Source organism: Micromonospora sp. LOL_015 (assembly GCF_048060275.1).
Taxonomy (GTDB): Bacteria; Actinomycetota; Actinomycetes; order Mycobacteriales; family Micromonosporaceae; genus Micromonospora_E.
Genome location: NZ_JBHMIO010000011.1, coordinates 57,055 through 113,102, shown reverse-complemented (window position 1 = coordinate 113,102; position 56,048 = coordinate 57,055). Strand labels below are relative to the sequence as shown.

General features: G+C 71.5%; 54 protein-coding genes, 1 pseudogene and 1 riboswitch (2 of these 56 only partly in view). Of the genes and pseudogenes, 36 read left to right on the top strand and 19 right to left on the bottom strand.

Translation table 11 applies throughout. The features are described from left to right. Window positions 1-725, bottom strand: partial view of a PP2C family protein-serine/threonine phosphatase gene (locus ACFHWU_RS12580; RefSeq protein WP_416590621.1) — the 5' portion only. Its footprint begins 412 nt before the window's first position; 725 of the gene's 1,137 nt are visible here — the first part of the coding sequence; it begins with the start codon at window positions 723-725; its stop codon lies beyond the left edge, outside the window. A 161-nt stretch (window positions 726-886) separates the two neighbouring features. Here ACFHWU_RS12580 and ACFHWU_RS12575 point away from each other — a divergent pair, with 161 nt between their 5' ends. Together ACFHWU_RS12575 and ACFHWU_RS12570 are read left to right on the top strand one after the other, a co-directional pair. Then, on the top strand, window positions 887-1,303 hold the full coding sequence (locus ACFHWU_RS12575) for a CBS domain-containing protein (RefSeq protein ID WP_416553597.1): 417 nt from the start codon (window positions 887-889) through the stop codon (window positions 1,301-1,303). Between the two features lie 156 nt (window positions 1,304-1,459). Further along, window positions 1,460-2,767: an NAD(P)/FAD-dependent oxidoreductase gene (locus ACFHWU_RS12570; RefSeq protein WP_416553599.1), complete on the top strand. Its 1,308-nt coding sequence runs from the start codon at window positions 1,460-1,462 to the stop codon at window positions 2,765-2,767. 15 nt (window positions 2,768-2,782) lie between these two features. Here ACFHWU_RS12570 and ACFHWU_RS12565 read toward each other — a convergent pair whose 3' ends face one another. From ACFHWU_RS12565 to ACFHWU_RS12555, 3 genes are read right to left on the bottom strand one after another with little or no spacing between them, the layout of a single operon-like run. Next, entirely contained in the window at window positions 2,783-3,466 is a 684-nt protein-coding gene (locus tag ACFHWU_RS12565) for an ABC transporter permease (protein WP_416590620.1), read from the bottom strand. After that, on the bottom strand, window positions 3,463-4,287 hold the full coding sequence (locus tag ACFHWU_RS12560) for an ATP-binding cassette domain-containing protein (protein ID WP_416590619.1): 825 nt from the start codon (window positions 4,285-4,287) through the stop codon (window positions 3,463-3,465). The genes ACFHWU_RS12565 and ACFHWU_RS12560 overlap by 4 nt, the downstream gene beginning before the upstream one ends. Continuing rightward, window positions 4,284-4,622, bottom strand: coding sequence for a PadR family transcriptional regulator (locus ACFHWU_RS12555; RefSeq protein WP_278167623.1), 339 nt, complete (start codon window positions 4,620-4,622; stop codon window positions 4,284-4,286). Before ACFHWU_RS12555 ends, ACFHWU_RS12560 begins: the two co-directional genes overlap by 4 nt. 51 nt (window positions 4,623-4,673) lie before the next feature. Between ACFHWU_RS12555 and ACFHWU_RS12550 the strand changes: the two genes are divergently transcribed. Then, window positions 4,674-5,381: an NADPH-dependent F420 reductase gene (locus ACFHWU_RS12550; protein WP_416553605.1), complete on the top strand. Its 708-nt coding sequence runs from the start codon at window positions 4,674-4,676 to the stop codon at window positions 5,379-5,381. 112 nt (window positions 5,382-5,493) lie between these two features. Next, on the top strand, window positions 5,494-6,963 hold the full coding sequence (gene ahcY / locus ACFHWU_RS12545) for an adenosylhomocysteinase (RefSeq protein ID WP_416568917.1): 1,470 nt from the start codon (window positions 5,494-5,496) through the stop codon (window positions 6,961-6,963). A 13-nt stretch (window positions 6,964-6,976) separates the two neighbouring features. Here ahcY and ACFHWU_RS12540 read toward each other — a convergent pair whose 3' ends face one another. After that, a complete protein-coding gene (locus ACFHWU_RS12540; RefSeq protein ID WP_416590618.1) occupies window positions 6,977-8,428 on the bottom strand; it encodes a glycoside hydrolase family 3 N-terminal domain-containing protein in 1,452 nt (483 codons plus the stop codon). Between the two features lie 179 nt (window positions 8,429-8,607). Here ACFHWU_RS12540 and ACFHWU_RS12535 point away from each other — a divergent pair, with 179 nt between their 5' ends. From ACFHWU_RS12535 to ACFHWU_RS12520, 4 genes are all read left to right on the top strand, one after another. After that, window positions 8,608-9,783, top strand: coding sequence for an ROK family transcriptional regulator (locus ACFHWU_RS12535; RefSeq protein ID WP_416590617.1), 1,176 nt, complete (start codon window positions 8,608-8,610; stop codon window positions 9,781-9,783). Window positions 9,784-9,856: 73 nt separating this feature from the next. Next, window positions 9,857-10,666: an ABC transporter ATP-binding protein gene (locus ACFHWU_RS12530; protein ID WP_416553613.1), complete on the top strand. Its 810-nt coding sequence runs from the start codon at window positions 9,857-9,859 to the stop codon at window positions 10,664-10,666. A 12-nt stretch (window positions 10,667-10,678) separates the two neighbouring features. Continuing rightward, entirely contained in the window at window positions 10,679-11,569 is an 891-nt protein-coding gene (locus tag ACFHWU_RS12525) for a ribokinase (RefSeq protein WP_416590616.1), read from the top strand. A gap of 70 nt (window positions 11,570-11,639) precedes the next feature. Then, complete coding sequence (locus tag ACFHWU_RS12520; RefSeq protein WP_278167634.1) at window positions 11,640-12,047, top strand: YccF domain-containing protein; 408 nt, start codon at window positions 11,640-11,642, stop codon at window positions 12,045-12,047. Window positions 12,048-12,115: 68 nt separating this feature from the next. On the opposite strand, the gene ACFHWU_RS12515 is transcribed toward ACFHWU_RS12520, so the two are convergent. Together ACFHWU_RS12515 and map are read right to left on the bottom strand one after the other, a co-directional pair. Beyond that, a complete protein-coding gene (locus tag ACFHWU_RS12515) occupies window positions 12,116-12,547 on the bottom strand; it encodes a DNA-binding protein (RefSeq protein WP_416553617.1) in 432 nt (143 codons plus the stop codon). 79 nt (window positions 12,548-12,626) lie between these two features. After that, the gene (map, locus tag ACFHWU_RS12510; protein ID WP_416553619.1) at window positions 12,627-13,400 is read right to left on the bottom strand and encodes a type I methionyl aminopeptidase; all 774 of its coding nucleotides are present in this window, start codon (window positions 13,398-13,400) and stop codon (window positions 12,627-12,629) included. Between the two features lie 77 nt (window positions 13,401-13,477). On the opposite strand from map, the gene ACFHWU_RS12505 reads away from it, so the two are divergent. After that, window positions 13,478-13,744 (top strand): helix-turn-helix domain-containing protein, encoded by a 267-nt coding sequence (locus ACFHWU_RS12505; RefSeq protein ID WP_416553621.1) that lies wholly within the window; start codon window positions 13,478-13,480, stop codon window positions 13,742-13,744. A gap of 14 nt (window positions 13,745-13,758) precedes the next feature. Here the strand turns inward: ACFHWU_RS12505 and ACFHWU_RS12500 are convergent, their stop codons facing one another. Further along, window positions 13,759-14,526, bottom strand: coding sequence for a hypothetical protein (locus tag ACFHWU_RS12500; RefSeq protein ID WP_416590615.1), 768 nt, complete (start codon window positions 14,524-14,526; stop codon window positions 13,759-13,761). A gap of 4 nt (window positions 14,527-14,530) precedes the next feature. Further along, window positions 14,531-15,130 (bottom strand): DUF6232 family protein, encoded by a 600-nt coding sequence (locus ACFHWU_RS12495; protein WP_416553625.1) that lies wholly within the window; start codon window positions 15,128-15,130, stop codon window positions 14,531-14,533. Window positions 15,131-15,224: 94 nt separating this feature from the next. On the opposite strand from ACFHWU_RS12495, the gene ACFHWU_RS12490 reads away from it, so the two are divergent. The 4 genes from ACFHWU_RS12490 (at window position 15,225) to ACFHWU_RS12475 (ending at window position 19,750) form a co-directional block, all read left to right on the top strand. Next, the gene (locus ACFHWU_RS12490) at window positions 15,225-15,998 is read left to right on the top strand and encodes an enoyl-CoA hydratase-related protein (protein ID WP_416553627.1); all 774 of its coding nucleotides are present in this window, start codon (window positions 15,225-15,227) and stop codon (window positions 15,996-15,998) included. 144 nt (window positions 15,999-16,142) lie between these two features. Further along, entirely contained in the window at window positions 16,143-17,765 is a 1,623-nt protein-coding gene (locus ACFHWU_RS12485; protein ID WP_416553629.1) for an acetolactate synthase, read from the top strand. A 114-nt stretch (window positions 17,766-17,879) separates the two neighbouring features. Then, entirely contained in the window at window positions 17,880-18,938 is a 1,059-nt protein-coding gene (locus ACFHWU_RS12480; RefSeq protein WP_416590614.1) for an ATP-binding cassette domain-containing protein, read from the top strand. Next, the gene (locus ACFHWU_RS12475) at window positions 18,935-19,750 is read left to right on the top strand and encodes an ABC transporter permease (RefSeq protein ID WP_416553633.1); all 816 of its coding nucleotides are present in this window, start codon (window positions 18,935-18,937) and stop codon (window positions 19,748-19,750) included. Before ACFHWU_RS12480 ends, ACFHWU_RS12475 begins: the two co-directional genes overlap by 4 nt. A 39-nt stretch (window positions 19,751-19,789) precedes the next feature. Here the strand turns inward: ACFHWU_RS12475 and ACFHWU_RS12470 are convergent, their stop codons facing one another. Genes ACFHWU_RS12470 through ACFHWU_RS12460 form a run of 3 tightly spaced genes read right to left on the bottom strand, consistent with a single transcriptional unit; the run spans window position 19,790 to window position 20,990 of the window. Beyond that, window positions 19,790-20,215: a PLD nuclease N-terminal domain-containing protein gene (locus ACFHWU_RS12470; RefSeq protein WP_123600376.1), complete on the bottom strand. Its 426-nt coding sequence runs from the start codon at window positions 20,213-20,215 to the stop codon at window positions 19,790-19,792. Window positions 20,216-20,251: 36 nt separating this feature from the next. Next, window positions 20,252-20,608, bottom strand: coding sequence for a DUF202 domain-containing protein (locus ACFHWU_RS12465; RefSeq protein WP_416590613.1), 357 nt, complete (start codon window positions 20,606-20,608; stop codon window positions 20,252-20,254). Further along, on the bottom strand, window positions 20,601-20,990 hold the full coding sequence (locus tag ACFHWU_RS12460; RefSeq protein WP_416590612.1) for a YidH family protein: 390 nt from the start codon (window positions 20,988-20,990) through the stop codon (window positions 20,601-20,603). The genes ACFHWU_RS12465 and ACFHWU_RS12460 overlap by 8 nt, the downstream gene beginning before the upstream one ends. Window positions 20,991-21,023: 33 nt before the next feature. On the opposite strand from ACFHWU_RS12460, the gene ACFHWU_RS12455 reads away from it, so the two are divergent. The 12 genes from ACFHWU_RS12455 to gatB all read left to right on the top strand — a co-directional run bounded on the left by ACFHWU_RS12455 (window position 21,024) and on the right by gatB (window position 35,355). Beyond that, window positions 21,024-21,428 (top strand): hypothetical protein, encoded by a 405-nt coding sequence (locus ACFHWU_RS12455; RefSeq protein ID WP_278167647.1) that lies wholly within the window; start codon window positions 21,024-21,026, stop codon window positions 21,426-21,428. A 221-nt stretch (window positions 21,429-21,649) separates the two neighbouring features. Beyond that, the gene (locus ACFHWU_RS12450) at window positions 21,650-22,429 is read left to right on the top strand and encodes an electron transfer flavoprotein subunit beta/FixA family protein (RefSeq protein WP_416553641.1); all 780 of its coding nucleotides are present in this window, start codon (window positions 21,650-21,652) and stop codon (window positions 22,427-22,429) included. 14 nt (window positions 22,430-22,443) lie between these two features. Beyond that, window positions 22,444-23,406 carry an electron transfer flavoprotein subunit alpha/FixB family protein gene (locus ACFHWU_RS12445; protein ID WP_416553643.1) on the top strand — a complete coding sequence of 321 codons (963 nt, stop codon included), beginning with the start codon at window positions 22,444-22,446 and terminating at the stop codon, window positions 23,404-23,406. Between the two features lie 104 nt (window positions 23,407-23,510). Next, complete coding sequence (locus tag ACFHWU_RS12440; RefSeq protein WP_416590611.1) at window positions 23,511-24,707, top strand: cysteine desulfurase family protein; 1,197 nt, start codon at window positions 23,511-23,513, stop codon at window positions 24,705-24,707. A gap of 62 nt (window positions 24,708-24,769) precedes the next feature. Continuing rightward, window positions 24,770-25,843, top strand: a complete 1,074-nt coding sequence (gene mnmA, locus ACFHWU_RS12435; protein ID WP_416590610.1) for a tRNA 2-thiouridine(34) synthase MnmA — start codon at window positions 24,770-24,772, stop codon at window positions 25,841-25,843. 59 nt (window positions 25,844-25,902) lie between these two features. Next, complete coding sequence (locus ACFHWU_RS12430; RefSeq protein ID WP_416568927.1) at window positions 25,903-26,940, top strand: methionine synthase; 1,038 nt, start codon at window positions 25,903-25,905, stop codon at window positions 26,938-26,940. Window positions 26,941-27,029: 89 nt separating this feature from the next. Beyond that, window positions 27,030-27,191 carry a hypothetical protein gene (locus tag ACFHWU_RS12425; RefSeq protein WP_416553649.1) on the top strand — a complete coding sequence of 54 codons (162 nt, stop codon included), beginning with the start codon at window positions 27,030-27,032 and terminating at the stop codon, window positions 27,189-27,191. A gap of 132 nt (window positions 27,192-27,323) precedes the next feature. Further along, on the top strand, window positions 27,324-29,510 hold the full coding sequence (ligA, locus tag ACFHWU_RS12420; protein WP_416590609.1) for an NAD-dependent DNA ligase LigA: 2,187 nt from the start codon (window positions 27,324-27,326) through the stop codon (window positions 29,508-29,510). A gap of 238 nt (window positions 29,511-29,748) precedes the next feature. Further along, complete coding sequence (locus ACFHWU_RS12415; RefSeq protein ID WP_416553653.1) at window positions 29,749-31,944, top strand: putative bifunctional diguanylate cyclase/phosphodiesterase; 2,196 nt, start codon at window positions 29,749-29,751, stop codon at window positions 31,942-31,944. Window positions 31,945-32,025: 81 nt separating this feature from the next. Then, window positions 32,026-32,325: an Asp-tRNA(Asn)/Glu-tRNA(Gln) amidotransferase subunit GatC gene (gene gatC, locus ACFHWU_RS12410; protein ID WP_123600383.1), complete on the top strand. Its 300-nt coding sequence runs from the start codon at window positions 32,026-32,028 to the stop codon at window positions 32,323-32,325. A 3-nt stretch (window positions 32,326-32,328) separates the two neighbouring features. Next, window positions 32,329-33,807 carry an Asp-tRNA(Asn)/Glu-tRNA(Gln) amidotransferase subunit GatA gene (gene gatA, locus ACFHWU_RS12405; protein WP_416553655.1) on the top strand — a complete coding sequence of 493 codons (1,479 nt, stop codon included), beginning with the start codon at window positions 32,329-32,331 and terminating at the stop codon, window positions 33,805-33,807. A 42-nt stretch (window positions 33,808-33,849) separates the two neighbouring features. Further along, entirely contained in the window at window positions 33,850-35,355 is a 1,506-nt protein-coding gene (gatB, locus tag ACFHWU_RS12400) for an Asp-tRNA(Asn)/Glu-tRNA(Gln) amidotransferase subunit GatB (RefSeq protein ID WP_416590608.1), read from the top strand. A 62-nt stretch (window positions 35,356-35,417) separates the two neighbouring features. On the opposite strand, the gene ACFHWU_RS12395 is transcribed toward gatB, so the two are convergent. Further along, entirely contained in the window at window positions 35,418-35,615 is a 198-nt protein-coding gene (locus tag ACFHWU_RS12395; protein WP_416590607.1) for a DUF397 domain-containing protein, read from the bottom strand. Continuing rightward, window positions 35,606-36,285, bottom strand: a pseudogene (locus ACFHWU_RS12390) (Scr1 family TA system antitoxin-like transcriptional regulator). Before ACFHWU_RS12390 ends, ACFHWU_RS12395 begins: the two are co-directional and overlap by 10 nt. 183 nt (window positions 36,286-36,468) lie before the next feature. Between ACFHWU_RS12390 and ACFHWU_RS12385 the strand changes: the two are divergent. Beyond that, entirely contained in the window at window positions 36,469-36,780 is a 312-nt protein-coding gene (locus tag ACFHWU_RS12385) for a hypothetical protein (RefSeq protein ID WP_416590606.1), read from the top strand. Window positions 36,781-36,799: 19 nt separating this feature from the next. Continuing rightward, window positions 36,800-37,090, top strand: a complete 291-nt coding sequence (locus ACFHWU_RS12380) for a hypothetical protein (protein WP_416590605.1) — start codon at window positions 36,800-36,802, stop codon at window positions 37,088-37,090. On the opposite strand, the gene ACFHWU_RS12375 is transcribed toward ACFHWU_RS12380, so the two are convergent. Together ACFHWU_RS12375 and ACFHWU_RS12370 are read right to left on the bottom strand one after the other, a co-directional pair. Continuing rightward, window positions 37,050-38,732 (bottom strand): metallophosphoesterase family protein, encoded by a 1,683-nt coding sequence (locus tag ACFHWU_RS12375; RefSeq protein ID WP_416590604.1) that lies wholly within the window; start codon window positions 38,730-38,732, stop codon window positions 37,050-37,052. The two genes, ACFHWU_RS12380 and ACFHWU_RS12375, sit on opposite strands and share 41 nt — an antisense overlap. A 45-nt stretch (window positions 38,733-38,777) precedes the next feature. Further along, window positions 38,778-39,965, bottom strand: coding sequence for a PQQ-dependent sugar dehydrogenase (locus ACFHWU_RS12370; protein WP_416553667.1), 1,188 nt, complete (start codon window positions 39,963-39,965; stop codon window positions 38,778-38,780). Between the two features lie 212 nt (window positions 39,966-40,177). Between ACFHWU_RS12370 and ACFHWU_RS12365 the strand changes: the two genes are divergently transcribed. Further along, entirely contained in the window at window positions 40,178-40,477 is a 300-nt protein-coding gene (locus ACFHWU_RS12365) for a DUF1540 domain-containing protein (RefSeq protein WP_416553669.1), read from the top strand. Between the two features lie 295 nt (window positions 40,478-40,772). Further along, window positions 40,773-41,699, top strand: a complete 927-nt coding sequence (locus ACFHWU_RS12360; protein WP_416590603.1) for a 2-hydroxyacid dehydrogenase — start codon at window positions 40,773-40,775, stop codon at window positions 41,697-41,699. Here ACFHWU_RS12360 and ACFHWU_RS12355 read toward each other — a convergent pair. Then, window positions 41,693-42,130 (bottom strand): PH domain-containing protein, encoded by a 438-nt coding sequence (locus ACFHWU_RS12355; protein WP_416590602.1) that lies wholly within the window; start codon window positions 42,128-42,130, stop codon window positions 41,693-41,695. The genes ACFHWU_RS12360 and ACFHWU_RS12355 overlap by 7 nt on opposite strands. A 248-nt stretch (window positions 42,131-42,378) precedes the next feature. Here ACFHWU_RS12355 and ACFHWU_RS12350 point away from each other — a divergent pair, with 248 nt between their 5' ends. After that, window positions 42,379-45,045 (top strand): putative bifunctional diguanylate cyclase/phosphodiesterase, encoded by a 2,667-nt coding sequence (locus ACFHWU_RS12350; RefSeq protein ID WP_416590601.1) that lies wholly within the window; start codon window positions 42,379-42,381, stop codon window positions 45,043-45,045. Window positions 45,046-45,091: 46 nt separating this feature from the next. On the opposite strand, the gene glyA is transcribed toward ACFHWU_RS12350, so the two are convergent. Together glyA and ACFHWU_RS12340 are read right to left on the bottom strand one after the other, a co-directional pair. Then, window positions 45,092-46,357, bottom strand: a complete 1,266-nt coding sequence (gene glyA / locus ACFHWU_RS12345; protein ID WP_416553675.1) for a serine hydroxymethyltransferase — start codon at window positions 46,355-46,357, stop codon at window positions 45,092-45,094. 65 nt (window positions 46,358-46,422) lie between these two features. Further along, a riboswitch (ZMP/ZTP riboswitch) is annotated at window positions 46,423-46,508 on the bottom strand. Between the two features lie 102 nt (window positions 46,509-46,610). After that, window positions 46,611-47,633 carry a LacI family DNA-binding transcriptional regulator gene (locus ACFHWU_RS12340; protein ID WP_416553677.1) on the bottom strand — a complete coding sequence of 341 codons (1,023 nt, stop codon included), beginning with the start codon at window positions 47,631-47,633 and terminating at the stop codon, window positions 46,611-46,613. Window positions 47,634-47,877: 244 nt separating this feature from the next. On the opposite strand from ACFHWU_RS12340, the gene ACFHWU_RS12335 reads away from it, so the two are divergent. The 6 genes in view from ACFHWU_RS12335 to ACFHWU_RS12310 are tightly spaced (at most 55 nt apart) and all read left to right on the top strand, a layout consistent with a single transcriptional unit that may run on beyond the window. Beyond that, complete coding sequence (locus ACFHWU_RS12335; protein WP_416590600.1) at window positions 47,878-49,158, top strand: extracellular solute-binding protein; 1,281 nt, start codon at window positions 47,878-47,880, stop codon at window positions 49,156-49,158. 49 nt (window positions 49,159-49,207) lie between these two features. Next, window positions 49,208-50,173 carry a carbohydrate ABC transporter permease gene (locus ACFHWU_RS12330; protein WP_416568611.1) on the top strand — a complete coding sequence of 322 codons (966 nt, stop codon included), beginning with the start codon at window positions 49,208-49,210 and terminating at the stop codon, window positions 50,171-50,173. Continuing rightward, window positions 50,170-51,027 (top strand): carbohydrate ABC transporter permease, encoded by an 858-nt coding sequence (locus tag ACFHWU_RS12325; RefSeq protein ID WP_282234396.1) that lies wholly within the window; start codon window positions 50,170-50,172, stop codon window positions 51,025-51,027. The genes ACFHWU_RS12330 and ACFHWU_RS12325 overlap by 4 nt, the downstream gene beginning before the upstream one ends. A gap of 55 nt (window positions 51,028-51,082) precedes the next feature. Continuing rightward, entirely contained in the window at window positions 51,083-53,563 is a 2,481-nt protein-coding gene (locus tag ACFHWU_RS12320; RefSeq protein WP_416590599.1) for a glycoside hydrolase family 2 protein, read from the top strand. Then, window positions 53,560-54,291 (top strand): ROK family protein, encoded by a 732-nt coding sequence (locus tag ACFHWU_RS12315; protein WP_416590598.1) that lies wholly within the window; start codon window positions 53,560-53,562, stop codon window positions 54,289-54,291. The genes ACFHWU_RS12320 and ACFHWU_RS12315 overlap by 4 nt, the downstream gene beginning before the upstream one ends. A 34-nt stretch (window positions 54,292-54,325) precedes the next feature. After that, window positions 54,326-56,048, top strand: the 5' portion of a protein-coding gene (locus ACFHWU_RS12310; protein ID WP_416590597.1) for a cellulase family glycosylhydrolase. Its footprint extends 290 nt past the window's final position; the window shows 1,723 of its 2,013 coding nt (coding positions 1-1,723); its start codon is at window positions 54,326-54,328; its stop codon lies off the right edge, out of view.

The window sequence follows — 56,048 nt, the reverse complement described above, 5'->3', positions numbered from 1 at the left end:
TGCCCGGTACCTATCCCGTCCCGGTACACCGCCTGGTCCAGATCGGCGGCGACGGCGGACAGTCCCGGCTGTACGAAGGCGGACTGTCGGAAGGCACCCATCACGGTGGCCGACATCTGGACCGCCTGCAGGCCTTTGCCGCACGCGTCCCCGATGATGATCCGGGTCCCGTACGGGCTGTCCACGACGGCGAACAGGTCACCGCCGACGTTGGCCGCCTCGGACGCGGACAGATATCGGGCGACCAGGGCGACGTCGCCCAGCTGCGGGGGCGGTGCGCGCAGCACCGCCCGCTGCGCGACCTCGGCGATCTCGGTCATCCGGCGTAGCCGGGCCTCCCGCAGGTTGCGAGACCGGGCCACGTAGATCGACACGATGCCGACCGCGAAGACGACACTGCTGCGCAGCAGATGGTCCAGGCTGCCGAACATGCCGCTGGGTAGCCCGGCGACCAACGCGACGACGCAGGCGACCGCGGTGACCAGCGCGGTCCGTCGGGTCTTCTCGACGGCGGCGGCGAGCAGCGGGGCCAGCGACAGGAACCCGAGAACGACCGCGTTTGTCTGGGTCAGCACGTCGATGACGGTGATGACCGCGATCAGCGCCAACGCCAGCGGCATCCCGCGCCAGCGTTCGGTGCGGTGCAGCAACGACCGGTCGGCCGGGTGCGGCACCCGCGAATCCGGCAAAGAAGGCTTACGCCAGCTGACCCGGCGTGCCCACACGACGTGCTCCCTACCCGGCCTGCCCGCCCGTGCACCTCGTGCCGGCGCGGCCGTTTCGACCTGCGAGCGTAGCCGATCCCACCGACCGGGGGAGGACGCTGGTTTTCCGCTCCCGACCCCGGGTACCCCGAGGACGGCGCCGACACCGAGAGGAGTGCGCGATGACGACCGTCGGAGAGTTCATGACGGCCCGGCCGTTCACCATGGACGCGAATGACATGTTGACGGCGGCGGCGCGGCAGATGCGGGATGCCGACATCGGCGACATCATCGTCACCAACGGGAGCGATATCCAAGGAATCGTGACCGACCGGGACATCACGGTCCGAGCGGTGGCATCCGAGATGGATCCGTCGATGACCCAGCTCAGCCAGATCATCACCGAGGACGTGGTGGTCGTGTCGCCGTACGACGACGCGGTCGCGGCCGCCGAGCTGATGCGGACCTACTCGGTACGGCGACTGCCGGTGGTCGACGACGGCCGGTTGGTCGGCGTCGTCTCCATGGGTGACCTTGCCGTCGAGTGGGAACCGGATTCGGTGCTGGCCGATATCAGCACCGACGACCCGAACAACTGACCACCGGACCGCCGCCGCGCCCACCGGGCCCGGTGAGCGGCACCGGAAACCCTCTGGTGGGTGTCCCCGACAGGTCTGCCCGGTCTCCTCGGCGCCCGGATCCGGCAGACAAGGGGACACCTGCTTGCGCTCTCACCCACCCGATCGGAGATCAGTATGAAGCGACCACGCATCGTCATCGCGGGTGCCGGCTTCGCCGGCTACCAGGCTGCCCGTACCCTGTCCCGGCTGGCCCGGGGGTCCGCCGAGATCGTCCTGATCAACCCGACCGACTACTTCCTGTACGTGCCGTTGCTGCCCGAGGTCGCCTCGGGCGTGCTGGAGCCGCGCCGGGTCACCGTCTCGCTGCCGGACACCCTGCCCGGCGTGCGGGTGGTGCTCGGCGAGATCGACCAGATCGACCTGCCGGACCGGCGGATTTGCTACGTCGACGGCGAGGGCGACCGGGCCGAGTTGAGCTACGACCGGTTGATCGTCTCCATCGGCAGCGTCAACAAGCTGCTGCCGATCCCCGGCGTCAACGAGCACGCGCACGGCTTCCGGACCCTGCCGGAGGCGCTCTACCTGCGCGACCACCTCACCCGGCAGATCGAACTCGCCGACTTCAGTGACGATCCGGCCGAGCGGGCCGCCCGGTGCACCTTCGTCGTGGTCGGTGCCGGATACACCGGTACGGAGGTCGCGGCGCACTGTGTGTCCGACACCGACCTGCTGATCCGCCGGCATCCCCGGCTCGCCGGCCAGCAGGTGCGCTGGCTGCTGCTCGACCTGGCCGACCGGGTGCTGCCCGAGCTGGACGAGCGGATGTCGGTCACCGCGCAGAAGGTCCTCGACGCGCGGGGCGTCGAGACCAGGTTCGGCACCTCGGTTCGCGAGGCGACCAGCGACGGGGTGCATCTGTCCGACGGGGAGTTCATCCCGACCCGGTCGCTGATCTGGTGCGTCGGGGTGCGACCCGACCCGGTGGTGGACGAATTGGGACTGACCACCCTGAAGGGCCGGCTGGTGGTCGACGAGTTCCTCGCCGTACCGCAGCATCCGGAGGTGTACGCGTGCGGTGACGCCGCCGCGGTGCCCGACCCGAACCGGCCGGGCGAGGTCACCCCGATGACCGCCCAGCACGCCGTCCGGCAGGGCAAGCTGGCCGCGCAGAACGTCGCCGCGTCGTACGGGCACGGCTCGTTCCGCCCGTACCGGCACAAGGACCTGGGGTTCGTGGTCGACCTCGGCGGTGCGCAGGCGGCGGCGAACCCGTTGCACGTGCCGATCTCCGGCCCGCTGGCCAAGGCGGTGACCCGGGGCTACCACCTGGCGTCGATCCCGGGCAACCGGATCCGGATAGCGGCCGACTGGACGTTGGAGTCGTTGCTGTCGCGGCAGGGTGTGCAGCTGGGTCTGGTACCGCCGGCGGCGGTGCCGCTGGACACCGCGTCGCCGGAGCTGGTGCACCCGGTCGGCCGCTGACCTGGTACGGAGCCGTCACCCGAACCGTAGGTGGGGTCGGCGGCGTAGCCGTACCCCGGTGGCGATCGCGACCAGGGCGACCATCGTGACCGCGACGACCGCGCCGTGCAGTAGCCCTCGGTCGAGGTAGCCGCTGTCGGTGTGGTCGATCGCGTAGGTGGCGATCTCCCGGCTGAACCAGAACGGCAGCGCCCGCGCGGCCGGGCTGGCCGGGTCCATCACCATCTGCAGCCCGACGATGGTCAGCAGGATCAGGGTGCCTTCCAGCTCGCGGGGCAGCACCGCGCTGATCGCCAGCCCGAACGGCACCGCCACGGCGACCATGACCAGCATGATCAGGCCGATCGCCCCGTGCCGTACACCGGGCTGGTCGAGCAGCACCAGCAGGAAGTACGGCACGGACAGCAGCACACCGACCGCCCACAGCGCCAGCAGACGGCCGGTCCACAACTGCGCTGGCCGGTAGCCGGTCAGCCGCAGCCGGGTCTCCAGATCACGGTTGGCGTTGCCGGCGAACAGCGCCGCCGTGCTCAGCGCCCAGCCGAGCCCGAGGCAGACGAACCGGATCGACTGCCCGGCGAAATCGCCCCGGCGGGCCAGGTAGAAGCAGAGCGGAAAGACCAGCAGGATCGCCAGTACGCCGCGTCGCCGGGACGTCTCGCGCAACGTCATCTCCGCCACGGTGAGCACCCGGCTCATCGACCGGCCTCCGTTCTGGTCAGGTCAAGCACCAGGTCGACCCGGTCGAGCTGGTTCAGCAGGTGGGTGACGACCACGACCGCCTTGCCGGCGTCGCGCCAGCGCCACACCTGGTGCCAAAAGTCCAGGTAGGTGCCGCGGTCGAAGCCCTGGTACGGCTCGTCGAGCAGCAGCAGGTCCGGGTCGCCGAGCCCGGCCAGTGCCAGGTTGAGCTTCTGCCGGGTGCCGCCGGACAGGTGCCGGGCCTGGACGGCGGCGGAGGCGTCCCAGTCGAGGACCGCGGCCTGCGCCCGTCCGGCGGTACGCGACTGTGTCCGGCTGAGCCGCCGGCCGGCACCGACCAGCGCGAAGTGCTCGTCCGGATGCAGGAAGTCGCCGGTGCCGCCGGACTGCGGGCAGTAGCCGAGGGTGCCGTACACCCGGACCCGGCCGCTGTCCGGGCTGGCCAGGCCGGCGCAGACCCGCAGCAGGGTGCTCTTGCCGCTGCCGTTGGCACCGACCACGGCGGCGATCTCGCCGGCCCGGACGGTGAGTCGTACCCGGTCCAGTACCGTGTGCCGGCGGTACCGCTTGGTGACGTCCTGCACGTCGAGCCGGACCGGGCCCGGGTGGACGCGGCGCGGGAACTGAGCCGGCCCGCCGACGCTGCGCGCCACGTCGGTGGCGTAGTCGGCCGGGTTGCCGAAGACCGCCAATGGTGCTTCGCCGCTGTCATGCAGGTGGGCCGCGGCCTCCGCGACGACGTGCCCGGCCATCTCGCGGTCGATGCCGTGTCGGTGCAGCTCGCCGGTCAGGGCGGCGAGCCAGGTCTGCTGGTTCACGAGGTGGTCACCTCCTGCAGGATCGTGTCGACACCGGTGGCGAAGGACCGCCAGTCGGCGGTGGTTTGGCGCAGCCGCTGCGCACCGGACTCGGTCAGCCGGTAGTACTTGCGGGCCGGGCCGCTGGTGCCGGCCCGCCATCGGGCGTCGACCAGGCCGGTCCGTTGCAGCCGGAGCAGTACGGGGTAGAGGGTGCCGCCCTTGATCGGCCCGAGCCCGGCCGCCTGCAGCGACTGGGCCAGCTCGTAACCGTACGACTCGTGCCGGTGCAGCGCCGCGAGCACACAGAGGTCGAGCACCCCGCGCAGCCACTGGCCCCGCCGTTCCTGATCCACGGCCAGAAAGATAGCAGCGCCATCTAGATAGCGCCACAACTTATCCGGCTGTTGCGCACCGGGCTGTTTCCGTACCGGGCCGGCGGGTATCCGATCGACAGTGACGACCCGTCGGAGAGGGAGAGAATGATGGACATCGGCATCATCGGCGCCGGCAACGTCGGCTCGGCCCTGGCCCGGCGGCTGACCGAGGTCGGTCACCAGGTGACGATCTCCGCGTCCAGCCCGGATTCGCCGCGGCTGGCCGAGGCTACCGCCGGCACCGGGGTAGCCGCCGGTGACGCGGCCCAGGCGGCCGACGCCGAGCTGGTCGTACTGGCGGTGCCGTTCACCGATATCGGCGACACGCTCACCGGGCCGGTCGCCGACGCGCTGGCCGGCAGCACCATGATCGACGTGACCAACCCGCTCGGTCCGGACCACATGTCGCTGCGGATCGGCCATGACACCTCCGCCGCCGAGCAGGTCGCCGCGATGGTCCCGGCGGCCAACGTGGTGAAGGCGTTCAACACCGTGCTCGCCCCGAACCACGCCCGGCCGGTGCTCGGCGGCGTACGGCAGTCGGTGCCGGTCGCCGGCGACGACCTGGCCGCGAAGAAGACCGTCCAGGAACTCGGCACCCAGCTGGGCTTCGACACGGTCGACGCCGGCCCGCTGTCCAGCGCCCGCTACCTGGAGCCGGTCGCCGCGCTGCTCATCCAGGTCGCCTACGGCGGCGGTGCCGGTCCGACGGTCGGGTTCGCCCTCGCCCGCGACTGACGGCGGTCGAGCCCTTGGGTCGGAACACGTCATCCTGGCCGTATGGTGGACGGGTGTCGTGCGTGCCGTGTCCGGCAGGACGGACGCATCCGTTGAAACCCGAGGAGTTCTAGTGACCGTCACTCTGACCGCCGACAGCGCCGGATCGGTCAGCGACTTCAAGGTCGCCGACCTGTCTTTGGCGACCTTCGGTCGCAAGGAGATCGAGCTCGCCGAGCACGAGATGCCCGGGCTGATGGCACTGCGCCGTGAGTACGCCGCCCAGCAGCCGTTCAAGGGCCGCAAGATCGCCGGATCGCTGCACATGACCGTGCAGACGGCGGTGCTGATCGAGACGTTGACCGCGCTCGGCGCCGACGTGCGCTGGGTCTCCTGCAACATCTTCTCCACCCAGGACCAGGCCGCCGCGGCGGTCGTCGTCGGCCCGAACGGCACGGTCGACAACCCGCAGGGTGTCGCGGTGTACGCCTGGAAGGGCGAGACGCTCGACGAGTACTGGTGGTGCACCGAGCAGATGCTCACCTGGCCGGACGGCAGCGGGCCGGACTCGATCGTCGACGACGGCGGCGACGTTACCCTGCTGATCCACCTCGGCAAGCAGTTCGAGGAGGCCGGCGCGGTGCCCTCCACCTCGGAGACCGACTCGGTCGAGTACGGCATCATCCTGGAGACCCTGCGCCGTTCGCTGGCCGCGAACCCGACCAAGTACACCGAGATGGCCAAGCCGATCATCGGGGTCTCCGAGGAGACCACCACCGGGGTCAACCGCCTCTACGAGCTGGCCCGCGAGGGCAACCTGCTCTTCCCAGCGATCAACGTCAACGACTCGGTCACCAAGAGCAAGTTCGACAACAAGTACGGCATCCGCCACTCGCTGGTCGACGGGATCAACCGGGCCACCGACGTGATGATCGCCGGCAAGCTCGCGGTGATCTGCGGCTACGGCGACGTCGGCAAGGGCGCCGTGGAGTCGCTGCGCGGCCAGGGGGCCAGGATCGTGGTGACCGAGATCGACCCGATCTGCGCGCTGCAGGCGGCGATGGACGGCCTCGACGTGGTGACCCTGGACGACGTCGTCGACCGCGGCGACATCTTCATCACCACCACCGGCAACAAGGACATCATCCTGGCCGACCACATGGCGAGGATGAAGCACAACGCGATCGTCGGCAATGTCGGTCACTTCGACAACGAGATCGACATGGCCGGTCTGGCGAAGGTGCCCGGAATCGAGAAGATCAACGTCAAGCCGCAGGTCGACGAGTGGCGTTTCCCGGACGGCCACGCGGTGATCGTGCTCTCCGAGGGGCGGCTGCTCAACCTCGGCAACGCGACCGGCCACCCGAGCTTCGTGATGTCGACGTCCTTCTCCAACCAGGTCATCGCCCAGGTCGAGCTGTACGCCAAGATCGGCGAGTACGGCAAGCAGGTGTACGTGCTGCCCAAGCACCTTGACGAGAAGGTGGCCCGGCTGCACCTGGACGCGTTCGGCGCCAAGCTGACCGTGCTCACCAAGGCCCAGGCGGACTACATCGGCGTCGACGTGGCCGGCCCGTACAAGCCGGAGCACTACCGCTACTGATCCGACGGCGTACTCAGGCGGCCAGGCCGAGGGCCTCGGCGGCGGCTCGGCCGTTGGCGTGACTCGCACCGTACGTGGTGACGAAGGCACGCACCCCGGCCGGGCGCCAGGCCGACGGCCAGCCCATCTCCACTACCGCGACCGGGTGCCGGGCGGCCAGCCGTTCGATCAGGTCACCGGCACCGGGCACCCGGTGCAGGTGCCGGCCGACCAGCACCAACGGCCGGCCGTCGGCGGCCGTCGCGACCTGCTCGGCGGTCACCTCGGCCGGCGCCACCCGCAGCTGCCGGGCGGCGCCGAGGTGCGGTCCGAGGCCCCACGGCACCCGGCCCTCGGCGATCGTCGAGCCGGCGGTCAGCTGCACCACCAGTGCGTCGGCCAGCCCGTCGAGGGTGCCTTCCACCCGGACGGCGCGGCGGGCGGCGGCGTACCCCAGATCGGCCGGGCCGGCGGTTCCATCCGCCGCCGGCCGGACCACGGCGGCCAGCGCGGTCACCCGGTCGGCCGCCTGCTCGACCCGGCCGACCGGCAGCGTCCCGTCGCCGATCGCGGCGACGATGCCCGCCGCGATCCGTTCGACCAGTGCGTGGTCGACCCGGGCGCCGATGCAGAGCAGGTCGGCACCGGCGGCCAGGGCGGCGACCGCCGCCGGGACGATCCCACCGGCGGCCAGCGTGGCGCCGCGCATCTCCAACGCGTCGGTGACGATCACCCCGGTGAAGCCGTACTCGTCGCGGAGCAGGCCGGTCAGCGCGGCCCGGCTGAAGGTGGCCGGCGCGTCGCCGGTCAACGTCGGGACCCGGATGTGCGCGGTCATGATCGCCGGGGTGCCGGCTTCGACCACGGCGGCGAACGGCGGCAGGTCCCGCCGGCGCAGCACCGCCATCGGTACGTCGACAGTGGGCAGTTCGAGGTGCGAGTCGGTGACCGTTGCGCCGTGGCCGGGGTAGTGCTTGGCGCAGCCGGCGACCCCGGCGTCGGCCAGCCCGGCGACGGCCGCCGCCGCGTGCGTGGCGACCAGCGCCGGATCGGCCCCGAACGACCGGGTGCCGATGATCGGGTTGTCGTCGGCGGTGTTCACGTCGACGGTCGGGGCCAGGTCGAGGTTCGCGCCGCAGGTGGCGAGCTCGTCGCCGATCGCCCGGTAGACCTGCCGGGTCAGTGCCGGGTCGTCGACCGCGCCGAGCGCCGCGTTGCCGGGGTACGGGCTGCCGGTGGCGTGCGCCAGCCGGGTGACGTCGCCGCCCTCCTCGTCGATGGCGACCAGCACGTCGTCCCGGGCGGCCCGCAGCGCGGCGGTGGCGGCCCGCAGCTGTTCGGGTCGGTCCACGTTGCCGCCGAACAGGGTGTGCCCGGCGAGCCCGTCGCCGACCAGGTCCACCGCCCACTGCGGGACGGTGGTGCCGGGGTAGGCGGCGAGCAGGGTGCGCAGCGCCAGTCGCCGCAGCGCCGGGTCGTTCGGCATGTTCTCCCCCTCCGTGGCGTCTCCGCGGTCCGAGTGGCGCACCGGGGAGGCGCTGTTCGTTGCCGGTGAGTGCCGGGTCGTCCGACCGCCGAGGGTGTCACCGGCGACTACGCTACGGCTACTTCCGTTGCGGATGCCAAGATAATAGTTAACTTTCCTAAATTTTAGAGGACGACCACATGGGTTCCCCGCGCCTGCCCGGCACGCCCCGGCTGCTGCGAGCGCTCAACGACCGGGCGGCGCTGGAGCTGCTCATCGCCCGCGGACCACTCACCCGGGCACAGCTCGGCGAGCTGACCGGACTGTCCAAAGTGACAGCGTCGCAGCTGGTCGAGCGGCTGGAAGGACGCGGGCTGGTCACCCGGGTCGGCGAGCAGGCCGGTGGCCGGGGCCCCAACGCCCAGCTGTACGCCGTACAGCCGGCCAGCGCGCACGTCGTCGGAGTCGACGTCGGACCCGACCGGGTGGTGGCCGCCTGCGCCGACATCACCGGATCGGTGATCGGCCGGGTCGAGCAGTCCACCAGGGACACCGACGATCCGGTCGGTGTGGTGCACAACGCGGTCGTGCAGGCCGCCAGCAGCGCCGAGACCCAGCTGGCCAGCGTACGGCGGGTGGTGCTGGGCACCCCCGGCCTGGTCGACCCGGCCAACGGCGACATCACCTTCGCGTACAACCTGCCGCGCTGGCACCGCGGCCTGCTCGCCGCCCTGCGCGAGGACCTGGACACCACCGTCGTGTTCGAAAACGACGTCAACCTCGCCGCGGTCGCCGAGGCACACGCCGGTGCTGCCCGCGACGTGCCCGACTTCGTGCTGGTCTGGGCCGGCGTCGGAGTCGGCCTGGCGATCATGCTCGGCGGCCGGTTGCACCACGGCAGCACCGGCGCGGCCGGTGAGATCGGCTACCTGCCGGTGCCCGGCGCACCGATCCCGCGCGACGTCTCCCGCCGGGCCAAGCCGGCGTTCCAGCAGCTCGCCGGTGCCGACGCGGTCCGGGCGGTGGCCCGCGAACACGGGTTCCGGGCGGCCAGCGCGGGCGACGCGGTGCGGGCCGCGATCACCGCCGGCACCCGGGGCGGGCCGCTGCTCGACGAGCTGGCCCGCCGGCTCGCGCTCGGCGTCGCCAGCAGCTGCGTGGTGCTCGACCCGCCGCTGGTCGTGCTGACCGGTGAGGTCGGCCAGGCCGGCGGCAGCGCCCTCGCCGAACGGGTGCAGCACGAGGTCGCCGCGATCAGCCTGGTCGCGCCCCGGGTGGTGGTCACCGAGCTGACCGAGGAGCCGGTGCTGCAGGGCGCCCTGCGGACCGCCCTCGACGCCGCCCGCGACGAGGTCTTCGGATCCACCGTGGCCTGACCCCGGCGACACCCGTCGGGTGGTGCCGGCCACCCCGGCGCGGCCAGGTGGGGCGGCACCACCGGCGGCGTGATTGGATGGTCCGGTGCCTACCGTTGCTGACGACCTGGTGATCGAGCTCGACTCAGTGGGCGTGACCCGCTCCGGCACGGCCCTGCTGCAGGACATCACCCTGCGGGTGCAGCCCGACCAGCGGTGGGTGGTGCTCGGCCCGAACGGTGCCGGCAAGACCACCCTGCTCAGCCTCGCCGCCGGCCGGCTGCACCCGACGACCGGGACCGTCCGGGTCCTCGACGAGCAGCTGGGGCGCACCGACCTGGCGGAGCTGCGAACCCGGATCGGGCTGACCACCGCCTCCCTCGCCGAACGGATCCCCGGCACCGAGCGGGTGCTCGACGTGGTGCTGACCGCCGCATGGTCGGTGGTCGGCCGGTGGCGGGAGCGCTACGACGAGCTCGACGTGGGTCGGGCGCAGGAGCTGCTCGGCCAGTTCGGCGTGGCCGGGCTGGCGCAGCGCGAGTACGGGACCCTCTCCGAAGGTGAACGCAAGCGGGTGCAGATCGCCCGGGCGCTGATGACCGATCCGGAGCTGCTGCTGCTCGACGAGCCGGCGGCCGGGCTCGACCTCGGTGCCCGCGAGGAGCTGGTCGGCCGGCTCGGGGTCCTCGCCCAGGACCCGCATTCCCCGGCGTTGATGCTGGTCACCCACCACGTGGAGGAGATCCCGCCGGGCTTCACCCACGCCCTGCTGCTGCGCGGCGGCACCGTCGTCGCGGCCGGCGAGCTGGCCGCCACGATCACCGGCGAGCACCTGTCGGAGACGTTCGGCGTGCCGCTGGTCGTCGAGCGGGCGGGCCAGCGGTACACCGCCCGGGCCGCCTGAGCGGAGGACGTCGTGACAGCGCCGCGGATCGCGGTGGTGGGCAGCGCGAACATGGACCTGGTCGCGACCGCGCCGAGACTGCCGTCGCCGGGGGAGACCCTGCTCGGCACCGACTTCGTCACGGTGCCCGGCGGCAAGGGTGCCAACCAGGCGATCGCGGCGGCCCGCGCCGGTGGCGACTGCGTGTTCCTCGGCGCGGTCGGCTCGGACGCCTTCGGCGTCACCCTGACCGGCCGGATCGCCCGGTCCGGGGTGGACACGAGCCAGCTGCGGGTGGTGTACGGGTCGTCCGGCGTCGCGATCGTGATGGTCAACGCGGCCGGCGAGAACGCGATCGTCGTCACCCCGGGTGCCAACGCGGCATTCCGTGGGCTCACCGAGCCGGAGCTGGCGGCGGTGCGCGACGCCGACGTGCTGGTGGCGCAGTTGGAGATTCCGTTGGAGACGGTGCTGGCCGCCGCGGCGGCGGCCCACGAGGCGGGCACCCGGGTGATCCTCAACGCCGCCCCGGCCCGCGAGCTGCCGGCCGAACTGCTCGACGCGGTGGATCTGCTGGTGGTCAACGAGGCTGAGGCGCGGGCGATCGTCGGCGTCGGGCGGGAGGACCCGGCGGCGCTGCTGACGGTGGTCCGCCGGGCCGTGCTCACCCTGGGTGCCGAGGGTGCCTGGTTCGCCGACCGCGACGGTACGGTGCACCACGTGCCGGCCTTTCCGGTCGAGACGGTGGACTCCACCGCCGCCGGTGACGCGTTCACCGGCGCGCTCGCGGTCGCCTGGGGCGAGGGGCGGGACCTGGTGTCCGCGGTCCGGTGGGCGTCGGCGGCCGGTGCGGCCTGCGTACGCCGGTTGGGGGCCTCGGTGTCGTTGCCGCAGCGGGCCGAGATCGACGCCCTGGCCGGCTGATCGCGTCCTGGCTGGCTGGCTACCCGCGAAACGCCGGTGCCGGGTGGCGCGGGTGCGGGATCATCGAGACATGCGAGTCATTCTCAACCTGCTCTGGCTCATCTTCGGCGGCGGCATCGTGCTCGGCCTCGGGTACGCGGTGGCAGCGCTCGTCTGCTTCGTGCTGATCGTCACGATCCCGTTCGGGGTGGCGTCGCTGCGGTTGGCCTACTACTCCCTCTGGCCGTTCGGCCGGACGCTGGTCGCGAAGCCAGGGGCGGGGATCGGCTCCGGGCTGGCGAACATCCTCTGGGTGGTGCTGGCCGGCTGGTGGCTGGCGCTCACCCACATCGTGACCGGCGTGACGCTCTGTCTGACGATCATCGGCATCCCATTCGGCATCGCCAACTTCAAGTTGGTGCCGGCGGCGTTCTGGCCGCTGGGCCGGGAGGTCGTCGACGTCGAGGATCTGCGTCGCCCGGGGCTGGTCCACGCCTGACCCGGCCGGCCAGCGAGTCCCTGCCCGGTGCCGGTCAGGTGATCGGCACCGGCGCTGGCCCACTCTGATCAGTCGGCTTCGCCGGCCGGACCGCTGCGTCCGGCGAGCCGTTCGTAGCGCTGCCGGGCGGCCTGCGCGGTGCCCAGGCCGAGCCCGAAGGCGATCGCCTGCCAGGTGAGTCCCCGGCTCCGGGCGGCCTCCAGCAGGCCCAGTTCGACGGCGTCGAGGTCGGCGCGGACCGGGGCGACCAGGGTCAGAGCCGCGATCAGGTCGCTGACGTCCAGCTCCGGCTCGTCCGGGTCGGCCTTGGCGCCGCCACTGGCCAGGCTGAGTGCCAGCCGTACCGCCTCGTACGGGTCGACCACCTGCGGGTGCAGATGGCGGTGCCGCCGCGCGGTGGTGTCGGCGTGCCGCTCAGCGATCCGGAGCAGGGCATCGTGCCGACGGTGCGCCCGCGACTGCGCCGCGTCGGGCGGGGTGAACAGGTCGTCAGTGGTCACAGTGTCGACTCAAGCACGCCAACGCACCGATGTCAACTCAACGTTTTCAACAGAACGTTTAGCAACCGTGTTGCTCCGGTCAGGGGGTCGGGCGGCCGGTCAGGATCCGGGGACCGGACGGGGTGATGGCGACCGTGTGTTCGGAGTGGGCGGTACGGGAGCCGTCGGCGGAGCGGATCGTCCAGCCGTCCTCGTCGTACCGGATCTTGTTGGTGGAGTGGCAGAACCAGGGTTCGATCGCGATGGTCAGGCCGGGGTCGAGCCGCATCCCACGGCCGGCACGGCCGGTGTTGGCGACGTGCGGGTCCTCGTGCATGGTGCGGCCGATGCCGTGACCGCCGAACTCGCCGTTGACGCTGTAGCCGTACGAACCGGCGACCTCGCCGATCGCGGCGCAGACGTCGCCGAGCCGGCCGCCGGGCTGGGCGGCGGCGATCGCCGCCGCGAGGGCGACCTCGGTTGCCTCGATCAGCCGCAGATCGGCCGGATCGGGGGTGCCGACGATGACGGAGACCGCGGAGTCGGCCACCCAGCCGTCGATACCGACCGCCATGTCGATGCTGAGCAGGTCACCGTCGCGCAGCACGTAGTCGTGCGGGAGGCCGTGCAGCACCGCGTCGTTGACCGACAGGCACAGCACGTTGCGGAACGGACCGCGGCCGAACGACGGGGCATAGTCCCAGTAGCAGGACTCGGCGCCGCGTTCGGCGATCCGCCGCCGGGCGTGGTGTTCGATGTCCATCAGGTTGACGCCGACCGCGGCGACACCGCTCAGCTCGGCGAGCAGCTCGCCGACGAACTGGCCGGTAATCGCCATCCGGTCGATCTCCTGGGCGGACTTGAGCTCGATCACGACAGACTCCCTCTCCCTCTGCGGTATTTTTATACCACGTCGGATCGAGGGCGCGCCGGAGGGCTATCCTGCTGGGCATGGTTCGCCAACCACTCACCGCCGAACAGATCGCCGCAGGCCAGCGACTCGGCGCCGCTCTGCGGGTCGCGCGGGCCGGCCGCAGCCTCGTCGAGGTGGCGCTGGCGGCCGGGATCTCCCCCGAGACGCTGCGCAAGATCGAAGCGGGCCGGCTTCCGGCGCCGGCGTTCGGCACCGTGGTGCGGCTCAGCCAGGCCCTCGACGTCCCCCTCGGTGACCTGGCCGACGTCTGGCTGGCCCAGATGCCCGTCCGCCAGGCGTCCTAGCGCTGTTCTGGCGTTCACTCGCCCGGTGGCAGGGCCTCGTCCTCGCCGAGCCGGTCCGCGCCCCGGCGGCGCAACATCCGCAGACCCGGGATGCCGGCCACCGCCAGTTTCAGGTCCCGGGTCACCTCCAGCAGGTCGTGGATGTCCGGCCCGACCCGGTCCAGGGTGGCCAGGATCGGCAGCACGTCGGCCTTGAGATGCTGGGTCAGCCGGGGCAGCTCGTCAACCAGCCGGACCGCCGCGTCCACCTCATCCTCGCTCAACTGCTCGACGAAGTGCCGGGCCATCGGGGCACCCCGGCGCAGCGCCGGCTCGTACTCGCCGATCAGCTCGACCGACCGGTCGGCGATCTCCTCGCTGCGCCCCACCAGGCGGCTGGCCCCCACCGCCACCCGGTCGGCGTCGGTGAGCAGCGTCTGCGCGGCAGCCGCCACCCGGGTCGCGGCCGCCACCGCGTCGGTCGCCGCCGTGGCGATCGTCTCCACCCGTAGCGTCGCCTCCTCCGCCTCCGCGACCACTCGCTCGCTGCGGTCGAGCAGCACCTCGACCCGGTCGACCACGGTGCCGACCCGTTGCACCAGAGCCTCGATCTCATCCAGTACGGCGAATGCGCGCGACGGCACGGCGGCGTACTCGGAGGTGAGCCGGCCCATCCGGGTCGCCACCTCACCGGCCTGGCCGGTGGCCCGTCCGGCCGCGCCGGTCAACGCACCGGCGACCTGCCCGACGGTAAATCTGGTCAGTGCGATGAGACTCGCCGGAGACGGCAGCGGGAGCGGCATCTCCCTATTGTGCGGCGCGCCGGCCACCACCGCTGGCGCGCCGGTCGGCGGAACCCGGCGTGGGCCGGGGCGGCGCCGGCCGGCCCGGTGTTGCCCGGCCCGGTATGGCTCGGGTCGGCGTGGCGCGGGCCGGGACAGGCGCTTGCGATGCCAGCGCGGCCTCGACCGCACGGCGTAGCGCGCGGTGGATGCGGCCCACCCGCAGCGCGTCCCGGTCGGACACCAGTAGCACCGGGGCGCCCCGTACCTCGACCCAGAGTTCGAGCAGGTGCGCCCCCCGGTCGTAGGAGTCGTCGAGCAGCCCGAGCAGCAGGTCCGCGATCGGGATGATGACCAGCCCGACCAGGATCGATCCACCGATCAGCGCGATGGTGACGGTCGGCGAGGCGTCGATGGTCAGTGCGGTGACCAGCCCGATGATCGCGGTCGCCACCGGGGCCAGGAAGGCGACGCCGACCATTCCCCGGCCGGCCAGGGCGCTCCACGAGCGGGCACCCCGCCGCTGCCAGATCCGGTGCACCTGGGTGAGCGGATGTCGGTGCTGGTCCACCCGGATCTCGGTGGAGGTGATCCGTACGGATTTGTCATCGTAATAGGTGATCATCCGCCTGCCTCCCTCACGTTGTGGATCACGTTACCCACACTCCGGCGCGCCCCGTAGGCTGTCCCAGAACGCGACGTCGATGGGGAGGTTCGCCGTGTCGGAGTTGGTGCTGGTCGAGGTCGAGCAGGGGGTGGCCACCATCCGGCTGGCCCGGCCACCGATGAACGCACTGAACGCGGCGGTGCAGGAGCAGCTGCGCGACGCCGCACGTACCGTCGCCGACGACGAGCGGGTCCGGGCGGTCGTGGTCTACGGCGGAGAGAAGGTCTTCGCCGCCGGCGCCGACATAAAAGAGATGGCCGATATGTCGTACGTAGACATGGCTGCCCGCGCGGCGCAGCTGTCCAGCGCCTTCGACGCGGTCGCCCGGATCCCGAAACCGGTGGTCGCCGCGATCACCGGCTACGCCCTCGGCGGCGGCTGCGAGCTGGCCCTGGCCTGCGACTGGCGGGTGGTCGCCGAGGACGCCAAGCTCGGCCAGCCGGAGATCAAGCTGGGGGTCATCCCCGGTGCCGGCGGCACCCAGCGGCTGGCCCGGCTGGTCGGCCCGGCCCGCGCCAAGGACATCATCCTGACCGGACGGATGGTCGACGCCGCCGAGGCCGGGCGGATCGGCCTGGCCGACCGCGTCGTCCCGGCCGACCAGGTGTACGCGGCGGCACTCGACATGGTGCGGCCGTTCGTCACCGGACCGGCCCAGGCGGTCAAGGCGGCCAAGTTGGCCATCGACGGGGGCCTGGAGATGGACCTCGCCTCCGGCCTGGCCTGGGAGAGTCAACTGTTCGCCGGTCTGTTCGCCACCGACGACCGCACCGAGGGGATGGCGGCGTTCGTCGCCAAGCGCAAGCCCGACTTCACCGGTCGCTAGCCCGTACCGGCTTTCGGCCGGCCCCTGAACCGGCTCGGTGTCGGCGGTGCCGGACACGCTTGGGTGCCGGGCGAAGTGACTGGGCGGTAACCTGCTCGGGGGCGCGCCGGCCGGGCGGGCCCGGGGCGACGGGAGGCAGCGGCGATGGCGGAGCGGATCGAGGGGCACGGCGGGACGTTGGCGCTGGCCGCCGCGCAGGCGTACGGCGTACGTGAGCTGTTCACCCTCTCCGGCGGCCACATCTTTCCGCTCTACGACGCCGCGCACGCCGCCGACTTCCCGATCTACGACGTACGGCACGAGCAGACCGCCGTCTTCGCCGCCGAGGCGGTAGCGAAACTGCAGCGTCGTCCCGGGCTGGCCGCACTCACCGCCGGTCCCGGCGTCACCAACGGCATCTCCGGTCTGACCAGCGCCTTCTTCAACGCCGCGCCGGTGCTGGTGCTCGGCGGCCGGGCACCCGCGTTCCGCTGGGGGTCGGGCAGCCTGCAGGAGATCGACCACGTACCGCTGGTCGCCCCGGTCACCAAGCACGCCGCCACGGTCGCCGCGACCGACGACGTACCAGCTGCGGTCGGTGCCGCGCTGTCCGCCGCGCTCACCCCGCACCGCGGCCCGGCCTTCCTCGACCTGCCGCTGGAGGTCGTCTTCTCGACCGCCGAGGTGACCACGCCGACCGCCGACGCGGTGCCGGTGGTCGAGCCGGACCCGGACGAGGTCGCCCGCGCGGCCCGGCTGATCGCCGCCGCCGACCGTCCGGTGATCGTCGCCGGTTCCGACGTGTACGCCGGGGACGCCGTCGCCGCGTTGCGGGAAGCCGCCGAGGCGCTGCAGGTGCCGGTCTTCACCAACGGCATGGGGCGTGGATCGCTGCCGCCGGGGCACCCGCTGGCCTTCGCGAAGGCGCGGCGGGTCGCGTTCGGTCGGGCCGACGTGGTGGTCGTGGTCGGCACCCCGCTGGACTTCCGGCTCAGTTTCGGTGACTTCGGCGCCGCCCAGGTGGTGCACGTCGTCGACGCGCCGAGCCAGCGGGCGACCCACGTGCAGCCGGCCGTTTCGCCCGCCGGTGACCTGCGGCTGATCCTGTCCGCGTTCGCCGACCACAGCGGCGACCGGGCCGACCACACCGGCTGGCTGGCCGACCTGCGCGCCGCCGAGGAGCAGGCCCGGGCACGGGACGCGGCCGAGCTCGCCGCCGAGTCCGACCCGATCCGCCCGTCGCGGATCTACGGCGAGCTGCGGGCGGTGCTCGACCCGGACGCCGTCACCATCGGCGACGGCGGTGACTTCGTCTCGTACGCCGGCCGTTACCTGGAGCCGTCGGTGCCCGGCAGTTGGCTCGACCCTGGCCCGTACGGCTGCCTCGGCACCGGCATGGGCTACGCGATGGGCGCCCGACTCACCTACCCGGACCGGCAGGTCTGCCTGCTGATGGGCGACGGCGCGGCCGGCTTCTCGCTGATGGACGTCGAGTCGCTGGCCCGGCAGAAGCTGCCGGTGGTGATCGTGGTCGGCAACAACGGCATCTGGGGGTTGGAGAAGCACCCGATGCGCGCCATGTACGGCTACGACGTCGCCGCCGATCTGCAGCCAGGGCTGCGCTACGACGAGATCGTCGGGGCGCTGGGCGGCGCGGGGGAGACGGTCACCAAGGCCGGCGACATCGGTCCGGCGCTGCGCCGGGCCTTCGACGCCGGGGTGCCGTACCTGGTCAATGTGTTGACCGACCCGGACGACGCCTACCCGCGCTCGTCGAACCTGGCCTGAGCGCTGGTCGGGCCTGGCCTGACGGATCGCCGACCCGATCTGGTCGGCAAATGCTTGGCGGAATGTCGGTCCTGTCGTTCATTGTGGGTCTGCAGACAAACGACAGGAGTGAGGATGTCGCACGCGATCTGGGCCGAGGGCCTGGTCAAGCGATTCGGCGCGACGACCGCGTTGGCCGGGGTGGATCTCGCGGTCCGTACCGGCACCGTGTTCGGGCTGCTCGGGCCGAACGGGGCCGGCAAGACCACCGTGGTCCGGGTGCTCGCCACCCTGTTGCGGCCGGACGCCGGGCACGCCCGGGTGCAGGGCTTCGACGCGGTCGGCCAGGCACACCAGGTCCGCCGGTTGATCGGCCTGACCGGGCAGTACGCCTCGGTCGACGAGACGCTGACCGGCGTGGAAAACCTGATCATGATTGGTCGGTTGCTGGGGTCGTCGCGGCGTGACGCGCGCGCCCGCGCCCGGCAACTGCTGGCCGAGTTCCAGCTCACCGATGCCGCTGATCGCGCGGCGAAGACCTACTCGGGCGGTATGCGCCGCCGGCTCGATCTGGCCGCCAGCCTGGTGGGACGGCCTCAGGTGCTGTTTCTCGACGAACCGACCACCGGGCTGGACCCGCGCAGCCGCAACGAGCTGTGGGAGCTGGTCCGTGGGCTGGTCACCGGTGGTGTGACGGTGCTGCTCACCACCCAGTACCTGGAGGAGGCCGACCAGTTGGCCGACGAGTTGGCCGTGGTCGACCACGGGCGGGTGATCGCCGGCGGTACGCCGGAGGAGCTGAAGGCCAAGACCGGTGCCCAGGTCCTCGCGGTGCGCCCGACCGATCCGAAACAGTTGCCGACGGTGCTGACTACGCTGCGGGACCTGTCCGGCAACGAGCCGTCGTTGGCCCAGACCACGGTGACGGTGAGCACCGCCGATGCGGACCTGCTGCCGGCGGTGGTCCGCCGGCTCGACGAGTCCGGGGTGAAGGTCGGTGAGCTGGCGTTGCGCAGCTCCAGCCTGGATGAGGTCTTCCTGTCGCTCACCGGCCACCGGGCCGATCCGGGCTCCGGCGGTTCTGCGGCCGGTACCGGTTCTGCGGCCGGTACCGGCGAGCGGCCGACGCCGGCGACCGGGCCGGCCGGTACGGGAGCACAGCCGACCGCCGCCACCATGGAGGGAATCCGTTGACCGCCACCACCGTCACCACGCCCGAACTGCCCGGGCGGCACCAGTGGGTCAGTCCGGTGGCCGGGCTGCGGCATACCGGCACCCTGGCCTGGCGGAGCCTGGTGCAGATCAAGCACAACCCATTGGAACTGCTTGATCTCAGCGTCCAACCGCTGATGTTCCTGCTGCTGTTCACCTATGTGTTCGGCGGTGCGATCGCCGGCACGCCGGGGGACTATCTGACCTTCGCGTTGCCGGGAATCATCGTGCAGAACGCCCTTTTCGCGACGATGACCACGGGATTCGGGCTGAACACCGACCTCACCAAGGGGGTGTTCGACCGGTTGCGTTCGTTACCGATCGCCCGGTGGGCGCCGCTGGCCGGGCGAATTCTGGCCGACACCGTCAAGCAGGCCTGGTCGGTGCTGCTGCTGCTAGGTGTCGGGATGATCCTCGGCTACCGGGTCGACGGTGGTCCGGTCGGCCTGCTCGGTGCGTTCGCGCTGATTCTGGCCTTCACACTGGCCGCGTCGTGGATCTCGGTGCTGGTCGGGGTGATGGTCAGCGAGCCGGAGAAGGTGCAGATCTTCGGCTTCATGGTGATCTTTCCGCTGACCTTCACCAGTAACGCATTCGTGCCGACCGAGACCATGCCGGGCTGGCTTCAGGCCTGGGTCGAGGTCAACCCGGTGACGATCCTCGCCGACGGCCTGCGTGGCCTGCTCAGTGGCGTGCCCGCCGCCGGCCCGGTCGGCTACTCGCTGCTCTGGGCAGCCGGCATCGCGGCGGTGTTCGCGCCGCTGGCACTCGCCCGGTTCAAGCGTCGGGTCTGACCTGACCGTCCTCCGGGCGGGCCGCTCGGGTCGCCCGAGTCAGGCACCTGACTCGGGCCGGCGGTCCTCCCGGGGGTCTGCGGCGTCCCGGCGGCGCAGATCGTCCTCCCGGCGGCGCAGATCCTCCTCCCACCGTTCGAAGAGCTCGCGATCCTGCTTCGACTTCTCGGCGTCGAGCGCGCGCAGGAACTCGGGATCGTCGTCGGGGGCCGCCGGGCGGTTGCGCGGTGGCGGGGTGCCGGTCGGTCGGGGGACGCCGCCGAGCGGTGACGGGCTGCCGAAGCCGGGCCGGCGGCTGAGGAACCAGGCAGCCGGCCCGAGGAGGGGGATGACGATGATGACCGGCACCCAGAGCAGGCGCGGCAGGGCGCGGACGTCACCTTTCTCCGCTGAGAGGCAGCTGATCAGCGCCACCGCCATGAGCACGACGTGGAGCATGAAGAGCAGGATGAACACGCGGGCCATCCCGCAATGATGCCCCGCCCGGCGGGCTCAGCCTAGTCACCTGAGGATCAGGATCATGCCGAGCACCGCGTAACCGGCGGTGACCAGCCCCAGCAGGGGCACCTCGGCGCTGATCTGTCCGGCTACCGGACGTCGTGGGCCGCTGGCGTGCCGGTAGGCGTAGCCGATCAGCCCGGCCCAACCGACCACCGCGAACAGCCCGAGCAGCATGGCGACTCCGCCCCGCTCGACGGCCAGCCGCATGGTCAGCGCCACCACCAGGGTGAGAGCCAGAGCCGACCGCCGCCAGGCCAGCCGGGTCCGTTCGGGCTGTAGCCCCGGATCGCGGGTCGGCGGGCCGTGCTCGTCGGCCGGCGGGCCGTGCTCGTCGGCCGGCGGGTCTGGATCAGCCACTGGCCGCCTCGACCAGTACGACGATAGTCAACGCGGTGGCACCGACACCGACACAGATAGCGAGGAACGCCGGAAAGCGGGACGCCGGTAGGTCGGTGCCCAGTCGCATGGCCCGCTCGGTGCGGGCCCAGTGGTCGACCGCCCGCAGCGCGACGGCCCCGCCGAGCAGCAGCAGGGTCACCGCCAGCCCTTCCCGCAGACGGACCACGGACAGCTCAGGCAGGAACTGCGCGATGGCCAGCCCGCCGGCGACCAACGCCAGGGCGGTCCGGATCCAGGCGAGGAAGGTACGCTCGTTCGCCAGCGAGAACCGGTAGTCGGGCGCGGTGCCGATCCGGCGCAGCTCCTGGGGATCGAACCACCGGCGCAGCGCACTCCACACGTGGATCATTATCGCCGGCTAGACTTCCTGTCTGTGGCCGAGCTGACCGATGACGAGCGCAGCACGCTGAAGACCGGCGCTTTCGGCGCCGTCTACCTGGTGTCGGCTGCGGACCCGGGGCTGGTGTCGATGGTCCGGGAGAGCTTCGCCGCCTCGGACGTGTTCGCCGGGACATCGGGTCTGGTGAACGACGTGCTGACCAGCGGCGAGTTGCCCAAGTTGGCACGGGACACCCCGGAGGCGGTGGAGCAGCTGGTGCTGCCGGCGCTGCGGCAGTCGGTGGCGGTACTCACCGCGAAGGCCCCGCACGATCTGGAGCACTACCGGTCGGCGGTGACCGAGGCGGTCGACCGGGTGGCGCGGGCCGCGTCCGGGGTCGACCCGGCGGAGACGGCGATGATTTCCAAGATCAGGCAGGCGCTGGCCACTCCCTCCTGACCGATCCGTCCTCCTGGCCGATCCGTCACCTCTGCTGACCAGGGCGGCCGTTTGGTCCGGCCGGCCCGTCGGCGGGGCCGTTTGGCCCTTGGCTACTTGCGGGTAACATAGTGGGTGGGGCATTCCACAGCGACGCTCGGTTGACCGATCGTTAAGGAAAGCGGCAGGCTGCGCCGAGAGTGGTAGAGCAGCACCACCTACAGGAGGGGTGTCGAAGCGCGATGAACATCGTCGTACTCGTCAAGCAGGTGCCCGATTCCGGCGCGGAACGCGCCCTGCGCGGCGACGACAACACCGTCGACCGCGGGTCGGCCAACAACGTGATCAATGAGATGGACGAGTACGCGATCGAGGAGGCGCTGCGGCTGCGGGAGGCCAACGGCGGTGAGGTGACGATCCTCACCATGGGCCCGGACCGCGCGGCCGAGTCGATTCGCAAGGCGCTGTCGATGGGGCCGGACAAGGCGGTGCACGTCGTCGACGACGCCCTGCACGGCTCCTGCGCGGTCGCCACCTCCAAGGTTCTCGCCGCAGCGCTCGGCACCCTCGGGGCGGATCTGATCCTCTGCGGCGCCGAGTCCACCGACGGGCGGGTGCAGGTGATGCCACACATGCTCGCCGAACGGCTCGGCATCGCCGCCCTGACCGGCGCCCGCAAGCTGACCGTCGACGGCGGCACGCTCACCGTCGAACGGCAGAACGAAGAGGGCTACGAGGTGGTCAGCGCCGCAACCCCGGCGGTGGTCTCGGTGTGGGACACCATCAACGAGCCGCGCTACCCCTCGTTCAAGGGGATCATGGCGGCGAAGAAGAAGCCGGTGCAGAGCCTGTCCCTGGCCGATCTGGGTGTCGCCGCCAGCGAGGTCGGCTTCGACGGGGCGACCAGTGAGGTCGTCGAGCACCACAAGCGCCCGCCACGGTCGGCGGGGCAGAAGGTCGTCGACGACGGCGAGGCCGGCGTACAGCTGGTCGAGTTCCTGGCGTCCGAGAAGTTCGTGTGAGCGGGGAGGTTGACATGGCTGAGGTTCTCGTTGTCGTCGAGGCCACCGGTGAGTTCGGCGTCAAGAAGGTCACCCTGGAGTTGCTGACCCTGGCCCGCAAGCTGGGCGGCGAGGTGTCCGCGGTGGTGCTCGGCGGGCCCGGCGCGGCCGCCGCGATGACCGACAAGCTCGGTGAGTACGGCGCCAGCAAGGTGTACGCCGCCGAGGGCGAGGAGATCGACGGCTACCTCGTCGCTCCGAAGGTGACCGTGCTGGCCGAGCTGATCGGCCGGGTACAGCCCGGCGCGGTGCTGCTCGCCTCCTCCCAGGAGGGCAAGGAAATCGCCGGGCGGCTCGCCGTACGGCTGGACAACGGCCTGCTGACCGACGTGGTCGACCTGGCCGCCGACGGCACCGCGACCCAGATCGCGTTCGCCGGCGCCACCATCGTCACCTCCCGGGTCACCCGGGGCCTGCCGCTGGTGACGCTGCGGCCCAACTCGGTGGCGCCCGAGCCGGCCCCGGCCACCCCGCAGGTGGAGCAGCTGCAGGTGCAGGTCACCGACTCCGACAAGCTGGCCAGGGTGGTCGAGCGGGTCGCCGAGCAGTCCGGCTCCCGACCGGAGCTCACCGAGGCTTCGGTGGTCGTCTCCGGCGGGCGCGGTGTCGGCAGCGGCGACAACTTCAAACTGGTCGAGGAGCTCGCCGACCTGCTCGGTGGCGCGGTGGGCGCCTCCCGGGCCGCGGTCGACTCCGGGTTCTACCCGCACCAGTTCCAGGTGGGGCAGACCGGCAAGACCGTCTCCCCGCAGCTGTACGTGGCGCTGGGTATCTCCGGGGCGATCCAGCACCGGGCCGGCATGCAGACCGCGAAGACCATTGTGGCGGTCAACAAGGACGGCGAGGCGCCGATCTTCGAGCTCGCCGACTTCGGTGTGGTTGGTGACCTGAACAAGGTGGTCCCGCAGGCAGCCGAGGAGATCCGCAAGCGCAAGTGAGGTGACCGTCTCGCAGTGCGTCGTGGTCACCGCCGTACCGACCTGGCCGGTCGGGTCCAGCCGCCTATCCGCCGGACCCGACCCGGCGGATAGGCTTGCTGGTGATGGCTTATCTCGACCACGCTGCGACCACGCCGATGCTCGACGAGGCGGTGGAGACCTACGTCGCCACCGCCCGTCGGGTCGGTAACGCGTCGTCACTGCACGCCGCCGGACGGGCGGCCCGGCGTACAGTCGAGGAGGCACGGGAGCGGGTCGCTGCCGCCCTCGGCGCCCGGCCGTCCGAGGTGATCTTCACCGCTGGCGGTACGGAGAGCGACAACCTCGCGGTCAAGGGGATCTTCTGGGCACGTTCGGCGGCGGCTCCTGCCCGGCGGCGGATCCTGGCCAGCACCGTCGAGCACCACGCCGTGCTCGACGCCGTGCAGTGGCTCGCCGAGCACGGGCAGGCCCAGGTGACCTGGCTGCCGGTGGACGCCACCGGTCGGGTCGACGCCGCCACCGCACAGGCCGAGCTGGACGCCGTCGCCGACGAGCTGGCCCTGGTCACCGTCATGTGGGCGAACAACGAGGTCGGCACCGTGCAACCGGTCGCCGCCGTCGCGGCGATGGCCGCGCGGGCCGGCGTACCGCTGCACACCGACGCGGTACAGGCGGTCGGCCAGGTCCCGGTCGACTTCGCCGCCAGTGGCGCCGCCGCGCTGACCGTCAGCGGTCACAAGCTCGGCGGCCCGGCCGGCGTGGGTGCCCTGCTGCTCGGCCGGGACGTCGCCTGCACCCCGCTGCTGCACGGTGGTGGCCAGGAGCGCGACGTCCGCTCCGGCACGCTCGACACCGCCGGGATCGCCGCGTTCGCGGTCGCCGTCGAGGTGGCGGTGAAACGCCAGGCCGAGCACGCGGCGCGGGTCGGCGCGCTCCGCGACGACCTGGTCCGACGGGTACGCCAGGCGGTACCGGATGTGATCTACAACGGGGACCCGACCGACCGGCTTCCCGGCAACGCGCACTTTTCGTTCCCCGGCTGCGAAGGCGACGCGCTGTTGCTGCTACTCGATGCCCAGGGCATCGCCTGCTCGACCGGCTCGGCCTGTTCGGCCGGGGTGGCGCAGCCGTCGCATGTGCTGCTGGCGATGGCCGACGACGACGAGCGGGCCCGCTCGTCGCTGCGGTTCAGCCTGGGCCACGACTCCACCGGGGCCGAGGTCGACGCGCTGGTGGCGGCCCTGCCCGGTGCGGTCGAGCGGGCCCGTCGGGCCGGCGCGGTCCGCGGCACGAAGCCGGTGCCGCCCGCCGCCGGCTGACCCGGCACCGCTGCGGTACTACCCTCGAGCGTGCGGCGACGATCAGGCAGGAGATGGGTACGGTGCGAGTACTGGCGGCGATGTCCGGCGGGGTCGATTCGGCGGTGGCGGCCGCCCGGGCAGTGGCCGCCGGACACGACGTGACCGGTGTGCACCTCGCGCTGTCGCGCAATCCGCAGACGTACCGTACCGGGGCCCGTGGCTGCTGCACCGTCGAGGACGCCCGGGACGCCCGGCGGGCCGCCGACGTGATCGGCATTCCGTTCTACGTCTGGGACATGGCCGAGCAGTTCCACAGTGACGTGGTGGACGACTTCGTCGCCGAGTACGCCGCCGGGCGTACCCCGAATCCGTGCCTGCGCTGCAACGAGAAGATCAAGTTCGCGGCGGTGCTGGACCGGGCGGTGGCGTTGGGGTTCGACGCGGTGGTCACCGGCCATCACGCCCGGCTCGGCCCCGACGGTCTGCTGCGGCGCAGCGTCGACCTGGCCAAGGACCAGTCGTACGTGCTCGCCGTGCTCAACCGGGCCCAGCTGGACCGGGCGATGTTCCCGCTCGGCGACTCGACCAAGGCGCAGGTCCGGGCCGAGGCGGCGCGGCGCGGGCTGGCGGTGGCCGACAAGCCCGACTCACACGACATCTGCTTCATCGCCGACGGCGACACCCGCGGCTTCCTCGCCGACCGGCTCGGCAACGTCCCGGGCGACGTGGTCGACGCGACGACCGGCGCGGTCGTCGGCCGCCACGACGGGGCGTACGCGTTCACCGTCGGCCAGCGGCGTGGCCTGGGCATCGGGGTGCCCGCGCCGGACGGTCGACCCCGCTACGTGCTGTCGATCACCCCGACGAGCAATACGGTGACCGTCGGCCCGGCCGAGGCGCTGGACGTCGACACGGTGACCGGTGTCCGCCCGGTGTGGATCGGCGGGGACCAGCCGACCGGCCCGGTCGAGGCGATGCTCCAGGTGCGCGCGCACGGCTCGACCACCCCGGCGGTGGTCGAGCTGACCGACGCCGGCATGTACGCCCAGCTGCACCGGCCGGTCCGGGGGGTGGCCGCCGGCCAGGCGATGGTCGCCTACCGACCCGATCCGGCCGGCGACGTGGTGCTCGGCTCGGCGACCATCGCCGGCTGACCGGTAGAGTCGGCGGACGTGACCGACGCGAGTGACCTGCCGTGACCCACGCGAGTGACCTGCCGGGACCGGAGCCGGCCGCAGCGGCGGCGGCGGACACACCGTGGCCCTGGCCGCCGGGTGCCGCCAGTGGGATCGGATCGCTGCCCGGCACCGACGTCGCCGAAGCGCAACGGATCGTCCTCGGTGAACTGCCGGGCCTGCCGCACCTGCCCGAGCTACCGGCCCGTGGGCCGGGCGCGGAGATGATCGGGCGCGGTGCCACCTTCCTGGTGGACCTGCCGGTCGAGCTGTACGCCGGTCGCTGGCGGGTCGCCGCCCGACCCGGCCGGGACCTGCGCCGCGCACTCGACCTGCGGGAACGGGACCTCGACCAGTTGACCGAGCAGGCCGACGGCTACACCGGGCCGGTCAAACTGCAGGCCGCCGGGGTGTGGACGTTGGCCGCCGCTCTCGAAGTCGGCCTCGGCGGGCGGCTGGTCCGCGACCACGGTGCCGTACGTGACCTCGCCGCCTCGCTCACCGAGGGCCTGCGGGAGCACGTCGCGGAGGTGTCCCGCCGGGTGCCGGCTGCACGGCTGCTGCTCCAACTCGACGAACCCTCGCTGCCCGCCGTGCTGGCCGGGACGCTGCGCACCGACAGCGGTCTGCGCACCTACCGGGCGGTCGCCGCCGGCACCGTCCGGGACCTGCTCGCCGAGGTGATCTCCGGCGTCGGTGTGCCGGTGGTGGTGCACTGCTGCGCCCCCGGTGTACCGGTGGGTCTGCTGCAGGCAGCCGGAGCCGTCGCGATCGCCGCCGACCTGGAGCTGCTCACCGACCTGGACTCGGTCGGTGCGGCGATCGACACCGGGATGGGGCTGTTCGCCGGGGTGGTGCCGGCGACCGGGGAAGCGTCCGGCGCGGCGGCACCGACCTCGGCGCGGGCGGCGGGACAGGTCCGTACCCTCTGGTCGAAGCTGGGGTTCCCGGCGGAGCAGGCCGCCGCCCAGGTGGTGGTGACCCCGGCGTGCGGGCTGGCCGGGGCGACCGTGCCGTACGCCCGGGCCGCGCTCGCCGCCTGCCGCGACGCCGGCCGGCGGCTGTCCGAGGGCTGACCCGGCAGGCGGCCGGCGGTGGAGTGCGGTGGGGTCTCGGCCGTGGAACACTGCCGCCCGGGGTGTGCCTACGGTTACCGTTGGTGGCGATGAGCTACCACGGTGACAGCGACGGTGACCCGGCCGCCGGTCAGCGCGGCTGGTGGCGGATGTACCGCGGACTGATCATCGCCGTGCTGGTGGTGGTCTTCGTGCTGTGCTTCCTGTGGTGCGCCGGGGTGGCCGTGTTCAACCTCGTCCAGGGCGAGTGACCGGGCCGGTTCGCGAGTGACCGCGGTCGGGCCGCCACACGGGTGACCGCGGTCGGACCGCCGGCCGGTATCCGCGAATGTCGGTGCCGACCGATACGGTGCGCAGGTAGATCCGAACACGGAGGTCAGCCGGTGTCCGAGGAAGTCGTTCCGCAGCAGGTCAGCGCCGCCGGGCAGGCGCAGGCCGGTGAGGAGCCCGACGCGGCCGCCCGGGAGCGGCACGCCACGCTCGCCGAGGAGATCGATCGCCACCAGTTCCGCTACCACGTCCTCGACGCGCCGGAGATTTCTGACGGGCAGTACGACCTGCTGATCCGGGAGCTGAACCAGCTGGAGGAGCGGCACCCGTCGCTGCGTACGCCGGATTCGCCCAGCCAGCGGGTGGGCTACGCATACGCCACCCAGTTCGCCCCGGTGAACCACGCCGAGCGGATGATGAGCCTGGACAACGCCTTCGACGACGATGAGCTCACGGCCTGGGCCGACCGGGTCGAGCGCGACGCCGGTGGCCCGGTCAACTACCTGTGCGAGCTGAAGGTCGACGGCCTCGCGGTCAACCTCACCTACGAGCGGGGCGTGCTGACCCGGGCGGCGACCCGGGGCGACGGTCGGGTTGGCGAGGACATCACCCCGAACGTGCGGACCATCCGGCAGATCCCGGAGCGGTTGGCTGGTGAGGCACCCGAGCTGCTGGAGGTGCGTGGCGAGATCTACTTCCCGGTGGCCGCGTTCGACGAGCTCAACGCCAGCCTGGTCGCCCAGGAGAAGGCGCCGTTCGCGAACCCGCGTAACGCCGCCGCCGGCTCGCTGCGGCAGAAGGATCCCCGAATCACCGCTGGACGCGGGCTGCGCATGGTGGTGCACGGCCTGGGGGCGCGCAAAGGCTTCGAGCCGGTACGCCAGTCCGACGCGTACCGGCAGCTGGCCGACTGGGGGCTGCCGATCAGCCAACGCTGGCAGGTGGTCGGCGACCGCGACGGGGTGCGTGACTTCATCGCCCACTTCGCCTCGCACCGCCATGAGGTGGAGCACGAGATCGACGGCGTGGTGGTCAAGATCGACGAGGTGTCGGTCCAGCGCCGTCTCGGCTCCACCAGTCGCGCTCCGCGTTGGGCGATCGCCTACAAGTACCCGCCGGAGGAGGTCAACACCCGGCTGCTCGACGTCAAGGTCAACGTCGGACGGACCGGGCGGGTCACCCCGTACGCGGTGCTCGACCCGGTCAAGGTGGCCGGTTCGACGGTCGGCTTCGCCACCCTGCACAACGCCGGAGAGGTGGCCCGCAAAGGGGTACTGATCGGCGACATGGTGGTCCTGCGGAAAGCGGGCGACGTCATTCCCGAAGTGGTCAGCCCGGTCGTCGATCTGCGGACCGGCGCCGAGCGCGAGTTCGTGATGCCGACCGAGTGCCCGGAGTGTGGCACCGAGCTGCGCTACGAAAAAGAAGGTGACGCCGATATCCGGTGTCCGAATCTTGACTGCCCGGCGCAGTTGACCCGCAAGCTGGAGTACATCGCCGGTCGCAGTGTTCTCGACATCGAGGCGCTGGGGGAGCGGTCGGCGATCGCCCTGGTCGATTCCGGTGCCGTGCAGAGCATCGGCGACCTATTCGATCTTGATGCGGACCGCTTGTCCGGAGTCGAGTTCTTCTGCAACCAGAGCGGGGAGCTGACCGAGAACGCGAAGAAGCTGCTGGCCAACCTTGCCGAGGCCAAACAACGGCCGCTGTGGCGGATCATCGTCGCGTTCTCCATCCGGCACGTCGGCCCGGTCGCCGCCCAGGCGCTGGCCCGCGAGTTCCGTTCGATCGACGCGATCGCCGCCGCTAGCCAGGAGCAACTGGTCGACGTCGACGGGGTCGGCCCGGTGATCGCCGCAGCCGCCGCCGACTGGTTCGCCGCCCCACACGCTCAGGAGGTGGTCCAGCGCTGGCGTGTGGCGGGCGTGCGGATGGTCGAGGAAGCCGGTGACGACCAGGCGCCGCGTCCGTTGGTCGGCGTCACCGTCGTGATCACCGGTTCGCTCGCCAAGTACTCCCGTGACGAGGCGGCCGAGGCGGTGCAGTCCCGAGGCGGTAAAGTCAGCGGCTCGGTGTCGAAGAAGACCGGGTTCGTGGTGGTCGGCGACAGCCCGGGATCGAAGTACGACAAGGCCGTATCACTGCGTGTCCCGGTGCTCGACGAGGCAGGCTTCGGGGTTCTCCTCGAGGAAGGGACGGACGCGGCCCGAGCGGTCGCCGTCAACGAACCGGACCAGCCGGCCGAGTCCGCCCAGCCTGCCGATCCGGCCGGTACGGCCGAGCCCGCCGCCGCCAGCTAGCGGCGCTCCGGCGCCGGCCGGCCCGGACCATCGCCGGAGCTCCGACAATTGGCGGATGCCATTTCTCGACGGCCGGGAATCCCGCGGCGGGCATTCGCCGACCGCGTCTCAAATCAGTCACGACCGCGCTTCACCCCTGACCCGCCGGCCGTCCATCCTTAAGGTGTAGGACGTCGGTGGGACGCCCGGCTCGTGCTGAGTCGGCGAAGCGGGCCACGGGAGCGCGACGGGAGGGCAGATGGAGGCCGCGGCACTGCGGAACTCCGTTCCTCCGGAACGCGCGCCTGGTTTCTTCGGCTTCGTTGGCGGCGTGACCGCTGCGGCGCTCGCCGTCTGCGCCGTACCGTTGCTGAACCTGCCCGCCCAGATTTCCGACCTGCCGGCGGCATTCTGGCTGATGGCCCTGCTCGCGGTGGTCGGCGACGCCCGACCGTTCACCCCACCGGGTCGGCGGCGCCGATCCGAGGTCTTCCCGTCGGTCTGTTTCACCTTCGCCATCCTGCTCGCCTGGGGCCTCGGCCCGGCGGTCGCGGTGCAGGCCGTCGCGGTTGCGGTCTTCGCCTGGCGGGCCCGGCACGTGCCGTGGCGGGCCCTGTTCAACAGCTCGCAGTACGCGCTGGCGCTCGCCGCCGCAGCGGCGGTGGCCGGACTGGCCGGGCCGGGCACCTTCGCCGGCGCCGCGGAGCTGGCCTGGAGCGACGTCGCGGTGGCGGTCGGCGCGGCGGCCGCTTGGTCGGCGGTCAACTACAGCACGGTCACCCTGGCGATCCGGCTGCGCTTCGGCGGCCGGTGGTGGCGGTCGGCCCGCCGTGGCATCGGCTTCGAGCTGTCCTCCACGGGGTCGCTGCTGCTGCTCGGGCCGGTGCTGGTGGTCGCCGCGCAGGTCGACCCGGCGCTGATCCCGCTGGTGCTGGTGCCGCTGTACGCGGTCTACCGGATGGCTGCGTTGGCCAGCGAGCAGGAACGGTCGGCCCGGCTGGACCCGTTGACCGGGCTGGCCAACCGCAAGGCACTGATCGGCGAGATCGCCGACCAGGTGCCGGCACACGCCAACGCGCTCCGCCGCGGTGCGCCGGATGCCCGGATGGCGCTGCTGCTGCTCGACCTGGACCGGTTCAAGCGGGTCAACGACGCGCTGGGGCACCTGGTCGGCGACCGGCTGCTGGTCGAGGTGGGGTTGCGGCTGGCCATGGTGGTCCGACCGCAGGACCTGGTGGTCCGGCTCGGCGGTGACGAGTTCGCCATTCTGGCCACCCGACTCACCGGGGCGGACGAGGCCCGGGACATCGCCGAACAAGTGGTGACCGCGCTCGCTGAGCCGGTCGCCCTGGACGGGCTGCCGCTGGACGTCGGCGGATCGGTGGGCATCGCCCTCTACCCCGAGCACGGTGGGGACTTCGCCACCCTGCTGCAGCACGCCGACGTCGCCATGTACGACGCCAAGGACACCGGTGACGGCACCGCCGTCTACACGGCCGAGTCGGACCACAACACGCCGGAACGGCTCAGTCTCCTCGCCGACCTGCGTCGGGTGCTCGACGTCAACGGCGCGCACGCGGCCGACCCCGGTCGGGAGGTCGACGACGTCGGCGAGATCACCATGTACTACCAGCCGCAGGTGGAGATTGCGACCGGCGAGGTGGTCGGGGTGGAGGCGCTGCTGCGCTGGCGGCATCCGCGCCGGGGCATGGTCGACCCGGAAGAGCTGATCAAGGTTGCCGAGCAGAGCGCCGTGATGCGCCTGCTCACCCGTCGGGTCGTCGATGACGTCGTCGAGCAGATCGCCAAGTGGGCCGCCGCCGGGATCACCATGCGGGCAGCCGTCAACGTCAGCGTCCGCGATCTGCACACCGGCGAGATCGCCGATCAGATCTCCGACCGGCTCGCCCGCTACAACCTGTCACCCGAGCAACTTCAGCTGGAAATCACCGAGGGGGCGTTGATGGCCGACCCCCGGCGGGTGCTGGCCACCATCTCCCGGCTGGACGCCATCGGGGTGGCGATCGCCCTGGACGACTTCGGCACCGGCTACTCGTCCATGCAGCACCTGCGCCGGCTCCCGCTGTCCGAAGTCAAGATCGACCGTTCGTTCGTCCTCGGCATGGCCGCCGACACCGACGACGCGGCCATCGTCCGTTCGGTGATCGAGCTGGCCCGGGCGCTCGGGCTGCGGGTGGTCGCCGAAGGCGTCGAGGACGACGCCTCCTGGCGGCGGTTGCACGCGCTCGGCTGCCACGTCGCCCAGGGCTGGTTCTACGCCCGGCCGATGCCCGCCGACGAACTGGTCAGCTGGCTGGCCCGGTACCGTCCACTGGTCCCCGGCCCACGTGGCGTTCCGCCCGGCCTGCTGGATGACTCGGCAGACCCGCCGTCAGACCGGCGGCCAGACCCGCCCGGCCCGCCCGATGACTCGGCCGGCCCACCGGAGAAATAGACTCGTCGGGTCCGGCCCGCTGAGCCACGCTGAGCGAGAATCCCGGGCCAACCGTTCGATCACCGTACGAAGGGGGCGCAGATGGCCGCCATCTCCCGCGAGGAGGTCGCGCACCTGGCGCGACTGTCGCGGCTGGCCGTGACCGAGGACGAACTGGCGACGTTCGCCGGCCAGCTCGACGTCATCCTGCAGTCCGTCGCCCGGATCGGCGAGGTCGCCGCCGACGACATCCCGCCCACCTCGCACTCGGTGCCGCTGACCAACGTGTTGCGCGACGACGTCGTCGTCCCCGGTCTGGACCGCGACGCCGCGCTCGCCGCCGCCCCGGACGCCGAGGACGGCCGGTTCCGGGTGCCGCGCATCCTGGACGAGGAGGTCTGAACCATGTCCGAACTCACCGGGATGACCGCCGCGCAGCTGGCCGGGCTGATCGCCGGCGGCGACACCAGCGCCGTCGAGGTGACCCGCGCCCACCTGGACCGGATCGCCGGCGTCGACGAGCGGGTGCACGCGTACCTGCACGTCGACGCCGACGGTGCGCTCGCCGCCGCGCAGGCCGTCGACACCGCCCGCGCCGCCGGGCAGCCGCTCGGCCCGCTGGCCGGGGTACCGATCGCGGTCAAGGACGTCGTCACCACCAAGGGCGTACCGACCACCGCCGGGTCAAAGATCCTCGACGGCTGGCGGCCACCGTACGATGCGACGATCGTCGCCCGGCTGCGCGCTGCCGGCATGCCGATCCTCGGTAAGACCAACATGGACGAGTTCGCGATGGGCTCGTCGACCGAGTACTCGGCGTACGGGCCGACGTACAACCCGTGGGACCTGACCCGAATCCCCGGCGGATCCGGCGGCGGCAGCGCGGCCGCGGTCGCCGGTTGCGAAGCTCCACTGGCGATCGGCACCGACACCGGCGGCTCGATCCGCCAGCCGGGCGCGGTCACCGGCACCGTCGGCGTCAAGCCGACCTACGGCGGCACCTCCCGGTACGGGCTGATCGCCTTCTCCTCCTCGCTGGACACCCCCGGACCGTGCGCCCGGACGGTGCTCGACGCGGCGCTGCTGCACGAGGCGATCGCCGGCCACGACCCGCGCGACTCCACCTCGATCCCGGCCGCCGTGCCGCCGGTGGTCGAAGCGGCCCGCGCCGGAGCCGCCGGTGATCTGACCGGGGTCCGGCTCGGCCTGGTCACCCAGTTCGCCTCCGGCGAAGGCGCCGAGCCGGGCGTACTGGCCGCCTTCCGTGACGCCGTCGACGCGCTGACCAAGCTCGGGGCCGAGGTCGTCGAGGTCTCCTGCCCGCACTTCGACTACGCGCTGCCGGCGTACTACCTGATCGCGCCGAGTGAATGCTCGTCCAACCTGGCCCGCTACGACGGCGTCCGGTACGGGCTGCGCAGCGGCGACGACGGCAACCGGTCCCTGGAAGAGGTCATGTCGCTGACCCGCGACCAGGGCTTCGGTCAGGAGGTAAAGCGGCGCATCATGCTCGGCACGTACGCGCTGTCCAGCGGCTACTACGACGCCTACTACGGGCAGGCGCAGAAGGTCCGTACCCTGATCACCCGCGACTTCACCGCCGCGTTCGAGCAGGTCGACGTGCTGATCTCGCCGACCACGCCGTTCGTGGCGTTCCCGCTCGGGGCGCGCACCGCCGACCCGTACCAGATGTATCTGGCCGACCTGTTCACCATCCCGACCAACCTGTACGGCGGCCCGGCCATCTCGGTGCCGTGCGGGCTGGCCGACGGGCTGCCGGTCGGGTTGCAGGTGATGGCACCCACGATGGCCGACGACCGGATGTACCGGGTCGCGGCGGCCCTGGAGTCGGCGGTCGGCACCCTCACCCCGCCGGAGCTCTGAGCGGCGACGTGCTGACCTGCGATCGAGAGTTGGAGCTGTGAGATGAGCACGACCGCGTTGCCCACGTACGAGGATGTCGTCGCCCGCTACGAGCCGGTGATCGGCCTGGAGACGCACGTCGAGCTGGGCACCAACACCAAGATGTTCTGCGGCTGCCCGACCGGGTTCGGCGCCGAGCCGAACACCCAGGTCTGCCCGGTCTGCCTCGGGCTGCCCGGCTCGCTGCCGGTAGCGAACAAGGCGGCGATCGAGGCGACGATCCGCATCGGGCTGGCACTCAACTGCTCGATCGCCGACTGGTGCCGGTTCGCCCGGAAGAACTACTTCTACCCGGACATGCCGAAGAACTACCAGATCAGCCAGTACGACGAGCCGCTGTGCGTGGACGGCTGGCTCGACGTCGAGGTCGACGGCGAGATGGTGCGGATCGGCATCGAGCGGGTGCACCTGGAGGAGGACACCGGCAAGACGCTGCACGTCGGCGGCGCGACCGGGCGCATTCACGGTGCGACCGAGTCGCTGGTCGACTACAACCGGGCCGGCATCCCGCTGGTGGAGATCGTCACCAAGCCGATCCCCGGCACCGGGGACCGGGCACCGCAGGTGGCCCGCGCGTACGTCACCGAGCTGCGGGACGTGATCCGTTCGCTGGGCGTGTCCGACGTACGGATGGAGCAGGGCTCGCTGCGCTGCGACGTCAACACCTCGCTGACCCCGGTCGGGCAGACCGAGTGGGGCACCCGCACCGAGACCAAGAACGTCAACTCGCTGCGGTCGGTGGAGCGGGCGGTACGCGCGGAGATGCTGCGCCAGGCGTCGGTGCTCGACGTCGGTGGCCGGATCGTGCAGGAGACCCGGCACTTCCACGAGGACAGCGGCGACACCACGTCGGGCCGGTCCAAGGAGACCGCCACCGACTACCGCTACTTCCCGGAGCCTGACCTGGTGCCGCTCGCCCCGGACGCCGCCTGGGTGGCCGAGCTGAAGGCGGCCCTGCCGGAGCTGCCCCGGGTGCACCGCAAGCGGCTGCAGGAGCAGTGGGGGCTGACCGACCACGACATGCAGTCGGTGGTCAACGCCGGCGCGGTCGAGCTGATCGAGCAGACCGTGGCGGCCGGCACCACCCCGGCCGGTGCCCGCAAGTGGTGGCTGGGTGAGCTGGCCCGCCGGGCCAACGAGTCCGGTGTGGAGCTGACCGCGCTGGGGGTCACCCCGGCGCACGTGGCCGAGCTGCAGGGGCTGGTCGACGCCGGCAAGCTCAACGACAAGCTGGCCCGTACCGTCCTGGAGGCGGTGGCCGCCGGGGAGGGCACGCCGACCGAGGTGATGACCGCGCGCGGCCTGGAGGTGGTCTCCGACACCGGTGCGTTGACCGTCGCCGTCGACGAGGCGATCGCCGCCAACCCGGACATCGCGGCGAAGGTCCGCGACGGCAAGGTGGCGGCGGCCGGGGCGCTGGTCGGCGCGGTGATGAAGACGACCCGGGGCCAGGCTGACGCGCGTACCGTCCGGGAGCTGATCCTGTCCCGCCTCGGCGCACAGGGCTGAGGCGGGCGCGCGGCCAACCACAGCGGACGAGCCGCGTCGGGCACTGCCCGACGCGGCTCGCGTCATCTACCGCTGGTGGTGGCTGACGAATGTCTGCCAGGCTGCGGGGAGAAGGTGAGGGTGCCGCCGGTGCGGTTCTTGCTGTCGCGGACCAGGACCCGGCCGGGCAGGTTGTCGGCGACTTCGACGCAGTTGCCGCCGGTGCCGTTGCTGCGGCTGCTGGTCCGCCAGGCCGGTCGAGGATCGGTCGTCATGCCCATCTGTCGGCTGCCTCCTGCATCAACGCCACGGACTGCTCGCTGGGCAGAGCGTACTCCCGCAGCGACTCCCAGGCATGCTCCAGTCTGGTCAGATCGGCCTCCAACTCGATGGTCTGGCCCTCCAACGGCCCGTCGACGAAGCCGGCCGCCCGGCCGTCCAGGCTGGCCAGAGTGAACGGGCCGTTCAGCCCCGGGTCAGCACCGCCTCGTCGATCACCCCGACGAAGCGGCACGGCCGCTCGGCCCGGTGCAGGATCTCCTGCCGGCCGAGCCGGTCGCCGACGGTGGTGTCGACGTCGTCGATCGCCACCCCGGCATGGGTGAGGATGACGCGGGCGTACGCCTCGGTCTGCAGCAGGCCGGGCACCAGCAGCGGCTCGTAGCAGCGCAGCATGATCGCCTCCCGTTCGTGCTCCAGCCACGGGCGCAGCCAGACCGGGGCCCGCTCGGTGCGCAGCAGCAGCTCCCAGAGGGTCGAGTAGTCGCAGTTGAAGACCCGGTCGATGGTGGCCAGGTAGTCGAGCCGGATCGGCCGGGCACCGCGCTCGACCGCGCTGACGTGCTGGGCCGACCAGTGCAGGGCGGCGCCCCACTGCTCCTGGGTGAGCCCGGCCAACTCGCGGCGGCGGCGGAGCTCCGCTATCAGATATGCGCTCGCTGCTCCAGACATTCGTTTCCTCCAGCTCTCTACAGAATCGCTTTGCGGTGGGCAGGGGTTGCCCCGTGACGGATGTTGTTGCTACGAGGACGAAGCCCACCTTCCATAGGGGAGGCGGGGAAGTCCAAGGGTGGAGGAGTGGGAAATTCGAGAAGGCGTCCATTGTCGTCCCGGTGGGGGACGCGTGGTGCAAGAATGAATGACAAAGATCAATTGCGCCGGCACGGCGTACTCGGCTGGATGTCGGTGCCGACCGGCAGCGCCGTGCCCGGCTACGTCAACCACCCGGTGATCGCCCGCGCCCGCCACCTGGCCGCGATGCACCTGCCCGACCCGGTGACCGGGTGTCCGCGCTGCGGCACGATCACCTGTCCGGGGCTGCGGCTCGCGGTGGCCTACCTGGACCGGTACGACCGCGATGCCGCCCGGACCATCCGCCGGCTGCTCGCCTCGGTCGGCATCTGGCTCACTGCCGACCCGGCGACCGGGGCAGGTGGCGATGACTGAGTCGACAAGATCGCCGCTGGTGCAGCCGTGGGACGTCATCGAAATCGGCGCGAGCGACTATTTGAATGGTGACGGACCCCTGCGACTGAGGGTCATCCACGTCCGCGCCGAGGCCGCCCACCCGAATATCGAATGGATTCATCTGCTGGGCACCCGACTGCACGGCAACCGGGACGGCCAGATGATGATGGTGATGGTCCGCGCGGCGGCGCTGCGCCGCCCCGGCGCGGTCATCCGGCCAGGGCCGGCTTCCGGGACCAAGGTGGAACTCAGGACGGGCTGGGTGCCGGGGTCGCGGACTGAGTGGTAGTCGGGGTCGCGGACGGATCGGCGGTAGGAGTCGGCGATGCCGACGGATCCGCTTCCGGTTCAGCGCCGGCGATGACGTGCCGTTCCAGGGTGACCTGGGCCTGGCCGGTACCGCCGACCCGGATGTCGTCGTGCGCCTGCAACTGGTGCTCGGCGTCGAAGTACAGCACCGTCAAGGCCAATGGCGTCGGCTCCTCGCCCTCCAGACCGCGCAGTCCGGCCCCGCCGGTCGAACCCTCCACCATCAGCCGGGTCGGCTGCTCACCGGGGATCTCGGCGAGCATCCGGACCTCCCGGTTGTGGGTGTGCCCGGCCAGCACCAGCGGCGTGGTGCCGGACAGCGGGCCGGCCGACACCGGGTCGTGCACCAGGGCGATATCTACCGGTTCGTCGGTGCCCAGGATCGTCGCGGCAAGCTGCTCGCCGACCCCGATCACCTGGTCGGTGGCCGGCTTGGACAACCCGCCGTCGGCCGGGCTGGTCTGCTTGTCCGGGGTGAACCGGGGGTCGCCGATACCGGCGATGGCCAGCCCGGCGACCTCGGTGACCTCGTTGTCCAGCACGATCGCGTTCGGCTGGCTGGCGACCGCCTCCTGGGTGCGGATCGAGTCGTGGTTGCCGCGGATGAACACGTACGGCACCTCCAACAGCCCGATCGAGGCGACGTAGTTCGCCTCCGGCTCGCTGCCCCAGTCGGTGATGTCCCCGGTGTCGATCACCACGTCGATGTCGAACTGCTCGACCACGGTACGGATCACCGACCAGCCGGTCGGGTTGAGGTGCATGTCCGACACGTGCAGCACCCGGGTGGTGCCCTCGGCTGCCTGGTAGACGGGCAGCGTCGACACGGTGGTGTAGATCCGGCTGACATTGCTGACGATGTGCTGCAGCTGTTCGGCGTACTGGCTGTAGTTGGTGGCGATCCGCTGTACGTCACCGACCACCGCCGGGGCGTTGACCAGCAGACCCTCGTACCGTGGCTCCTCGATCGACTCCGGCCGGATGGTCGCCGCCGCGACGCCGATGCTGCCGCCGGTGATCAGCAGCGCCAGGGTGCCAGACCAGGCGACCCGGCGGGTGTCGCGGAAGACCAGCGCGGCGAGGATCAAGGTGGTGAGCACGGCGACCGCGATGGTACGGATACCGAGCCGCAGCACCCCCTCGGTGACGTCGCCGACCACGGTCTGACTGGCCCGGGTGATCGCGTTCGGGTCGTCGAGCAGGGCGAGGGTGCGGACCTGGTCGAGGGAGCCGAGCCGGATGGAGAGCTGGACCGGCCCTTCGTGGCTGTCGACGTGCAGCGCGCCGAGCGGCGGGATGGCCATGGTGGTGCCGCCGTCCACCGCCGGGGTCACCGCCATATCGGCCCGGAACGGGCCGATGTCGACGTCGGCACGGGCCCCGAGCAGGACACCGATGACGACCCCGGCCAGACTGACCGCGACGACCGCGAGCGCCACGCCGATCCGTCGGGTGGCTCGTGACCGCGCGGCCCGCCCGAATCCGCGACCTGCGGTACGGCTGACCGAGCCGAGCCGTCGCCCGGCGTGTGCCAGCCACCGCCCGGGGCGACCCGGCTGCTGAGCCGGACGGCCCGGCTGCTGGCCGGGACGGCTCCGGTCGGCCGTTTGCTCGTCGCTCATGCTGAGATCATGCCTGTCTGATCGAAGGTGGGGAGGCTGGTGGGGTCAGCTGCGCCCGGCTCCGCCGTCGGCGAAGACCAGCCGCAGGATACGGTCGTCCTCCGGGGCCGGTTCGCCCCGGCCGTCCTGGTTCGAGGTGGTCAACCAGACCGAGCCGTCCGGTGCCCGCACGACGGTGCGTAGTCGACCGTACTCCTCGGTTAGCAGCGCGCGGGGCTGGCCGAACACCGTACCGGACTCGGTCAGCTCGACCAGCCACAGCCGCTCGCCGCGCAGACAGGCGGCGGCCAGGATCCGGTCCACCACGGCCGCCCCGGAGCAGGAGGACTCTCCGGTCGGCCAGACAATCAGCGGGTCGACGAATCGTCCGTCCCCGCCTTCGCCCTCGACCTGCGGCCAACCGTAATTCTCGCCCGGCTCGATCAGGTTGATTTCGTCCCAGGAGTTCTGGCCGAACTCGGTGGCGTACAGCCGGTCCTGAGCGTCCCAGGCGATGCCCTGCACGTTTCGGTGGCCCAACGACCAGATCAGCGAGTCGGGGAACGGGTTGTCGGGGGCCGGCTCGCCGTCCGGTGTCATCCGCAGAATCTTGCCGCCGAGGCTCTCCTGGTCCTGGGACAGGCCGGTGTCCGAGGCGTCGCCGGTGGTGGCGTACAGGTAGCCGTCGGGCCCGAAGGCGAGCCGGCCGCCGTTGTGGATGCCGGAGAGCGGGATGCCGGTGACGATCGGTTCCGGTTCGTCGCCCAGCGTCAGCCGGGCGATCCGGTTGTCCTCGGCGGTGGAGTAGTAGATGAACACCGTTTCGTCGGTGGCGTACTCGGGGGAGACGGCGATGCCGAGCAGCCCGCCCTCACCGCCGCCGTCGACCTGGTCGATGGTCTGCACCTCGGTGACGTCCAGCCCGTCCGGGCTCGAACCGGGCCCGACCTGCAGAATCTTGGCGCTGTCCCGCTCGGTGACCAGCGCGGCGCCGTCCGGCAGGAACGCCACCCCCCACGGCACCGCCAGCCTGCTGGCCAGCACGGTGACGGCTACCTGCTGATCGACGCCGCCGCCGGCCGGTGTCTCGGTCGGGGCGGGGAAAGTGGGGGGCGCGCCGGCCTGGTCCGGCTCCGGCTCGCCGAACGTGCAGCCGCCGGCGAGCAGCAGGGTGGTCAGGCTGGCGGCGGCGGTCGCCGTGATCGCGGCGGTCGGGCGACGCGACGAGCGGCGGTACGGCAGGCGAGCGTTCACCCGCACCAGACTAGTCCGCTGCCGGACATCCGCATCCGATGGCGTCCCCGGGTACTTAGGTGAGGGTATCCAATATGAAATCGGATGGTGTTAGGTAAGGGTTCCCAAAATTGCGAGAAGTGAATAAGCGCCATATATTCGATTGCAGTGGACTACTGTTTTCCCACAGTGGCGGTGACGCTGCCGGATGCTGCCAAGCTAGGAGGACCACCATGACCGCGATGATGGAGATGCCCCGGGTGCAGGAGTGCACCGTCGTGGAGTGCGCGTACAACCAGCACGAGGGCTGCCACGCCTTCGCTATCACGATCGGGACCGAGGCGGACAGCGCCAGCTGCACCACCTTCTTTGACATTTCGTCCAAAGGCGGCCTCGACGCGGTGATCGCCCAGGTTGGTGCCTGCAAGCGCGCCGACTGCCGGTTCAACGCCGAGTTGGAGTGCCGGGCACCGGCGATCCGGGTCGGGCCGAGCCGGGAGACGGCCGACTGCATGACCTACGAACCTGCCTGACCCGCTGCAGGTCCGGCCAGAACCGCAGCGGCACCGGTCGTGGGACGAGCCCGTGGCCGGGGTCGCTCCCGCGTCGGCGGCACCGGCTACGGGCGAATTCCCGGATAGTGGTTTCCGCGCAAGGGAAACGTCGTAGTCGACCCTGTGGCACCGGACTGTGACCGGTCCCGACGGCGATAGCCTGTTCAGAAGCAGGCAACGGGCGTCAGATGCAGAGTGATGTCGCGTGACCGGATGATCATGAGATGCCCGGCCTGAGCGGACCGGACCCGGATGGCCCGCTATCGTCGGACCGGTGAAAGTCTGGATCCCCCACCCGCACGGCCGACAACTGCTCGGCCGGCTGCCCGACGAGGTGACCGTCGAGGTCGCCGCCGACCTCACCCAGCTGCCGTCCGACCCCGCCGGCGTGCGGTTCTGGGTGCCGCCGTTCCTGGCCCGGCCCGGAGCGGCGGAGCTGGCCGGCAAGATGCCGGACCTTCAGGTGGTGCAGTTGCTGTCCGCCGGTGCCGACGCATGGGTGGGGCGGCTGCCGGAGCACCTGACGCTCTGCGACGCGCGCGGGGTGCACGACTCGTCGACGGCGGAGTGGATCGCCGCTGCGATCCTCACCCACGTCCGCGACTTCGCCGGCTTCATCCGGGCACAGACCCGTCGAGAATGGTCGTACGAGCAGTTCGCCCCGACCGACGAGCTGGCCGGCAAACGGGTCCTCATCGTCGGCGCCGGATCGATCGGTGCCGCGCTGCGTGCCCGGCTGTCCCCGTTCGAGGTGGAGTTCACGCTGGTGGCCCGGACCGCCCGGCCGGCCGTCCAGGTGCACGGCGTCGACGAGCTGCCCGCCCTGTTGCCGTACGCCGACATCGTGGTGTTGATCGTGCCGCTGACCGACCGGACCCGGGGGATGGTCGACGCGGCCGTGCTGGCCGCGATGCGCGACGGTGCGCTGCTGGTCAACGCCGCCCGCGGCCCGGTGGTCGACACTGCGGCGCTCACCGCGGAGCTGTCCACCGGCCGGATCTGCGCCGTACTCGACGTGACAGACCCGGAACCGCTGCCCGCAGACCATCCGCTATGGAGGTCGCCGAACGTGGTGATCAGTCCACACATCGCCGGGTCGGTACGCGGTCTGCTGCCTCGCGCGTACGCCCTGGCGGGTCGGCAGGTCACCCGGCTGGCTGCGGGCGAGCCGCTGGACAACGTGGTGGTGGACGGCTATTGAGTCGGCGGCGTGGCCGGTTCGTCGGTCGCGTCGGCCGTCGGAGTCGCCGGGTCGAGCGGAGTCGCCGGGTCGAGCGGTTGTCCGCTGGCGGCGATCAGCCGGGGCAGGTCGTCGGCCCGTACGGCGGGTAGCCGTACCCGCTCGCCGTCGGTGAGCAGCGCCACCGCCCGGCCCTGCGGGTCGGCCGCCAGCTCGGCTACCCGCGACCAGCCAATCCGGCGCTGGCCGATCAGCGCCCGCACCCGGAGCCCGGCCGGGTCGGCATCGGTTCCGGAGCGGACCGCCCAGATCGCGATCGCCAGCGGCAGCAGCAGGACCGGCAGCAGATACCAGCGGGCACTGGCCAGCGGCAGTGACCCGACGAACGCGATCACCGCCGCCAGCATGATCGCCTGGTGCGGCCGGAACCGGACAGTTACCCTGCGACTCATCCGACAATCCTGGCATCCGGCCGGTGGGTGTCGGCTGCCGGGTAGGTCGGGTGGCATCGGCGAGTGCGCCGCCCGACCCGGCCGCCCGACCAGGCCGGGGGCACCCGACGGTTCCGGTTGCGGAAACCCGCCGGAAATTTCCGGTGACCGCCCCGTAACCCGGCGCCGGACTGGTTCGTTGTGACCGGCACAGTGGGCCGACCCGGCCCGGCTTTGCCCCGACCCCTTCCGTGGAGGCGACGGCCACCGTGCCTGAGGCGTTCCCCGAACCATCCCGTCCCCGTCCCCATCGGGCCCAACCCCCCGGCTGGACCCTGCCCGCACAGGCCGGCGCCGCCGCGCTGCTGCTGACCGCCGGCGCGGCCGGCCTGCTGACCGCCCCGGTCGCGGTGCTCGGCGCGGTGCTGTTCGGCGTCGGCATGCCCGGTCTGCGGCTGTCGCGGATGGCCGTCACCGCGCACGCCCGTACCGGCGATCTCCGGAACTGCCGCGGAGCCAATCTGCTCGCCGTGACCAGCATCGGCGGCGCCACTGCGGTCTGCGTCGCCGCCTTCAGCCCGCCGGCGGCCCGGACCGGCCTGGCGCTCAGCGGGCTCATCCTCGCGCTGGCCGGCCACCTCGCGGCGATTCTGCTGCTGCCGGGCGTCGCCGAGACCTGGCGGCTGCGGCTGCGGCGGGTGGTCGACGGGCTGAGCCTGGGGATCAGCCTGATCTTCGCCAGCTGGCTGCTCTCGCCGGTCGACACTGCGTCGTCGGCCGTACTCTTCGTCGAGCTGAGCGTGATCGGGGCTGGGTCGATCATCGTGGTCACCGCCCTGGGGATGCGGAGGCAACGCCCAGCGGTGCTCTACTGCGGTGGCGGCTCCATCGCGCTCCTCGTGGGGCTGGCCGCTCCAACTGTCTGCTTCGCGTACGGCACCGCCGGCTGGCTCTGGTGCCTGTCGACGGCCCCGGCGGTCGGCGGCATGCTGCTACTGGTCATCGGGGCGCAGCGGGCACAGCGGGCAGGCTCGCAGCCGGTCACCCCGGCGCGCGGCCGGCTCACCGCGTACCCACTGTTGACGGTGCCGGCGGTGGTGGCCGCGCTGGCCGCCGCGTACCACGTGGCGACCCAGGGATCGTTCGACCGTACGTCGGTCCTGCTCGGCCTTGCGGTGATCCCGACGCTGGTGGTCCGGGAGATGATGGCCGCGGCCGACGTGCGGTCCTACGCCCGGCGGTTGAGCATCCAGGAGGCGCATTTCCGCTCGTTGGTCTCCGGCGGCAACGATCTCACCCTGACCCTCGGCGACGACCTGCGGGTGCGGTGGCAGTCACCGGCCGCCGCGCGACTGTTCGGGCTGGCCGACGCACAGGTGCTCGGCCGACCGTTCATCGAGCTGATGCATCCGGAGGACGTCCCTGAGGTGATCGCGGTGCTGGCCGGCGTGGTGACTGGCCGGCTGGTGCCGACCACTCGGACCCCGTTGGTCACCGCCCGGCTGCGGGACGGCCACGGTCGGTGGCGGGACACCGAGTCCACCGTGTCTGACCAGCGGACGGTGCCCGAGGTCGGAGCGCTCGTGGTGCATGTGCGCGACGTGGGGGAGCGGGCGCACCTGGAGCGGCGGCTGTACAAGCTCGGCTTCACCGACCAGCTGACCGGGTTGGCGAACCGCCGGGAGCTGATGCGCCAGATCGCCAACCAGCGGGACCTGCCCGGTCACCCCGGTGCGTTGCTGATCATCGACCTCTACGGGCTGGTCGGCGTCAACGAGCAGTACGGGCGGGAGGTCAGCGACGCGGTGCTGGTCGAGGTGGGGCGGCGGCTGCGGGACACGGTGGAGCCGGACGACGTGGTCGCCCGGCTCAGCGGCGACGAGTTCGCGGTTGTCACCGTCGCCGGCCCGATGCTGGCGTACGGGACCGGGGCGCGGCTGGTCGCGGCGTTGCGCGAGCCGTGCCAGCTGCCCGGCGCGGTGGTTGCGCTGCAGACCAGCATCGGCATGGCCGAGGTGGCCGGCGGTGCCGGGGCGGACGATGTGCTGCGCCGGGCGGACCTGGCCCGCCGCCGGGCCCGCCAGCTCGGTCGCAACCGGGTCGAGTGGTACGACTCCTACCTGGAGGAACAGCTGGTCCGGCGGCTGGACCTGGAGCGGGAGCTGCCGGGCGCGGCCGAGCGGGGCGAGTTGGACGTGGTGTACCAGCCGGTGGTGGACCTGGTCGACGGCAAACCGGTGGGGGTCGAGGCGCTGCTGCGCTGGCGCAGCCCGGTGCTCGGCACGGTGCTGCCGGCCGAGTTGCTCGCCGTGGCCCGGGAGCTGTCGCTGCTGGGCCACATCGGCCGGTGGGCGCGGACCACCGCCTGCCGGCAGTTGGCGTCCTGGTCACGGGAGGGGCACGGGCTGTGGCTGTCGGTCAACGTCGCCCCGGCCGAGTTGGCCGCGACCACCTTCGTGGCCGACCTGATGGCCATGCTGTCCGCACAGGGTATCGGGCCGGATCGGCTCGTCGTCGAGGTCGCCGAGTCGCTGGTCGCCGAGGAGCTGGCGGCTGCCGAGAATCCGCAGATCCTCGCGCAGTTGGCGAACCTGCGGGCGTACGGGGTGCGAATCGCGTTGGACGACTTCGGCGCCGGACAGGCGTCGATCGCCCAGCTGCGGCGGCTGCCGCTGGACGTTGTCAAGATCGACCGTTCACTGGTCGCCGACGCCGGTGCCGGCCTGGACAGTGTCCACCCGATGCTGGAAGCGGTGGCTGGGCTGGGCCGGCGGTTCGGGCTGGAGATCGTCGCCGAAGGGCTGGAGACGGACGGTCAGGTGAGCCAGGCGCAGGCCGCCGGCTGCCGGTTCGGTCAGGGGTACGCGCTGGCCCGCCCCGCACCTGCGGAGCGGACCGAGGCGTACATCGCCGACTTCCCCACCCCGTCGCACTGACCCGATCGGCGGCGACAAGGCGCGGGCGGGCGGAGCTCAGCGCAGGTCAGGCGGCGTAGCCGGGCATCGGGTAGCCGGCCAGCAGGTCGGCTACCTCCCCGGCGATCCGGTCGAGGGCGGCACCGTCGTCCTTGACCGCCGCGGTCACCGCGTCGTCCAGCCAGGCGGCGACCTGCGGCATCTGCGCCTCGGTCAGGCCGCGGGTGGTCAGCGCGGCGGTGCCCAGCCGGATGCCGGACGGGTCGAACGGCTTGCGCGGGTCGTACGGCACCGTGTTGTAGTTCAGCTCGATCCCGGCCCGGTCCAGCGCCTGTGCGGCCGGCTTGCCACCGACGCCCTTGCCGGTCAGGTCGGCCAGGATCAAGTGGTTGTCGGTGCCGCCGGAGATCAGCTCGAAGCCGCGGTCGACCAGCGCGGCGGCGAGCGTCTTCGCGTTGGCGACCACCTGGTGGGCGTACCGGCGGAAGTCGTCGGTGTCGGCCTCGCGCAACGCGACGGCGATGCCGGCGGTGGTGTGGTTGTGCGGGCCGCCCTGCAGGCCGGGGAAGACCGCTTTGTCGATCGCGGCGGCGTGCTGCCCGGTGGTCAGGATCATCGCGCCGCGCGGGCCGCGCAGCGTCTTGTGGGTGGTCGTGGTGACCACGTCGGCGTGGCCGACCGGTGAGGGGTGCGCGCCGCCGGCGACCAGACCGGCGATGTGCGCGATGTCGGCGACGAGCACCGCGCCGATCTCCCGGGCGATCTCGGCGAAGGCGGGGAAGTCGATGGTCCGCGGCACCGCCGTACCGCCGCAGAAGATCACCTTCGGCCGTTCGCGGCGGGCCAGGTCACGTACCTCGTCGAAGTCGATCCGGCCGGTGTCGCGGGAGACGTTGTAGCGGACCGAGTTGAACCACTTGCCGGTGGCCGACACCGACCAGCCGTGGGTGAGGTGCCCGCCCATCGGCAGCGACATTCCCAGCACGGTGTCGCCGGGGGAGAGGAAGGCGAGGTAGACGGCGAGGTTGGCGGGGGAGCCCGAGTACGGCTGGACGTTTGCGTGGGCCGCCCCGAAGAGCGTCTTGGCCCGCTCGACGGCGAGCGTCTCGATCGGGTCGACGAACTGCTGGCCTTCGTAGTAGCGGCGGCCCGGGTAGCCCTCGGAGTACTTGTTGGTCAGCACCGTGCCGCTGGCCTCTAGCACGGCGGTGGAGACGTAGTTCTCCGAGGCGATCATCCGCAGCTTGTCGTGCTGGCGGCGGGCCTCACCCTCGACGAGGGCGGCGAGCTCCGGATCGGTGGCGGTCAGTTGCGGGATCTGCGGTACGTGCACGACGTGTCCTCCTGGGTCGGGCGGCCCCGTCGGCCCGGAGCGACCCGGGCATGACGGTGCCGTCGACGGTGCACCCAGGCGCGCGGCGCACGTCGGTGGTCGCTCCCCGGTGGTCGGTTCCACCTTCGCTGCGCCAGTCGCGTGACCGGTCCGAGCATAACCCGCGGTGGTCGGCGGGTCGGGCAGACCCTGACGGTACGTGGCGAGATCTGCTGGTCTTTGCGCCGTTCAACGCATCAGAAACTCAACCGGTTCACTGATCCGTGCGTGGTGGCGCGGTGCTGCCGCGCGGGGTCAGGTGCGGCGTCTCGTCCTGGTACGCCTGCGTCGGCTCACCGGCGATCGTCGCCAGCAGCTGCCGCGCGGCGTGCGCACCGTACGCCGGGATGTCGCGGCCCAGCGCGGTCAACGGCGGATGCACCAGCCGGCACAGCGGCGAGTCATCCCAGGCAACGATCGACAGGTCGCCCGGCACGGCCAGCCCCATCTCCTGGGCCACCGCCAGGCCGGCGATCGCCATCACGTCGTTGTCGTAGATCACCGCGGTGGGGCGGGCCGCGGTGCTGATCAGCCGTCGGGTGGCCCGCGCACCCTCCTCGCCGGTGTAGTCGGACGCCACCGTGACGCACTGGTCCAGGCCGAGCCGGCGGCAGACGTCGGTGAACGCGTCCGCGCGGATCTCGGTGTGCAGCAGGCCGGGCAGGCCACCGATCCGGGCGATCCGGCGGTGACCCATCGCGACCAGGTACTCGACCGTCTCGACCAGGGCCGATGCGTCGTCGGACCAGATGTTCGGCAGTGAGCCGGTGTGCCCGGGGCCGCCGATCACCACCGCCGGCAGTTGCAGCGTCTCCAGCGCCGGCACCCGGTCGTCGCCGACCCGCAGGTCGCAGAGGAACACGCCGTCCACCCGGCGCTCACCCCACCAGCGCCGGTAGACCGCGATCTCGGCCTCGGTGTCGGCCACCACCTGCAGGGTCAGCGCGTACGACCGGGCGGACAGCTCGGCCTCGACACCGCTGATCAGCTCCATGAAGAACGGCTCGATGCCGAGGATCCGGGCCGGGCGGCTCAGCGCCAGGCCGACGGCGTTGGCGGTGGCCCCGGACAGGGCGCGGGCGGCGCTGTTGGGGTTGAACCCGATCTCGGCGGCGATGGCGAGGATGCGCTGCCGGGTCGCCTCGGACACCCCGGGCTGGCCGTTGAGCGCGTAGGAGACCGCGCCCTTCGAGACGCCTGCTCGGCGGGCGATGTCGGCGATGGTCGGCCGTTTCACCGGCGGCGCTCCTTCGGGTTCGTCTCGGCTGGCCTTGCCCGGTTAAGTCTGCTGCCCGAAACGATATCCGGCGTCGGCCGGGTTCGGCGGCCACCCCGCCCGAGGACACCGAGGTTACGGGTTGGCTGCGGCGGTAACCAGCCATTGACATGCATCGAAGTCGCTCGTACCGTGGCCTGACTTACCCGGTTCAGTCGACGCTCCTCGATGTTTGGAGCGTTTCCAAGTGTGTTCGGAGGATGGGATGAAGCGGCGTTGGGCCCCTTGGACGCGTACGGCGGCGGTCGGCGCCGCCGGCGCGCTGCTGATCGCCGGCTGCAGTGGCGAACCCGGCGGCGGCAGCGACGACGGCGGCACCACCCTGACCATCGCGTACTGGGGCGACTTCGGCCTCGACGACCTCAAGGCCGCGTACGAGGCGCAGAACCCGGACGTGCGGATCAACCTCAACTCCGGTGAGTACAACGCCCAGCACGAGGACCTGCAGAAGAAGCTCATCGCCGGGTCCGGCGCCGCCGACATCGCCGCCATCGACGAAGGGTTCGTCGTCCAGTTCCGCGAGCAGGCCGACAAGTTCGTCAACCTACTGGACAAGGGCGCCGGTCAGTACGAGGAACGCTACCTCGACTGGAAGTGGCAGCAGACCCTGTCCGCCGACCGGGCCACCCAGATCGGCCTCGGCACCGACGTCGGCGGGCTGGCCATGTGCTACCGCACCGACCTGTTCGACGCGGCCGGGCTGCCGACCGACCGGGACGAGGTCTCCGCACTGTGGCCCGACTGGGAGTCGTTCGTCGCCACCGGCGAGGAGTACGTCGCGGCCAGCGGCAAGAAGTTCGTCGACTCGGCCACCAACATCTTCAACCCGGTGCTCGGCCAGCAGCCGGTCGGCCTCTTCGACACCAGCGACAAGCTGGCCATGCAAGGCGGACCGAAGGTTGCCTTCGACACCGCCGCCACCGTCGTCGGTGCCGGACTGTCGGCCAACCTCGCCGCCTTCTCCCCGGAGTGGAACAACGGCTTCGTCAACGGCGACTTCGCCGTGCTGGCCTGCCCGGCGTGGATGATGGGCCACATCCAGAACACCGCCCCGGACACTGCCGGCAAGTGGGACGTGGCGGCCATCCCCGGTGGCGGCGGCAACTGGGGCGGCTCGTTCCTGACCATCCCCGCGCAAAGTGAGCACGTCGACGAGGCGTACAAGTTCCTGGAGTGGCTGATCCAGCCCGAGCAGCAGATCGAGATCTTCAAGAAGGTCGGCAACCTGCCGTCACAGCCGGCGCTCTACGAAGACCCGGCGATCGTCGAATTCTCCAACCCGTTCTTCAACGACGCGCCGGTCGGCCAGATCTTCTCCGCCACCGCCGCCAACCTCACCCCGCAGTACCTCGGCCGTAAGAACGGCCCCGTCCGGGTCGCGGTGGAGAACGTCCTCAACCGGCTGCAGAGCGGTGACCTGGAAGGCAAGCCCGACGAGGCGTGGACGGAAGCCATCGCGGAAGCCGAGAAGGCGGCGAACGCGTAACCGCTCGCAGGCCGCGAGCCGCGCGTGCGGCCGAACCCGGAGGCAAACCATGTCCGCAACCCGCGCCGCACCGGCACCACCACCCGAGCCGACCTGGCGCAACCGGCTGCACCGCTTCGACATGCGGTACACCCCGTACATCCTGATCTCCCCGTTCTTTCTCCTCTTCATCGCCTTCGGACTCTTCCCGATCATCTTCAACGGCGTGGTGGCGCTGCGGCACTGGCGGCTGGACAACGCCGACCTGACCGGCTGGGCCGGGCTGGAGAACTTCCGGCGGCTGTTCACAGACGACAGCTTCTGGAACGCGCTGTACAACACGTTCGGCATCTTCCTGCTCTCCACCGTGCCGCAGCTGTTCCTGGCCCTGATCGTCGCGTCGCTGCTGAACCGCAAGCTGCGGGCGCAGACCTGGTTCCGGGTCGGCGTCCTGCTGCCGTACATCACCCCGATCACCGCGTCGACGCTGCTGTTCGCGGTCTTCTTCGCCCGCGACTTCGGCATCGCCAACTGGGCGCTCGACGTACTGCACCTGCGCGGCGAGGCGCCGATCGACTGGCGGTCCAGCAAGGCCGCGTCGTGGGTCGCCATCGCTACCATGGTCAACTGGAAGTGGATCGGCTACAACGCGCTGATCTACCTGGCCGCGATGCAGTCGATCCCGCGCGACATCTACGAGGCGGCGGCGGTCGACGGCGCCGGCCAGTGGCGGCAGCTCTGGCGGATCACCGTGCCGATGATCCGGCCGGTGGTGGTCTTCACCGTGATCCTGTCCACCATCGGCGGGCTGCAACTGTTCACCGAGCCGATGCTGTTCGAGCAGAACTCGCAGGCCGCCACCGGTGGGTCAAACGGCCAGTTCCAGACCATCGCCCAGCTGATCTACAAGGTCGGCTGGAAGGACCTCAACCTCGGGTACGCCGCCGCGATGTCCTGGGCACTGTTCCTGATCATCGTGATCATCGCGGCCGTCAACGCGCTGGTCGCCAACCGGCTGGGCGGAGGCCGCAAATGAGCAGCAGAACCGTCGGCCGTGCCCCGGCCAGTACGCCGGGCAGCTTCTGGAACTACCTGTTCCTCAGCCTGGTCATTCTGTTCTCCGCCTTCCCGCTCTACTGGATGGTGGTGATCGCCAGCGGCACCGACGCCGACCTGGCGAAGATCCCTCCGCAGCTGCTGCCCGGCGGGCAACTGCTCACCAACCTCAACGAGGTCTTCACTCTCAAGAACGTCTACTTCGCGCAGTCGCTGGGCAACAGCTTCATCGTCTCGTCGATCGTGACGTTCTCGGTGCTGTTCTTCTGTTCGCTGGCCGGCTTCGCCTTCGCCAAGCTGCGGTTCGCCGGCCGCAACGCGCTGATGGTCGTCGTGGTGCTCACCCTTACCGTGCCCAACCAGCTCGGCGTCGTCGCCCTCTACATCCTGATGGGCGAACTCGGCTGGAACGGCACCCTGGTCGCGGTCATCGTGCCCGGCCTGGTCACCGCGTTCGGCGTGTTCTACATGCGGCAGTTCATCCTCGAAGCGGTGCCCGACGAGCTGATCGAGGCCGGTCGGATCGACGGTGCCACCACGCTGCGGATCTACTGGAGCGTGGTGCTGCCGGCGGTCCGCCCGGCGATGGCGGTGCTCGGCCTGCTCACCTTCGTGGCCACCTGGAACGACTTCCAGTGGCCGCTGATCACCCTCGGCGGCACCTACTACCCGACGTCGATGGTGGCCCTGTCCGACCTGGCCAGCGGCAACTATGTGCTGTACCGGCGGGTGCTCGCCGGTGCGTTCGTGGCGACCATCCCGCTGTTGATCATGCTCTTCATCGGTGGTCGGCAGATCGTCCGGGGAATCATGGAAGGCGCCGTCAAGAACTGACCGGCGAGCACTCGTACCGTGGCCCAGTCCCGATCCAGCACTAGTGAGGTATGGCATGAACTCCGTACGACCGCTCCACGAGGGCTGGACCGTACGACCCGCCGACGGGTCCGACGTGCCCGACGGCGTGGGCGATCACAGCGTCCCCGCGGCCGTACCCGGCTGCGTCCACACCGACCTGCTCGCCGCCGGCCTGATCCCCGACCCTTACCTCGACGACAACGAGACCCGGCTGTCGTGGATCGGCCGGACCGACTGGGTCTACGAGACCACGTTCGACTGGGTCGACCAGGCAGACCCCCGGGTCGACCTGGTCTGCGCCGGCCTCGACACGATCGCCACCGTCACCCTCAACAACGTCGGACTGGGCCGCACTGCCAACATGCACCGCGGCTACCGGTTTGACGCCCGACCGGCCCTGCGCCTCGGGCGCAACACCCTGCGGGTGCGGTTCGACTCCGCGTACCGGCACGCCGAAGCGGTCCGCGACCGGCTCGGCGACCGGCCCAACGCCTACCCGGAACCGTTCAACTTCATCCGCAAGATGGCCTGCAACTTCGGCTGGGACTGGGGCCCCAACCTGGTCACCGCCGGCATCTGGCAGGAGATCGGCCTGCACACCTGGAGCACCGCCCGACTGGCCACCGTTCGTCCGCTGGTCACCGTTACCCACCACCCGACCGGCAGCGCCGAGGCGAAGGTCGAGCTGCACGTCGAGATCGAACGTGACACCGACGAGGACATCACCCTGGTCGCCGCCGTCGCCGGGGCCCGCGCCGAAGCGGTCGTCCCGGCCGGGCAGCGCAGCGCCGTCGTGACCCTCACCGTCGCCGAGCCCGAGCTGTGGTGGCCCCGAGGGTACGGCGATCCCGCCCGCCATGCCCTCGACGTCACCCTGCATCGGGCCGACGGCAGCACACTCGACACCTGGCAGCGACTGATCGGTTTCCGGTCGGTCCGCCTCGACACCACCGCCGACGTCGCCGGCAGCGCGTTCACCCTGGTCGTCAACGAGGTGCCGGTCTTCGTCCGGGGCGTCAACTGGATCCCCGACGACGCGTTCCCCACCCGGGTCGACCGGGCCCGCTACGCCCGCCGGTTCGGCCAGGCCGTCGACGCCGGCGTCAACTTCCTGCGGATCTGGGGCGGCGGACGCTACGAATCGGAGGACTTCTACGACCTAGCCGACGAGCTGGGACTGCTCATCGGGCAGGACTTCCTGTTCGCCTGCGCCGCGTACCCGGAAGAGGAGCCGATCGCCGGCGAGGTCGCCGCGGAGGCCCGGTACCAGGTCGCCCGGCTCACCCCGCACCCCAGCCTGGTGCTGTGGACCGGCAACAACGAGAACATCTGGGGCTGGCACGACTGGGGCTGGCAGGAGATCCTCGACGGACGCACCTGGGGGCTCGGCTACTACCTCGACGTGCTGCCCGGCATCGTCGCCGAACTCGACCCGACCCGCCCGTACTGGCCGGGCAGCCCCTACTCCGGCCGCGACGACCTGCACCCCAACAACCCGGCGCACGGCACCACGCACATCTGGGACGTGTGGAACACCGACGACTACCTGAAGTACCGGCAGTACGTGCCCCGGTTCCTCGCCGAGTTCGGCTACCAGGGGCCACCCGCGTACGCCACCCTGCGCCGGGCGATCAGTGATGACCCGCTCGCCCCCGACTCACCCGGCATGGCCCACCACCAGAAGGCCGTCGACGGTGACCTGAAGCTGCGACGCGGCCTCGACGCGCACCTGCCCGCGCCGCGTGACTTCGACGACTGGCACTACCTGACCCAGGTCAACCAGGCCCGCGCCATCGCCGTCGGGGTGCGGCACTTCCGCTCCCACCGGGGCATCTGCATGGGCACCATCCTGTGGCAGCTCAACGACTGCTGGCCGGTCACCTCATGGGCCGCCGTTGACGGCGACGGCCGCCGCAAACCCCTGTGGTACGCGCTGCGCGACGCCTACGCCGACCGGCTGCTCACCATCGAATCCCGCGACGGTGGGCTCGTCCTGGTGGCGGTCAACGACACCGGCACTGACTGGCACCCGCAGACCGACGTCACCCGGCTCACCCTGGCCGGCGAGCCACTGGCCAAGATCGGCTACCAGCTGGCCGTACCGGCCCATTCGGCGGTCACCGTGCCGATCTACCCCGACCTGGCGGCCACCGGCGACCCACGCCGCGAGCTGCTGCTCGCCGACGCGGCCGGGCACCGGGCCTGGTGGTTCTTTGCCGAGGACAACGAGATCGACTACCCGGTTGCCGGGTACGACGCGACGGCCGCACCGGTCGACGGTGGGCTGCGGGTCACCGTCACCGCCCGGACCGTCCTGCGTGACCTGACCCTCTATCCCGACCGGCTCGACCCGGCCGCCGAAGTGGACCGGGCACTGGTCACCCTGTTGCCCGGCGAGTCGACGGAGTTCGTGGTGCGCACCGGGGTCGAGCTGGATCCGGCGGCGCTGACCAGCCGGCCGGTGCTGCGCTGCGTCAACGACATCGTCAGCGACACCCCGACGGCCGGCGCGTGAGCACCGGCCCGGCAGCGGCCGACCGCGCCCCCGGCACCGTCAGCCCGGTCAACATCCACGCCTGGCGCGACTTCGGCATCCTCGACTCGCTGCGGCCGTTGCTGCCCGGCCGGCCGGCGGTGCTCGCCAGCGACGGGCACTGCATGGCGCTTGGCGAACACTGGCTCGGCGGCTACCCCGGCCGCGCCCTGCTCGGCATGGTGGTCTCCACCGGCGTCGGCGGCGGACTGGTCATCGACGGCCGGGTCCACCCGGGCGGCAGCGGCAACGCCGGCCACATAGGACACATTGTGGTGGACATGACCGGACCGTCCTGCCCCTGCGGCGGGCGCGGCTGTGTCGAGGCGATCGCCAGCGGCCCGGCGATGGTCCGCTGGGCCGTCGACCAGGGCTGGACGCCGGGGGAGCGGCCGGGCGACACACGTACCCTCGCCGAGGACGCCCGGGCCGGCGTACCGCTCGCCGTCGCCGCGTTCGGGCGTGGCGCGACCGCGCTGGCCGCCGCGGTGGTCTCCGCCACCGCGCTGGTCGACCTCGACGACGTCGTCATCGGCGGCGGGGTGGCCGCCGCCGGTGACCTGCTCTTCGCTCCGCTGCGTGCGGCCGTAGCGGAGTTGGCCGGGCTCGACTTCGTCCGCCGGGTCCGGATCCACACCAGCAGTCTCGGCAACGACGCGGGGTTGCTCGGTGCCGCCGCACTCGCCCTGGAGGCCGCCGCGCGTCAGTGACCTCCACCGCTCCACGGTCAAGGAGAACCCCGCAATGCGCACACGCTCCGCTGGCCTGCTGCTGGCACTGGCCGGGCTGCTGCTCACCGCAGCGGCAGCCCCGGCCCAGGCCGCACCGCCGGCCCACCATCCCGGCCATCCCGGCCATCCTGGTACGCCGACCGCCGGATTCGTCACCCGGCACGGCGACGACCTCACACTCGACGGCCGGAAGTTCCGGTTCGCCGGCAGCAACAACTACTACCTGATGTACAAGTCGCCGACGATGGTCGACGACGTGTTCGCCGACGCGAAATCTGCCGGGTTCACCGTGCTGCGTACCTGGGGATTCCTCGACATCGGCAACGCCGACGGTTCCGACTCGGTCGCCGGCCCGGCCGACGGGGTCTACTTCCAGTACTTCGACGGCGAACGGCCGGCGTACAACGACGGCCCGGACGGCCTGCAACGTCTCGACTACGTCCTCGCCGCCGCCCGCGAAGCCGGCATCAAACTGGTCATCCCGTTGACCAACAACTGGCGCGACTTCGGCGGCATGGACCAGTACGTGCGCTGGCGCGGCGGGCAGTACCACGACGACTTCTACACCGACCCCGTGATCCGCGGCTGGTACAGAGACTGGATCAGCCATGTGCTGAACCGCACCAACACCTTCACCGGGGTGAGATACAAGGACGACCCGACGGTGATGACCTGGGAGCTGGGCAACGAGCCGCGCTGCAAGGGCTCCGGGGTCTACCCGCAGTCACCGGACTGCACCACCGACACGCTCACCGGCTGGGCCGACGAGATGACCCGGCACGTCAAGTCGATCGCTCCCCGGCAGCTGGTCAGCGTCGGCGACGAGGGCTTCTTCTGTGACGATCCGACCAGCGCCGACTGGACCACCAACTGCGGCGAAGGGGTCGACAGCGTCGCGCTGAGCAGGTTGCCCGCCGTCGACGTCGTCTCCTACCACCTCTACCCGGACCACTGGGGCAAGGACGCCGCCTGGGGCACCGAGTGGATCACCCGGCACGCTCACGAGGCGAAGAAGGTCCGCAAGCCGGTGATGCTCGGCGAGTTCGGCATCCACGACAAGTCGACCCGCAACGTCGTCTACCGCGAGTGGACTGACGTGGCGATCGCCGGCGGCACCAGCGGTTTCCTCTACTGGATCCTCTCCGGCGTGCAGGACGACGGCAGCCGCTACCCGGACTACGACGGTTACACCGTCTACTGCCCGAGCCCGGTCTGCACCACGCTGTCCAACGCGGGCGCGGCGGTGCGCGGCGACCGCCGGCCGTGGCCGCCGGTCGCCGACCACGACACCACCACCGTCGAGTTCGGCCAGGTCGCGACGCTGCGGCCGGCGGCCAACGACATCGCCCACCGGGGTACGGTCCGAGCCGCCACCATCGACCTGGACCCGACGGAACACGGCCAGCAGAAGCAGGTCAGTGTCGAGGGCGGGGAGTTCGCGCTCGGCGGCGACGGTGCGGTGACCTTCACCCCGGCGGACGGCTTCGCCGGCCGGGCCACCGCCCGGTACCGGGTGTGGGACCGGGCCAGGCGCGCCTCGAACGTCGCCGACCTGGTGGTCACCGTCAAACCGGACCCGGCCGGGGTGCAGACCCTGTTCTCGTTCGAGACCGGCACCGACGGGTGGGGACCGCCGTCGTGGGAGCCGGGTGTCGGCAGCGTCGCCCAGTCGGACGCGTTCGCCACCGACGGGGTGTACGGGTTGCGAGTCGACTCGGTGACCGGCGGCTGGTTCG

What these genes read in the sequence shown, in the direction of transcription:
- ACFHWU_RS12570 (WP_416553599.1), top strand. Translation starts at nt 1,460, where the DNA reads ATGAAGCGACCACGCATCGTCATCGCGGGTGCCGGCTTCGCCGGCTAC.
- ACFHWU_RS12425 (WP_416553649.1), top strand. Translation starts at nt 27,030, where the DNA reads ATGAGCTACCACGGTGACAGCGACGGTGACCCGGCCGCCGGTCAGCGC.
- ACFHWU_RS12450 (WP_416553641.1), top strand. Translation starts at nt 21,650, where the DNA reads ATGAACATCGTCGTACTCGTCAAGCAGGTGCCCGATTCCGGCGCGGAA.
- ACFHWU_RS12495 (WP_416553625.1), bottom strand. Translation starts at nt 15,130, where the DNA reads ATGATCACCTATTACGATGACAAATCCGTACGGATCACCTCCACCGAG.
- ACFHWU_RS12355 (WP_416590602.1), bottom strand. Translation starts at nt 42,130, where the DNA reads ATGAGTCGCAGGGTAACTGTCCGGTTCCGGCCGCACCAGGCGATCATG.
- ACFHWU_RS12385 (WP_416590606.1), top strand. Translation starts at nt 36,469, where the DNA reads ATGAATGACAAAGATCAATTGCGCCGGCACGGCGTACTCGGCTGGATG.
- ACFHWU_RS12325 (WP_282234396.1), top strand. Translation starts at nt 50,170, where the DNA reads ATGAGCAGCAGAACCGTCGGCCGTGCCCCGGCCAGTACGCCGGGCAGC.
- ACFHWU_RS12335 (WP_416590600.1), top strand. Translation starts at nt 47,878, where the DNA reads ATGAAGCGGCGTTGGGCCCCTTGGACGCGTACGGCGGCGGTCGGCGCC.
- ACFHWU_RS12395 (WP_416590607.1), bottom strand. Translation starts at nt 35,615, where the DNA reads ATGGGCATGACGACCGATCCTCGACCGGCCTGGCGGACCAGCAGCCGC.
- ACFHWU_RS12330 (WP_416568611.1), top strand. Translation starts at nt 49,208, where the DNA reads ATGTCCGCAACCCGCGCCGCACCGGCACCACCACCCGAGCCGACCTGG.
- ACFHWU_RS12470 (WP_123600376.1), bottom strand. Translation starts at nt 20,215, where the DNA reads ATGGCCCGCGTGTTCATCCTGCTCTTCATGCTCCACGTCGTGCTCATG.
- ACFHWU_RS12520 (WP_278167634.1), top strand. Translation starts at nt 11,640, where the DNA reads ATGCGAGTCATTCTCAACCTGCTCTGGCTCATCTTCGGCGGCGGCATC.
- ACFHWU_RS12445 (WP_416553643.1), top strand. Translation starts at nt 22,444, where the DNA reads ATGGCTGAGGTTCTCGTTGTCGTCGAGGCCACCGGTGAGTTCGGCGTC.
- ACFHWU_RS12375 (WP_416590604.1), bottom strand. Translation starts at nt 38,732, where the DNA reads ATGAGCGACGAGCAAACGGCCGACCGGAGCCGTCCCGGCCAGCAGCCG.
- ACFHWU_RS12500 (WP_416590615.1), bottom strand. Translation starts at nt 14,526, where the DNA reads ATGCCGCTCCCGCTGCCGTCTCCGGCGAGTCTCATCGCACTGACCAGA.
- gatA (WP_416553655.1), top strand. Translation starts at nt 32,329, where the DNA reads ATGTCCGAACTCACCGGGATGACCGCCGCGCAGCTGGCCGGGCTGATC.
- ACFHWU_RS12505 (WP_416553621.1), top strand. Translation starts at nt 13,478, where the DNA reads ATGGTTCGCCAACCACTCACCGCCGAACAGATCGCCGCAGGCCAGCGA.
- ACFHWU_RS12485 (WP_416553629.1), top strand. Translation starts at nt 16,143, where the DNA reads ATGGCGGAGCGGATCGAGGGGCACGGCGGGACGTTGGCGCTGGCCGCC.
- ACFHWU_RS12320 (WP_416590599.1), top strand. Translation starts at nt 51,083, where the DNA reads ATGAACTCCGTACGACCGCTCCACGAGGGCTGGACCGTACGACCCGCC.
- ACFHWU_RS12415 (WP_416553653.1), top strand. Translation starts at nt 29,749, where the DNA reads ATGGAGGCCGCGGCACTGCGGAACTCCGTTCCTCCGGAACGCGCGCCT.
- ACFHWU_RS12575 (WP_416553597.1), top strand. Translation starts at nt 887, where the DNA reads ATGACGACCGTCGGAGAGTTCATGACGGCCCGGCCGTTCACCATGGAC.
- ACFHWU_RS12440 (WP_416590611.1), top strand. Translation starts at nt 23,511, where the DNA reads ATGGCTTATCTCGACCACGCTGCGACCACGCCGATGCTCGACGAGGCG.
- ACFHWU_RS12535 (WP_416590617.1), top strand. Translation starts at nt 8,608, where the DNA reads ATGGGTTCCCCGCGCCTGCCCGGCACGCCCCGGCTGCTGCGAGCGCTC.
- gatB (WP_416590608.1), top strand. Translation starts at nt 33,850, where the DNA reads ATGAGCACGACCGCGTTGCCCACGTACGAGGATGTCGTCGCCCGCTAC.
- ACFHWU_RS12365 (WP_416553669.1), top strand. Translation starts at nt 40,178, where the DNA reads ATGACCGCGATGATGGAGATGCCCCGGGTGCAGGAGTGCACCGTCGTG.
- ACFHWU_RS12540 (WP_416590618.1), bottom strand. Translation starts at nt 8,428, where the DNA reads ATGCCGAACGACCCGGCGCTGCGGCGACTGGCGCTGCGCACCCTGCTC.
- ACFHWU_RS12480 (WP_416590614.1), top strand. Translation starts at nt 17,880, where the DNA reads ATGTCGCACGCGATCTGGGCCGAGGGCCTGGTCAAGCGATTCGGCGCG.
- gatC (WP_123600383.1), top strand. Translation starts at nt 32,026, where the DNA reads ATGGCCGCCATCTCCCGCGAGGAGGTCGCGCACCTGGCGCGACTGTCG.
- ACFHWU_RS12565 (WP_416590620.1), bottom strand. Translation starts at nt 3,466, where the DNA reads ATGAGCCGGGTGCTCACCGTGGCGGAGATGACGTTGCGCGAGACGTCC.